At 58.3% G+C, this 52,905-nt stretch carries 76 protein-coding genes (2 of these 76 cut by a window edge); 59 read left to right on the plus strand and 17 right to left on the minus strand.

Annotated features, from left to right (window positions below; translation table 11 throughout):
* Positions 1-42: the 3' end of a methyl-accepting chemotaxis protein gene (locus V6582_RS05500; RefSeq protein ID WP_234889648.1), read on the plus strand. 2,109 nt of this gene lie to the left of the window's left edge; only the last 42 of its 2,151 coding nucleotides appear in the window; its start codon lies off the left edge, out of view; it ends in the stop codon at positions 40-42.
* Positions 43-102: 60 nt separating this feature from the next.
* Here the strand turns inward: V6582_RS05500 and V6582_RS05505 are convergent, their stop codons facing one another.
* From V6582_RS05505 to V6582_RS05515, 3 genes are all read right to left on the minus strand, one after another.
* The gene (locus V6582_RS05505) at positions 103-270 is read right to left on the minus strand and encodes a hypothetical protein (RefSeq protein WP_156631552.1); all 168 of its coding nucleotides are present in this window, start codon (positions 268-270) and stop codon (positions 103-105) included.
* 123 nt (positions 271-393) lie between these two features.
* Complete coding sequence (locus tag V6582_RS05510) at positions 394-675, minus strand: class I SAM-dependent methyltransferase (RefSeq protein ID WP_337739236.1); 282 nt, start codon at positions 673-675, stop codon at positions 394-396.
* Between the two features lie 3 nt (positions 676-678).
* Positions 679-846: a hypothetical protein gene (locus tag V6582_RS05515; protein ID WP_156631554.1), complete on the minus strand. Its 168-nt coding sequence runs from the start codon at positions 844-846 to the stop codon at positions 679-681.
* A gap of 328 nt (positions 847-1,174) precedes the next feature.
* Between V6582_RS05515 and V6582_RS05520 the strand changes: the two genes are divergently transcribed.
* Positions 1,175-1,699 (plus strand): AAA family ATPase, encoded by a 525-nt coding sequence (locus V6582_RS05520; protein WP_156631555.1) that lies wholly within the window; start codon positions 1,175-1,177, stop codon positions 1,697-1,699.
* Positions 1,700-1,759: 60 nt separating this feature from the next.
* Here the strand turns inward: V6582_RS05520 and V6582_RS05525 are convergent, their stop codons facing one another.
* The 5 genes from V6582_RS05525 to V6582_RS05545 form a co-directional block, all read right to left on the minus strand.
* On the minus strand, positions 1,760-2,152 hold the full coding sequence (locus V6582_RS05525) for a response regulator (protein ID WP_156631556.1): 393 nt from the start codon (positions 2,150-2,152) through the stop codon (positions 1,760-1,762).
* Between the two features lie 274 nt (positions 2,153-2,426).
* Positions 2,427-3,479 (minus strand): sensor histidine kinase, encoded by a 1,053-nt coding sequence (locus tag V6582_RS05530; RefSeq protein WP_156631557.1) that lies wholly within the window; start codon positions 3,477-3,479, stop codon positions 2,427-2,429.
* A 245-nt stretch (positions 3,480-3,724) separates the two neighbouring features.
* Positions 3,725-4,075, minus strand: coding sequence for an Imm40 family immunity protein (locus tag V6582_RS05535; RefSeq protein WP_156631558.1), 351 nt, complete (start codon positions 4,073-4,075; stop codon positions 3,725-3,727).
* A 161-nt stretch (positions 4,076-4,236) separates the two neighbouring features.
* Complete coding sequence (locus V6582_RS05540) at positions 4,237-4,734, minus strand: DUF2199 domain-containing protein (protein WP_156631559.1); 498 nt, start codon at positions 4,732-4,734, stop codon at positions 4,237-4,239.
* A gap of 256 nt (positions 4,735-4,990) precedes the next feature.
* Positions 4,991-5,413, minus strand: a complete 423-nt coding sequence (locus V6582_RS05545) for an organic hydroperoxide resistance protein (protein ID WP_156631560.1) — start codon at positions 5,411-5,413, stop codon at positions 4,991-4,993.
* Between the two features lie 200 nt (positions 5,414-5,613).
* Here V6582_RS05545 and V6582_RS05550 point away from each other — a divergent pair, with 200 nt between their 5' ends.
* A complete protein-coding gene (locus V6582_RS05550) occupies positions 5,614-6,102 on the plus strand; it encodes a MarR family winged helix-turn-helix transcriptional regulator (protein WP_156631561.1) in 489 nt (162 codons plus the stop codon).
* 451 nt (positions 6,103-6,553) lie between these two features.
* Here V6582_RS05550 and V6582_RS05555 read toward each other — a convergent pair whose 3' ends face one another.
* Together V6582_RS05555 and V6582_RS05560 are read right to left on the minus strand one after the other, a co-directional pair.
* Entirely contained in the window at positions 6,554-7,267 is a 714-nt protein-coding gene (locus V6582_RS05555) for a L,D-transpeptidase (RefSeq protein ID WP_041696321.1), read from the minus strand.
* A gap of 193 nt (positions 7,268-7,460) precedes the next feature.
* A complete protein-coding gene (locus V6582_RS05560) occupies positions 7,461-8,294 on the minus strand; it encodes a L,D-transpeptidase (protein ID WP_071202761.1) in 834 nt (277 codons plus the stop codon).
* A 208-nt stretch (positions 8,295-8,502) separates the two neighbouring features.
* Between V6582_RS05560 and V6582_RS05565 the strand changes: the two genes are divergently transcribed.
* From V6582_RS05565 to V6582_RS05580, 4 genes are all read left to right on the plus strand, one after another.
* Positions 8,503-9,084 (plus strand): hypothetical protein, encoded by a 582-nt coding sequence (locus tag V6582_RS05565; protein ID WP_156631562.1) that lies wholly within the window; start codon positions 8,503-8,505, stop codon positions 9,082-9,084.
* A 58-nt stretch (positions 9,085-9,142) separates the two neighbouring features.
* Complete coding sequence (locus V6582_RS05570; RefSeq protein ID WP_156631563.1) at positions 9,143-9,787, plus strand: hypothetical protein; 645 nt, start codon at positions 9,143-9,145, stop codon at positions 9,785-9,787.
* A gap of 79 nt (positions 9,788-9,866) precedes the next feature.
* Positions 9,867-10,757, plus strand: a complete 891-nt coding sequence (locus V6582_RS05575) for a thermonuclease family protein (protein ID WP_156631564.1) — start codon at positions 9,867-9,869, stop codon at positions 10,755-10,757.
* Positions 10,758-10,992: 235 nt separating this feature from the next.
* Positions 10,993-11,625 carry an NAD(P)H-dependent oxidoreductase gene (locus tag V6582_RS05580; RefSeq protein ID WP_337739229.1) on the plus strand — a complete coding sequence of 211 codons (633 nt, stop codon included), beginning with the start codon at positions 10,993-10,995 and terminating at the stop codon, positions 11,623-11,625.
* Positions 11,626-11,640: 15 nt separating this feature from the next.
* Here V6582_RS05580 and V6582_RS05585 read toward each other — a convergent pair whose 3' ends face one another.
* Together V6582_RS05585 and V6582_RS05590 are read right to left on the minus strand one after the other, a co-directional pair.
* Positions 11,641-12,663: a hypothetical protein gene (locus V6582_RS05585; protein WP_156631566.1), complete on the minus strand. Its 1,023-nt coding sequence runs from the start codon at positions 12,661-12,663 to the stop codon at positions 11,641-11,643.
* Between the two features lie 63 nt (positions 12,664-12,726).
* Positions 12,727-14,289: an MDR family MFS transporter gene (locus tag V6582_RS05590; protein ID WP_156631567.1), complete on the minus strand. Its 1,563-nt coding sequence runs from the start codon at positions 14,287-14,289 to the stop codon at positions 12,727-12,729.
* 203 nt (positions 14,290-14,492) lie between these two features.
* Between V6582_RS05590 and V6582_RS05595 the strand changes: the two genes are divergently transcribed.
* The gene (locus tag V6582_RS05595; protein WP_234889649.1) at positions 14,493-15,077 is read left to right on the plus strand and encodes a MarR family winged helix-turn-helix transcriptional regulator; all 585 of its coding nucleotides are present in this window, start codon (positions 14,493-14,495) and stop codon (positions 15,075-15,077) included.
* Between the two features lie 316 nt (positions 15,078-15,393).
* The gene (ggt, locus tag V6582_RS05600) at positions 15,394-17,097 is read left to right on the plus strand and encodes a gamma-glutamyltransferase (protein ID WP_420360181.1); all 1,704 of its coding nucleotides are present in this window, start codon (positions 15,394-15,396) and stop codon (positions 17,095-17,097) included.
* A gap of 37 nt (positions 17,098-17,134) precedes the next feature.
* Here the strand turns inward: ggt and V6582_RS05605 are convergent, their stop codons facing one another.
* Positions 17,135-17,659 carry a DUF2087 domain-containing protein gene (locus V6582_RS05605; protein ID WP_156631568.1) on the minus strand — a complete coding sequence of 175 codons (525 nt, stop codon included), beginning with the start codon at positions 17,657-17,659 and terminating at the stop codon, positions 17,135-17,137.
* Positions 17,660-17,951: 292 nt separating this feature from the next.
* Between V6582_RS05605 and V6582_RS05610 the strand changes: the two genes are divergently transcribed.
* The 4 genes from V6582_RS05610 (at position 17,952) to V6582_RS05625 (ending at position 21,733) form a co-directional block, all read left to right on the plus strand.
* Positions 17,952-18,605 (plus strand): glutathione S-transferase family protein, encoded by a 654-nt coding sequence (locus V6582_RS05610; protein WP_156631569.1) that lies wholly within the window; start codon positions 17,952-17,954, stop codon positions 18,603-18,605.
* Between the two features lie 3 nt (positions 18,606-18,608).
* Complete coding sequence (locus V6582_RS05615; protein WP_156631570.1) at positions 18,609-19,010, plus strand: GNAT family N-acetyltransferase; 402 nt, start codon at positions 18,609-18,611, stop codon at positions 19,008-19,010.
* A gap of 218 nt (positions 19,011-19,228) precedes the next feature.
* Positions 19,229-20,902 (plus strand): phosphoethanolamine transferase, encoded by a 1,674-nt coding sequence (locus V6582_RS05620; protein ID WP_156631571.1) that lies wholly within the window; start codon positions 19,229-19,231, stop codon positions 20,900-20,902.
* Between the two features lie 201 nt (positions 20,903-21,103).
* Positions 21,104-21,733: a hypothetical protein gene (locus V6582_RS05625; RefSeq protein WP_156631572.1), complete on the plus strand. Its 630-nt coding sequence runs from the start codon at positions 21,104-21,106 to the stop codon at positions 21,731-21,733.
* A 142-nt stretch (positions 21,734-21,875) separates the two neighbouring features.
* Here the strand turns inward: V6582_RS05625 and V6582_RS05630 are convergent, their stop codons facing one another.
* The 4 genes from V6582_RS05630 to V6582_RS05645 form a co-directional block, all read right to left on the minus strand.
* Positions 21,876-22,181 carry a hypothetical protein gene (locus V6582_RS05630; RefSeq protein WP_156631573.1) on the minus strand — a complete coding sequence of 102 codons (306 nt, stop codon included), beginning with the start codon at positions 22,179-22,181 and terminating at the stop codon, positions 21,876-21,878.
* A gap of 718 nt (positions 22,182-22,899) precedes the next feature.
* On the minus strand, positions 22,900-23,112 hold the full coding sequence (locus tag V6582_RS05635; protein WP_234889650.1) for a hypothetical protein: 213 nt from the start codon (positions 23,110-23,112) through the stop codon (positions 22,900-22,902).
* A 38-nt stretch (positions 23,113-23,150) separates the two neighbouring features.
* Positions 23,151-23,561, minus strand: coding sequence for a hypothetical protein (locus V6582_RS05640; RefSeq protein WP_041696866.1), 411 nt, complete (start codon positions 23,559-23,561; stop codon positions 23,151-23,153).
* Positions 23,562-23,712: 151 nt separating this feature from the next.
* Complete coding sequence (locus tag V6582_RS05645) at positions 23,713-24,327, minus strand: helix-turn-helix domain-containing protein (protein WP_156631575.1); 615 nt, start codon at positions 24,325-24,327, stop codon at positions 23,713-23,715.
* 141 nt (positions 24,328-24,468) lie between these two features.
* On the opposite strand from V6582_RS05645, the gene V6582_RS05650 reads away from it, so the two are divergent.
* The 46 genes from V6582_RS05650 to V6582_RS05875 form a co-directional block, all read left to right on the plus strand.
* On the plus strand, positions 24,469-24,789 hold the full coding sequence (locus V6582_RS05650) for a helix-turn-helix domain-containing protein (protein WP_156631576.1): 321 nt from the start codon (positions 24,469-24,471) through the stop codon (positions 24,787-24,789).
* Between the two features lie 157 nt (positions 24,790-24,946).
* Positions 24,947-25,378 (plus strand): helix-turn-helix domain-containing protein, encoded by a 432-nt coding sequence (locus tag V6582_RS05655; protein WP_197434359.1) that lies wholly within the window; start codon positions 24,947-24,949, stop codon positions 25,376-25,378.
* The gene (locus V6582_RS05660; RefSeq protein WP_156631578.1) at positions 25,372-25,722 is read left to right on the plus strand and encodes a hypothetical protein; all 351 of its coding nucleotides are present in this window, start codon (positions 25,372-25,374) and stop codon (positions 25,720-25,722) included. The genes V6582_RS05655 and V6582_RS05660 overlap by 7 nt, the downstream gene beginning before the upstream one ends.
* Positions 25,722-25,988, plus strand: coding sequence for a hypothetical protein (locus V6582_RS05665; protein WP_156631579.1), 267 nt, complete (start codon positions 25,722-25,724; stop codon positions 25,986-25,988). The genes V6582_RS05660 and V6582_RS05665 overlap by 1 nt, the downstream gene beginning before the upstream one ends.
* Positions 25,981-26,808, plus strand: coding sequence for a ParB N-terminal domain-containing protein (locus V6582_RS05670; protein ID WP_156631580.1), 828 nt, complete (start codon positions 25,981-25,983; stop codon positions 26,806-26,808). Before V6582_RS05665 ends, V6582_RS05670 begins: the two co-directional genes overlap by 8 nt.
* Positions 26,805-27,266, plus strand: coding sequence for a hypothetical protein (locus V6582_RS05675; protein ID WP_015916605.1), 462 nt, complete (start codon positions 26,805-26,807; stop codon positions 27,264-27,266). The genes V6582_RS05670 and V6582_RS05675 overlap by 4 nt, the downstream gene beginning before the upstream one ends.
* Positions 27,266-27,469: a hypothetical protein gene (locus V6582_RS05680; RefSeq protein ID WP_156631581.1), complete on the plus strand. Its 204-nt coding sequence runs from the start codon at positions 27,266-27,268 to the stop codon at positions 27,467-27,469. The genes V6582_RS05675 and V6582_RS05680 overlap by 1 nt, the downstream gene beginning before the upstream one ends.
* Complete coding sequence (locus V6582_RS05685; protein WP_349508929.1) at positions 27,466-29,571, plus strand: transposase domain-containing protein; 2,106 nt, start codon at positions 27,466-27,468, stop codon at positions 29,569-29,571. Before V6582_RS05680 ends, V6582_RS05685 begins: the two co-directional genes overlap by 4 nt.
* Positions 29,572-30,603 (plus strand): AAA family ATPase, encoded by a 1,032-nt coding sequence (locus V6582_RS05690; RefSeq protein ID WP_156631583.1) that lies wholly within the window; start codon positions 29,572-29,574, stop codon positions 30,601-30,603.
* A complete protein-coding gene (locus V6582_RS05695) occupies positions 30,600-30,881 on the plus strand; it encodes a hypothetical protein (RefSeq protein WP_156631584.1) in 282 nt (93 codons plus the stop codon). The genes V6582_RS05690 and V6582_RS05695 overlap by 4 nt, the downstream gene beginning before the upstream one ends.
* Positions 30,878-31,168 carry a hypothetical protein gene (locus V6582_RS05700; RefSeq protein WP_156631585.1) on the plus strand — a complete coding sequence of 97 codons (291 nt, stop codon included), beginning with the start codon at positions 30,878-30,880 and terminating at the stop codon, positions 31,166-31,168. The genes V6582_RS05695 and V6582_RS05700 overlap by 4 nt, the downstream gene beginning before the upstream one ends.
* A complete protein-coding gene (locus tag V6582_RS05705; RefSeq protein ID WP_156631586.1) occupies positions 31,165-31,452 on the plus strand; it encodes a hypothetical protein in 288 nt (95 codons plus the stop codon). The genes V6582_RS05700 and V6582_RS05705 overlap by 4 nt, the downstream gene beginning before the upstream one ends.
* Positions 31,453-31,456: 4 nt before the next feature.
* Positions 31,457-32,110, plus strand: a complete 654-nt coding sequence (locus V6582_RS05710; RefSeq protein WP_156631587.1) for a DUF3164 family protein — start codon at positions 31,457-31,459, stop codon at positions 32,108-32,110.
* 11 nt (positions 32,111-32,121) lie between these two features.
* The gene (locus V6582_RS05715) at positions 32,122-32,556 is read left to right on the plus strand and encodes a hypothetical protein (RefSeq protein WP_156631588.1); all 435 of its coding nucleotides are present in this window, start codon (positions 32,122-32,124) and stop codon (positions 32,554-32,556) included.
* Positions 32,553-32,789: a hypothetical protein gene (locus V6582_RS05720; protein WP_156631589.1), complete on the plus strand. Its 237-nt coding sequence runs from the start codon at positions 32,553-32,555 to the stop codon at positions 32,787-32,789. Before V6582_RS05715 ends, V6582_RS05720 begins: the two co-directional genes overlap by 4 nt.
* A complete protein-coding gene (locus V6582_RS05725; RefSeq protein ID WP_156631590.1) occupies positions 32,786-33,100 on the plus strand; it encodes a hypothetical protein in 315 nt (104 codons plus the stop codon). The genes V6582_RS05720 and V6582_RS05725 overlap by 4 nt, the downstream gene beginning before the upstream one ends.
* The gene (locus V6582_RS05730) at positions 33,097-33,372 is read left to right on the plus strand and encodes a hypothetical protein (protein WP_156631591.1); all 276 of its coding nucleotides are present in this window, start codon (positions 33,097-33,099) and stop codon (positions 33,370-33,372) included. The genes V6582_RS05725 and V6582_RS05730 overlap by 4 nt, the downstream gene beginning before the upstream one ends.
* Entirely contained in the window at positions 33,369-34,016 is a 648-nt protein-coding gene (locus V6582_RS05735) for a gp16 family protein (RefSeq protein WP_156631592.1), read from the plus strand. The genes V6582_RS05730 and V6582_RS05735 overlap by 4 nt, the downstream gene beginning before the upstream one ends.
* Positions 34,016-34,249: a hypothetical protein gene (locus V6582_RS05740; protein WP_156631593.1), complete on the plus strand. Its 234-nt coding sequence runs from the start codon at positions 34,016-34,018 to the stop codon at positions 34,247-34,249. The genes V6582_RS05735 and V6582_RS05740 overlap by 1 nt, the downstream gene beginning before the upstream one ends.
* Positions 34,249-34,686: an ASCH domain-containing protein gene (locus V6582_RS05745; RefSeq protein WP_156631594.1), complete on the plus strand. Its 438-nt coding sequence runs from the start codon at positions 34,249-34,251 to the stop codon at positions 34,684-34,686. The genes V6582_RS05740 and V6582_RS05745 overlap by 1 nt, the downstream gene beginning before the upstream one ends.
* Positions 34,683-34,940 carry a hypothetical protein gene (locus V6582_RS05750; protein ID WP_234889651.1) on the plus strand — a complete coding sequence of 86 codons (258 nt, stop codon included), beginning with the start codon at positions 34,683-34,685 and terminating at the stop codon, positions 34,938-34,940. The genes V6582_RS05745 and V6582_RS05750 overlap by 4 nt, the downstream gene beginning before the upstream one ends.
* Positions 34,941-34,942: 2 nt before the next feature.
* Positions 34,943-35,134: a hypothetical protein gene (locus tag V6582_RS05755; protein WP_156631595.1), complete on the plus strand. Its 192-nt coding sequence runs from the start codon at positions 34,943-34,945 to the stop codon at positions 35,132-35,134.
* Complete coding sequence (locus V6582_RS05760) at positions 35,127-35,486, plus strand: hypothetical protein (RefSeq protein ID WP_156631596.1); 360 nt, start codon at positions 35,127-35,129, stop codon at positions 35,484-35,486. Before V6582_RS05755 ends, V6582_RS05760 begins: the two co-directional genes overlap by 8 nt.
* A gap of 101 nt (positions 35,487-35,587) precedes the next feature.
* A complete protein-coding gene (locus tag V6582_RS05765; RefSeq protein WP_156631597.1) occupies positions 35,588-36,094 on the plus strand; it encodes a M15 family metallopeptidase in 507 nt (168 codons plus the stop codon).
* Entirely contained in the window at positions 36,091-36,267 is a 177-nt protein-coding gene (locus V6582_RS05770) for a hypothetical protein (RefSeq protein ID WP_156631598.1), read from the plus strand. Before V6582_RS05765 ends, V6582_RS05770 begins: the two co-directional genes overlap by 4 nt.
* On the plus strand, positions 36,267-36,539 hold the full coding sequence (locus V6582_RS05775) for an NAD(P)+ transhydrogenase beta chain (RefSeq protein ID WP_156631599.1): 273 nt from the start codon (positions 36,267-36,269) through the stop codon (positions 36,537-36,539). The genes V6582_RS05770 and V6582_RS05775 overlap by 1 nt, the downstream gene beginning before the upstream one ends.
* Entirely contained in the window at positions 36,536-36,889 is a 354-nt protein-coding gene (locus V6582_RS05780) for a hypothetical protein (RefSeq protein WP_156631600.1), read from the plus strand. Before V6582_RS05775 ends, V6582_RS05780 begins: the two co-directional genes overlap by 4 nt.
* A gap of 194 nt (positions 36,890-37,083) precedes the next feature.
* Entirely contained in the window at positions 37,084-37,302 is a 219-nt protein-coding gene (locus tag V6582_RS05785) for a TraR/DksA C4-type zinc finger protein (RefSeq protein ID WP_156631601.1), read from the plus strand.
* The gene (locus V6582_RS05790; RefSeq protein WP_015916593.1) at positions 37,299-37,682 is read left to right on the plus strand and encodes a DUF2730 family protein; all 384 of its coding nucleotides are present in this window, start codon (positions 37,299-37,301) and stop codon (positions 37,680-37,682) included. The genes V6582_RS05785 and V6582_RS05790 overlap by 4 nt, the downstream gene beginning before the upstream one ends.
* Positions 37,663-37,980 (plus strand): hypothetical protein, encoded by a 318-nt coding sequence (locus V6582_RS05795; RefSeq protein ID WP_015916592.1) that lies wholly within the window; start codon positions 37,663-37,665, stop codon positions 37,978-37,980. Before V6582_RS05790 ends, V6582_RS05795 begins: the two co-directional genes overlap by 20 nt.
* A gap of 2 nt (positions 37,981-37,982) precedes the next feature.
* Positions 37,983-38,585, plus strand: coding sequence for a DUF3486 family protein (locus tag V6582_RS05800; protein ID WP_156631602.1), 603 nt, complete (start codon positions 37,983-37,985; stop codon positions 38,583-38,585).
* Positions 38,582-39,943: a terminase large subunit domain-containing protein gene (locus V6582_RS05805; RefSeq protein ID WP_156631603.1), complete on the plus strand. Its 1,362-nt coding sequence runs from the start codon at positions 38,582-38,584 to the stop codon at positions 39,941-39,943. The genes V6582_RS05800 and V6582_RS05805 overlap by 4 nt, the downstream gene beginning before the upstream one ends.
* A complete protein-coding gene (locus V6582_RS05810) occupies positions 39,943-41,496 on the plus strand; it encodes a DUF935 domain-containing protein (protein WP_156631604.1) in 1,554 nt (517 codons plus the stop codon). Before V6582_RS05805 ends, V6582_RS05810 begins: the two co-directional genes overlap by 1 nt.
* Positions 41,493-42,788 carry a phage head morphogenesis protein gene (locus V6582_RS05815; protein ID WP_156631605.1) on the plus strand — a complete coding sequence of 432 codons (1,296 nt, stop codon included), beginning with the start codon at positions 41,493-41,495 and terminating at the stop codon, positions 42,786-42,788. Before V6582_RS05810 ends, V6582_RS05815 begins: the two co-directional genes overlap by 4 nt.
* A gap of 366 nt (positions 42,789-43,154) precedes the next feature.
* Positions 43,155-44,237 (plus strand): phage protease, encoded by a 1,083-nt coding sequence (locus V6582_RS05820; protein WP_156631606.1) that lies wholly within the window; start codon positions 43,155-43,157, stop codon positions 44,235-44,237.
* Positions 44,234-44,641, plus strand: coding sequence for a hypothetical protein (locus tag V6582_RS05825; RefSeq protein WP_015916586.1), 408 nt, complete (start codon positions 44,234-44,236; stop codon positions 44,639-44,641). The genes V6582_RS05820 and V6582_RS05825 overlap by 4 nt, the downstream gene beginning before the upstream one ends.
* 12 nt (positions 44,642-44,653) lie before the next feature.
* Positions 44,654-45,550, plus strand: coding sequence for a Mu-like prophage major head subunit gpT family protein (locus V6582_RS05830; protein ID WP_156631607.1), 897 nt, complete (start codon positions 44,654-44,656; stop codon positions 45,548-45,550).
* Positions 45,551-45,656: 106 nt separating this feature from the next.
* The gene (locus V6582_RS05835) at positions 45,657-46,001 is read left to right on the plus strand and encodes a hypothetical protein (RefSeq protein ID WP_156631608.1); all 345 of its coding nucleotides are present in this window, start codon (positions 45,657-45,659) and stop codon (positions 45,999-46,001) included.
* A gap of 11 nt (positions 46,002-46,012) precedes the next feature.
* A complete protein-coding gene (locus V6582_RS05840; RefSeq protein ID WP_156631609.1) occupies positions 46,013-46,450 on the plus strand; it encodes a gp436 family protein in 438 nt (145 codons plus the stop codon).
* Position 46,451: 1 nt separating this feature from the next.
* Positions 46,452-47,027, plus strand: coding sequence for a phage virion morphogenesis protein (locus tag V6582_RS05845; protein WP_156631610.1), 576 nt, complete (start codon positions 46,452-46,454; stop codon positions 47,025-47,027).
* Positions 47,024-47,434, plus strand: a complete 411-nt coding sequence (locus tag V6582_RS05850; RefSeq protein WP_156631611.1) for a phage tail terminator protein — start codon at positions 47,024-47,026, stop codon at positions 47,432-47,434. The genes V6582_RS05845 and V6582_RS05850 overlap by 4 nt, the downstream gene beginning before the upstream one ends.
* Positions 47,431-47,601, plus strand: a complete 171-nt coding sequence (locus V6582_RS05855) for a hypothetical protein (RefSeq protein ID WP_156631612.1) — start codon at positions 47,431-47,433, stop codon at positions 47,599-47,601. The genes V6582_RS05850 and V6582_RS05855 overlap by 4 nt, the downstream gene beginning before the upstream one ends.
* A gap of 3 nt (positions 47,602-47,604) precedes the next feature.
* Positions 47,605-48,531 (plus strand): phage tail tube protein, encoded by a 927-nt coding sequence (locus tag V6582_RS05860; RefSeq protein ID WP_156631613.1) that lies wholly within the window; start codon positions 47,605-47,607, stop codon positions 48,529-48,531.
* A gap of 32 nt (positions 48,532-48,563) precedes the next feature.
* Positions 48,564-49,016, plus strand: coding sequence for a hypothetical protein (locus V6582_RS05865; RefSeq protein WP_156631614.1), 453 nt, complete (start codon positions 48,564-48,566; stop codon positions 49,014-49,016).
* Between the two features lie 50 nt (positions 49,017-49,066).
* A complete protein-coding gene (locus V6582_RS05870) occupies positions 49,067-49,372 on the plus strand; it encodes a DUF1799 domain-containing protein (RefSeq protein ID WP_156631615.1) in 306 nt (101 codons plus the stop codon).
* Positions 49,372-52,905, plus strand: the 5' portion of a protein-coding gene (locus V6582_RS05875) for a phage tail length tape measure family protein (protein WP_349508930.1). 810 nt of this gene lie beyond the right edge of the window; the window shows 3,534 of its 4,344 coding nt (coding positions 1-3,534); its start codon is at positions 49,372-49,374; its stop codon lies off the right edge, out of view. The genes V6582_RS05870 and V6582_RS05875 overlap by 1 nt, the downstream gene beginning before the upstream one ends.

The following is a 52,905-nucleotide window of genomic DNA, read 5'->3' on the forward strand; positions in this document are numbered from 1 at the left end:
GGAGGCTATGGCCAACAGCAGCGGTATGCCATGGCGTCCTAAGTTGAGGAATGACATAAGGGGGCGGCTGCGCTGCCCCCTGCCCTGCCTCGCACACAATATTCAAGTGACAAAGGGCTCAAGGGCCGACGAAGATCGAGGCGTGAAATCGCTCAAGACCACCTCGCCAGAGGCCACCGGGTTGCTGTCGTAAAACCGCTCGATTGCCGCATCGTCCATCATCACTAGAATATATTCCTGGATGATCTGGTAGTAGTGGTCCCGCAGCACGGTCGAATCCGGATCGAGATTGGTGACGCAGACGGTGCCGGTCGGCTGGGTATCGACGAGGGTGATGTGCAGGTCTGGCCGATAGGTCTTGAGGATCGGGACGATTTTCCAGACATCGCCGGTCTAGGACGGGGCATTGTCGCGGTCACGCCTGCCAGCCATATTAAAGACCCGTTCGGTCATTTCCGCGTTGATCGGCAGGCAATCGTCCAGCAGGATCACCGTGTCACGGTGGGCGATCCGCTCGCTGTTGATGAAATCGCGCAGCAGATATTCAAACTGGTGCAGGCCATCGAGGAAAACCACGTCCGGCGACCGGCCCAGGATCACGCGCGGATCGTGATCGCGGAAAAATGCGTCGCTGGTCATGCTGTAGAGATGCAGCGCATTCTTGTTGGCAAGTATGTCTTAGCGGATCTTGAACTCCGGATCGACACCGATGGCCTCGCATCCGACCCCTGACAGCGTGCCACCATCGCGGACCCCGACTTCGAGATAGCCGCGCGCCTGTTTCTTGCCAGCAATCGCGGCAATGAAGTCGCGGTAAGCAGGGCCTTGATGATTGCGTCTGAACATGTTTTCAATTTCCTCGCCTGGAGATGGCCCGATCCAGGCCAAAACTGCCCCCTCTCTGCAATGCAGTCATGGAGGAGCCACTCATTCGAAGAATCATTGAAAATGACACTTCGTATTCCCTTTGAAAACATCTCAAGCCTATGACGCATTTGAGATGTTTTCGATTTTTCAAGTCTAGGATGCGTGAGCATGTCAGAGACTTGGTATAAATTGCACAACCTGATGTGCCAGCCCTGGCTTGTATGAAACTGAACCCAGGCGGCGGCCGGGCGATGTTTCAAAACAATCACCACCATCGCGCCGCACGGATGAACGAAGGGATGCAAACATGGGCCTGCGCAATATTCTGATCGAAGGCGTGTCCGGAACCGGCAAGACCTCCGTTGCTACCGAATTGCAGCGGCGCGGCTACCATGTCATCCATGGTGATCGTGAGCTTGCCTACCAGGGCGACCCGGAAACGGGCGAACCGCTGGATGCGTCCACACTGGCGCAGGGTCTTGCGGATGTAGCCTTCGGGCACAGGCACCATATTTGGGATGTTAACAAGGTCAAAGCGCTGATCGCCGACCACAGCCAACCGATCTCTTTCTTCTGCGGCGGCTCCCGCAATTTTCCCCGGTTTATTGCGCTTTTTGACGGGGTGTTCGTTCTCGAGGTCGATCAACACACCCTGAAAAACCGGCTGGCCAGCAGACCCGAGGACGAGTTCGGCGGAAAACCAGCCGAACGGGATCTGATTATCCGGCTGCATGCGACGAGGGAAGATATTCCCGCGAATGCAACGATTATTGATGCGACGGTGCCGGTCGAGGCGGTCGTTGAGGCGATTTTGCTGGGGCTAAACAGCTAGAATCTGTCAGGGAAAAGGGGAATCCGGTTTTCCAGAAAAGACAGACTCTGGAGAAAAGCTTCAGGTGGTACGGGCGTGTGGTTCCTCGCTCAAAAGCAGCTGTGCCATTGCCTCGGTAATGGTGAATTCGTCATAGGGCTTTGAGAAGAAGCGGCTTCCGGCAGGCAGTATGCTCTTCTCGAGAATGGCGGCACCGGATGCAACGATCAGCTTCACCAATGGCCACCGAGCTCGGATGTAGTGGGACAATTTGATACCGTCCATCGTCCCCGGCATCTGAACATCGGTGAACACGAGACTGATGCCGTCCCGTGATTCGAGGACGCGGATTGCCTCGTCGGCGTCGCCAGCCTCCAGCGCTTCGTAGCCTGCCGACAGGACAAGATCGATGGCACCCATTCGGATCATCGGACTGTCTTCCACGACCAGGACAACCGGTCTGCTGTTCTTCATTGTTCACTCGATCTATGAGGCTGAAGTCCGTCAGGTTCAGATTGAACCACACAGACGCTCGCTTTTCTTTGTTTTCGTTTGTCATTCGGGAAAACCGGTTTCCCCTTTTCCCTGGCAAACTCAATAGCGCCGCGCGTTTTATAAAACGCACAAAGGACGCTGTAACACCTTAAATCTGCTGCATAATTTTCTCCTTAAATCCACGCCGATTTCAGGAATTATGCAGTAGCCACGACGCTGCGGCCTTTTAGCATTCGGGGAGAGCAGTTTGTTGCTATGCGGCTGACGAAACGCCGGCCCGGGGGGCCGAGGTTTCCTGATGATTGATTGCGACAACCGTCCCTGGCTCCGCACTGCTCACCGTAATCTCAGCGTTCAGGTTCTTCACCAGCGCCTCTACGATACCAGTCCCTAATCCCGCTTTGGGTGCATCGTTCCCTACGGACATCCCGATTCCGTCGTCGGTAATGGTAAGCGCCCAGTCCTTGCCCGACGACCGATAGTCGATGGAAATCGTCCCGGCTCGCCCATCGTTAAAGGCATGCTTGAGGGCATTGATCACAAGTTCGGTTACGACGAGCCCCAGACTTATCGATACGTCCGCATCCACGGTGCTACTATCGACCGTCACCTGGATCGATAGCCTCTCGGGATCGGCGATCATCGATGCGCCGAGGCTTTGGCAAAGATGCGTGAAGTAGGCATGCAGTTCAACGTTGCCGCCAGGGGATGCGGAAAGCTGTCGTTGCAGGGCCGCGATAGACATGATGCGGTGACGGGCATCGTGAAGATGTCCGCGTGCCTCCTCCGACTGAACGCGACGTGCGCTCTGCATCAGGACGCTGGCGATGATTTGCAAACTGTTGGCCACCCTATGCTGGACCTCCTGCAACAGGATGGCCTTGTCGCGAACCAGATCGTCTTTCAGGCGCGCTTCGGCGCGCATGTCGGTCACATCGGTTATGGCCAGAAGCAGGCGAATATGGTCGAGATCGCCGTCGTCGAGCGTTTGTGCATTGACAACCAACCGCCGCGTTTTCTGGTTTGGGCGCTTCAGATCGATTTCGTAGGCATCAACGTTTGCACTGCCGGTGGCGGTCGCCGTCAACAATGACTGAAGCCCGGGCATCGCCCATTCCCCGTTTCCAAGCTCGCGAAGGCGCTTGCCAGGGACGGATGCGGGATCGATCTCAAAGGCTCGGCAGAACGATGTGCTTGCTGCAATTAGACTGAGGTCATTAGACAAGAACAGTAGCGGTTCGTGGGAAGACATCACCACGGCAAGCGTGCTTGCCGCTTCGAAACGGACTGTCGGTATTTGTGGCATAAAACAGGCCCTCTATGGCCGAAGACTTGCGGAGCAAGCCATGACTCGGCAGGGAGCGTCGGAATCGATGAGATCAATTCCAACAGTGTCACTATAACACGCCAGACGCGTGGTTGTTGCATCAAATCGCCCAACTTGAGCGCAACACTGTCAAAGCGCCCGGGCCAAGCGCGCCTTTCAGCTATGCAACATCGGCTGGTCCTTTGATAGGAGCCACGCTGCTCGAGGCATGGTGTGGCCGTGTGTCAGGCATTGGCCTGTTGCGGACATGCATCACTGGTTACAATCACGAAGTAGGCATCATTGTCAGGATAAGCCCTCACATAGCTGCTTGCTTTCAAAGCGCTGGCTGATACCGCGTCACTGTCGATACACGGGGTTGAAGGTTCGAAGAACCAGTTTGCATAAGTGTCACAAAAGCTCTTGTCGGGTCCGCTCAGAACGTCTCCGCCCAGAATGACAATGTCGGCGTCCCGCAGCTCGCCAATCGCATTGAGAACCTGCTCTTTGGTGAGAGCCCAGTTACGACGTTCCGGTCCCAGCCAGACCCCAACCGCCAGTATTCGATCTGCTTTATCGGACCAGATGATCTGCACGCTGTTTCTCCTGGCGAACCTAACCCAAGTCTACAATGGCTGTAGCCAATTTATCAGTACCCGGACTTGGCAGAGCTTGTGAAGCAGCCGGCCTGCCTGTGGCCCAAAGCAATTACCGCCCTACTTCCCTGCTGACTATTCCTTACTTTGACTACCATTTTTCATTTGTGCATGTAGGCAGCATAGATCTCAGCGACACGCTCGATGCTCATTCCGTTCCGCTGCTCAACAGCAAGGGGATGATTGCTTGGTTCCAGCACAATACTGGGCCTGACGCTATTATTCCTGAGATGAACTTCTACCGCCAAGTTTATCGTGTCCGGGTAAATCGAGAGCTGCGACGATAGCCAACCGAAGTAGGGACCATATATATCGCGCGCTGACGTTTCGTAGAGATCCGAAAACTCGGCGAAACTCTTGTTGCTCAGCGACACCCAAACGCCCCAGGCAAAGGGTTCCGAACTCCCCTGTACAGGTATCTCGATAAGTCCACGTGCGAAGAAATATTCGCCATCTATGACGCACAGATCGGTGGTCAACTCACACCGCGCACTGCGTTGCTCTTCAGGCATTCCAAGGTAATAACATGGCGCGTCGACGGAAAAGCTCGGCATGCCTTCATGCCATTCGTCACAAGCTGGACACTTAAAACGAAACATGCCGTCTCCACCCCTTAATTCGCCTGCACACGCCGACCTTTTAAGCAAGGGATAATGTCCCTGCCGTAGTTGTCCAGTGTTTTCAACCCTCCCGTCAACTTCGAAAGACACTTGCTTTTGCTGAACCGTGAGGACTAAGCACGCACCTTCGAGGCCCGCTTCTGGCGTAAAGTTGACATCAAGGAACACACCCCTCAAAAAACGACAAAAGGCCGGTCCCGCCAGACCGGCCTTTCGCCTATCCTTAACCCCGGCCTCAGGCCAGCGTAGCGGATACTTCCGTTGCTGTGCGCATGGCGTGGCTGTAGGGGCAGACGATGTGGGCGGCGGCGACGAGTTTTTCGCCGGTTTCGCGGTCGATGCCTGGCAGGTCGACGCTGATGGAAACTTCGATGCCGAAGCCGGTGCCGTCTTCGCGAGGGCCGATGCCAACCATGGCGGTGACCTTGGCGTCTTCAGGCACCTTCACCTTCTGCTGGCCAGCGGCAAACTTCAGCGCGCCGAGGAAGCAGGCGGAATATCCGGCAGCAAACAGCTGTTCGGGATTGGTGCCAGTGGCGCCATTGCCGCCCAGTTCCTTCGGCGTCGTCAGCGTTACATCCAGAACGCCGTTTTCGCTGACGGCGCGGCCTTCGCGACCACCGGTTGCAGATGCCTTGGTTGTGTAGAGAATAGCCATGAGAGTCTCTCCTTTTTGAAAGCTGGGCGTTTTGGTTGGTTGAAGGCCGGAATATCTGTGCCAGCCGCTGCGTCTGCATTGTCAGTATCACGCAATTCAATTGTACACAATTGTTTTTTGCGCATTGCATTTTTATGACAAGGCTGGGAGAATGAGCACGTCCGGCCCTAGAAGGTCAGGAACTCCAAAGGACACGTGACATGGACAAGACGGATCTGGTGCTGGATAAGCAGCTTTGCTTTGCGCTTTACGGCGCATCGCTGGCGCTGACGCGCACTTACAAGCCGCTGCTGGAGCCACTGGGCCTGACCTATCCCCAATATCTTGTGATGATGGTGCTGTGGGAAACCGACCATCTGGGGGTCAAGGCGCTGGGTGAGCGGCTGGGGCTGGACAGCGGCACGCTATCGCCGCTTTTGAAGCGGCTGGAACAGACTGGCTACGTCACCCGCCAACGGGAAAGCCAGGATGAGCGGCAGGTGACCGTCTCACTCACCCCCACAGGCGCGGCCCTCCAGGAAAAGGCCCTGGACGTGATGGCGGCCATCGGCTCTGCCACCGGCTGTAGCCTGGAAGAAATCGCTACGCTGCGTGATCAATTGCAGGATTTGCGCGGCAAGCTGAATGCGGGAGGTGGACAGGGAAAAGCGGAACCCGGCTCTCCCGAAGAAACAAACGAAAACAAGTAAAAATAGAGTCGGGCTGGTTCAATATCAGAGTATACGACGCAACTTGATGAATTGGCTTCGCCCCCCCTCATCCCCCTGCCGGGGACTTCTCCCCGCTGGGGAGAAGAGGTCAACTCGACAGCACTGAGCCTGAGGCTGCGGGCAAAGGAGTTTAGCGGCTTTTGCTGCGCATATCATACCAAAGCTCTGACATGATCACGCATCCTCACCTGACAAGACTTTCGAATATCTCAAATGCATCAAAGGCTTGAGATATTCGAAAAAGGCATACCAACGGTCATTTTCAATGACTCTTGGTATGAGGCGCAAGAGGTTGCCGCAGGCCTCTTCTCCCCATCGGGGAGAAGGTGGTGGCAGAGGCAAGAGGGGGCGGCAAAGCCGAGAGATGTTTACGTCGTGTCCTGTCTGGTTCAATCGCAACCAGACAGACTCTGACAGACTCTGTTGATCCCTATTGCAGAACGATGATCCGCGCCTTGTTCGGCACGCGATCATAAAGGTCGATAATATCCTGGTTCATCAACCGCACACAGCCCGACGACATCGCCTTGCCGATGGAGTTCCATTCCGGCGAACCATGCAGGCGGTAGAGCGTGTCCTGACCGTTCTGGAAGATATATAGAGCGCGCGCGCCCAGCGGGTTCATCAGGCCCGGCGCCATGCCGCCATTGGCGGAGGAATATTTGGCTAGCTGCGGCTGACGGGCAACCATTTCATCCGGCGGCGTCCATTTTGGCCATTTCTGACGCCATTGGATCACGCCTTCGCCCTGCCAGGCAAAGCCCTCGCGGCCGATGCCGACGCCGTAGCGCATGGCGGTGCCGCCCTGTTCCACCAGATAGAGGAAGCGGTTGGGCGTATCGACCACGATGGAGCCCGCCGGATAGCCGGTCGGATCGCTGACCCGCTGGCGATAATAGCGCGGCGGAATCTGCTGATAGGGAATGGCCGGAATGACGAAGCCGCCATCGACCACTTCGCCATACATGGCGTCCAGTTCCGGCGTGGATGGGGCCATGGGTCCAGTAGGCTGCACCATTCCGCCCAGCGATCCCTGTTCATAGACCGGAGGGCGATAGGAAGAGGCGCAACTGGACAGAAGCGCTGCCGCTCCAAGGCCGGAAAAAGAGAGAAAGGCACGGCGGGAAAAATCGGGGCTTGTCATATACGGTGGTACATCCTGCTGGTCAGCAGCGCACAAACGCACGCTGTACGGTTTTGTTCCGCAAGATCCTATCTACAGCGATTTACCCGAATTTCACCGCCAATAGCGCACACGCATGTTCACATTTGCGCCATTGCGTGTCGTTCAGGCAACAGGCCGATAGGCTGACCCACGACCGTGGCGGCCCAAAGCCTTACATAACGACGATCTCTGCCTTGTCCCGCACGCGGGAATAAAGGTCAATCACATCCTGATTGAACATGCGCACGCAACCGGACGACACGGCCTTGCCGACGGATTGCCAATCGGGCGTGCCATGGATGCGGTAGAGCGTGTCGCGGCCATTCTGGAAGATATACAGCGCGCGCGCGCCGAGCGGATTGCGCAGGCCCGGCTCCAGCCCGCCTTGCGCGGCGGCAAACTGGCGCATGTCGGGCTGGCGCTCGACCATGTCGTCGCTCGGGGTCCAGCGCGGCCATGTCTTCTTGAACTGGATAACGCCCCTACCCTGCCAGGCAAAACCCTGCTTGCCAAGGCCAACGCCATAGCGCATCGCCCGGCCATTGGCCTCAACCAGATAGAGATAATGCGCCTTGGTATCGACCACGATGGTGCCGGGCCGTTCCGTGGTCGGATAATCAACCTCCTGCCGCAGGAAGCGCTTGTCCACCCGGTCGAGCGGAATGGCAGTCAGCGTATGGCCGTCATCGCTCATCTGCCCATAAATTGCCTTCTGCATCGGCGTCGCAAACGGCGAAACATAGGGCTCGGCTGCTGGCATCCCGTAGGTCTGGTGGAAAGGCGTCTTGAACAGGCCGAGGAATTTATTGGGCTTTTCCGTCGGCGGCGCGGCCATCGGCTGGTTCCAGGTCGGCGCGGTCTGGGCCGCAAACACTTCCGTATTCATCCGCTGCGTATCCGTCACGAAATAGCAGCCGCCAAGCACAGACAGCGACAGGCAGCCAAGCCCTGCCAACAGGGCGCGAGCGACACGGGAAAACGGGCGGACAAAAACAGTAGACGACATTGCGCAACCTGGCCTGGTTCGAGATTGCCACAAGAGTGACAGACGCGGCTGGCGCGAAGCTGGTGAAGGGGTGAGCTTTGAGCAAATCGAAAATGATGAGGCCGCCGCCCCAATCACCATGGAGAAACATCAATATGCAATCAAAGATAGAACGTTACACGCAAGTTTTGATTGATAATTCGATTAAAAATTAAAGCCGGAGGTCGAGTTGAGCACAACGATTCCATCCACCACCACGACATCGTCCAGCACCGTTTATCAAACGAAGCAGACGCCGAAGCTGCCAGACGATTTTTACGAAACCGAATACACAACGCTGGAAGATCTTCCCGCAGAAGCAAGCACGGAGACTGAAACATCGGAGGACTTCGATGCTAACCTCTGGGGGGTATTACATATTGGCGGCCAAACGGTGAGAATCGGCGCATCCGGTGGGGTTGCATACTCGGTCAATCCGGAAGCCGAAGACTTTCTCGGAGAAGGCAAAGGCTTCGATCTCGACTGGGACAATCTTGACACTCCTGAAGAAATTGCCGACGCCATCATGTCCAAATACGGCGGCAAACTCACAGCAAGCTCTGTCGAAAGCGGCGACAAGAGCCTGACCAGCGAACTGATGAGCAAGATGTTCAGCAACGATGCGCTGGTGGATCGGATGTTGATGACCAGTTCCGGCGAAAGCCTGGAAGAGGGCTTGCTGCCCTCAGACGAAGAGGCGAATGGGGCGCAAGCGAGTGCCTCGGCCTCCTCAGCCACCAGCACACCGCAAGCGCAATCCACAGCCGCCTGATCGAGCGCCGCATTGCGGCACCGGGGTTTTTCATTTCCATGCTCATAGGAGGGGTCACTTGAGCACTACAATTACACCCGGCATAGCGTATGCCTACGGCTATTCCTCCACCAAGGCTGCGGAGGCCGATACCGAGTTTATGGCGAGTTTGCCTGACGATAGCCAGCCCAAGACCGCCTTGCAGGTGGAAATGGAACAGGTGTGGGCGGAGGCTGCGGCGGAGCAGTCCAAGATTGAAGCCGAGAGCAAGCCTGCAACAATCTATTCAAAGATGGAAATCAGCATCGGAACGGTTACCATCTACAATGAGGGCGCCTGGATGTTTACTCCTTATAAACAAGGAGAAGGAAGTGCCGATGTCATGGAACAGTTTAGAAACAGTATCGACTGGGACAATCTCGACACGCCGGAAGAACGCACCGCTGCCATTATAGCGGAATATAGCGGCAAGCTCACCGCAGACGATTTCGAAAGCGGTGAAAAGAGCCTTAAGACCGAGCTGATGAGCAGGATGTTCAGCAGTGATGCCTTGGTCAACAGGATGTTCCTGACCGATACCGGCGAGAATATTCAGGACGATTTGGCCGAGACGGATGAAGATACGGCCACGGATCAAGGCTCGGATACCGCATCGTCTCCGGCCACCACCGCGGCGGCGGCCAGCGAATTATTGGCGGTGCAGGGGCTAGCCGCAGCCGTCTGATCGGCCTCCTCTGTCTCACCCATGACACAGATCTGCGGTTTGCTGCTCCCCAACCATTGATGGCAACGGAGGACCGCCCATGGCCTTGCAGAATTATCGCTACGTTCCCGGCACGATCATCATCATCGGCAAGCAGCCGGATGGCGATTCCGTGCGGTTTCGCCCGGATGATGAAAGCCTGCTTGCCGATATCTACCGCGCCCATCTGCTGCGACCCGCCAAGGATGGCAGCCATCAACTGCGGCTGGAAGGGATCGATACGCCCGAAACCCATTACGAGAGCAAGGCACAGCCGCGCGGCGGGGTGGCGCGGGATTATCTGTTGCGCGATCTGATCGCCTTTTCCTCCTTTTCGCTGTCGAAAGAAACCGTCACCGCCGCCGAGCCGCAAACCATCCAGGCCGGCATTCTGACGGCCTCCGCCGATGTTCATGGGCGGCCGATCTGCTATCTGACGTTTGACGGCAATCCGTTTTCCTCCGGCGATACCGGCGCGATTTCAACCAAGACCCTGGAGGCCAGCGCCAATTTCCGGTTGATTTCCAGCGGCATGGCCTATCCCATGCTCTATAGTTCCGCGCCGGTGGACCAACGCGAGACCATTGCACAGGCCGCAAGGCAGGCGCGGGATGCGGGCCTCGGCGTCTGGGCGGTGGACAAGACGGAACGGTTTGCCCTCACCGACCTCACCGATCTTGGCTGGGCGAGCGGCAGCAAACCGGGCGAGGAAGAGGAAGACGGCACCGGCAAGGCCCAACTGATCTTTCCGAAACTCTTCCGCCGTGGTTGCGATTTTCTCAAATCCGGTGAGACCGATCTGGTCGAGTGGCTGGCGAAGACGACAAGCGAAAACGACAAGGTGATTATCGATAACCGAACGGAAGTGCCGCTCTCGCAATTGCTGCGCCGGGAAAACGATCGCTACCGTTTCGATGCCGACCTGACACAGGCGGTGTTCGTCGAAAAGTAGCTTCGCTACACCATGGAAAATGCCCGGTAATCCCTACTGCATAATTCTTTAAACCGGAATCGGTTTAAAGAGAAAATTATGCAGCAGATATAAGAGCTACAGCGAACCTTTGTGCGCCATATATGGCGCATGGCGCTGTAGAGGGTGAACGCTGTATTCATCATCCCGCCGGTTGCGGATGGCCGCTTGCCCGCCTACATCGGGCAGGCAATTCTCCTCCCATAAGGATAGTATCGTGCTGCTTGATAAATTGAACTGGCGTTATGCCGCCAAGAAAATGGACCCGTCGAAAACTGTTGCCGAAGACAAGGTCGAGCGTATTGTCGAGGCGGCCCGGCTGGCGCCGACCTCCAGCGGCTTGCAGCCGTTTTCCGTGCTTATCGTAACCAACAAGGAAATCCGCGAGCGGATCAAGCCGATCGCCTGGAACCAGGGCCAGATCACCGATTGCTCGCATCTGCTGGTGTTTGCCGCCTGGGACAATTACACGGCAGAGCGGATTAACACCATGTTCGATCTCACCAATGCCGAGCGCAATTTCACCAATGAAGGCTGGGAAAACTATCGCAAGATGTTGCTGGGCACCTATCCGCCGCGCGATCCCCATGTGAATTTCGAACATGCCGCCCGCCAGGCCTATATCGCGCTGGGGCTGGCCCTGACGGCTGCCGCCTTCGAAGAGGTTGATTCAACGCCGATGGAAGGTTTCGACCCGGCAGCGCTGGACGAAATCCTCGATCTGCGCGCCAAGGGCCTGCGCTCCGTCGCCATCCTGCCGCTGGGCTATCGTCAGCCGGACGGCGACTGGCTGGTCAACCTGAAGAAAGTCCGCCGCGCCCGCGAGGATTTTGTCATCGAGGTGAAGTGAGAACTTTGCTCTTCATCAGTCCCGGCAATCGGCCAGCGCCGTCACCGGCGCATTGACGATCAGCACCCCGAACGAGGGATAGAGCCGGCTGAGAACCGCCGTCATTTCGGGACTGACCACCCAGACCTCCCGGCCCTCGCCACTGCATTGCGCATGGCGGGGGCCAAGGGCGGCTTCCAGCGATTGTTCCGTCTTGCGAAAACCGAACAGATCGTTTTCACCGGCGTAAAGAAACAGGCTGGACGGCTTGCCAAACCTGGAAACGATGCAAAGGCGCAGGCTGGCAGAAAACGTGCCGATGCCGCCAAGCTGCTGCTGCGGTTTGGCGATATCCAGTTGCGCCGAGCAATTGTCTGGCCTTTCAACGGCGACTTCGCCATAAGGCTTCAGCCAGACCTCCATGGCATCCGCATCACTCCATGGCGGCGGTTCGATCTTCAGCCGGGCGAGCAATGCCGTCAATGCCACCTTGTCCAACAGCGCATTGGGCGGCGCGGAATTGATCTTGCAATTGGCATCCGGAGGGGCGGACGCAAACAATGTCAGTTGCGCGGTGGCTTCCGTATCGTAGACATCGACCCGCAAGGCCAGCGAACGGTCCTTATGAACCGCCCAATAGGCTTGAATGTCATCGCTACAGGCGGGATCGGATGGGCCGAAGGTTTGATCGAGCTTCTGGCGAAAACCATCCACTGCCGCCTTGCCGGTAAAGCGCATGTCGATCAGCGTGCCGCGCACCTCGTCATGAACGACTGGCAGGACATAACCCAGGCCCGGCACATTGCCGGTCAACTGGTGCAGGATGGCGGTTTCTTCCGGCGGGGAGACCAGACCGGCGAAATGCCCGGCCAAAACCGCTTCATCTCCCAACGCCTTTTCCAGATCGCCGACCTTCTCGACGATCCGTGCAGCATCCCGGTCGTCCAGAAAGCCGGGATCGCGGGCGGTGAAAGGCTCTTCCGCCATGGTGGAGGCAGCAAACAGGCCAGACAAGGCAGCAGCCGCAAGGGCGAAAATTATGCGGTGTACCGGGACCATGCTCGCTATGCTACCAAAGAGTGCTTTGCTCTCTAGTAGCATAGCACCCTTATACCGGGCAAATCACTCCGCCACGGCCTCCACCGGTTTCGGGGCTCCGCCGGTCGGCAGCCGCACATTCTTCAGGCAGCAGGACGCGATGAAGCCGCAGCCGATAATCAGCGCCATGCTGATGAATACCGGTCCGAACGCATGGGCATAGGTGGCGGAGACGGCAGCGCGGGCTGCCGGGTCCAGCGCCGCCATGGCCGCCGGTGTCAGGCTTTCGATATTGCCGACGCCGGGGATTTCTGCGCCGCCGGTCATGAAGGCGGACAGCACCGCGCCATAGATGGAAATGGCGATGGAGGCGCCGCCCATGCGGGTCAGCGTCACCGTGCCGGTAGCAGCCCCGACATCCTTTTGGGCCACGGCATTCTGCACGCCAATCACCGGGATCTGCTGGCCGATACCGACGCTGATACCATGCATCAACATCAGGGCACCGATCACCGCAATCGGCGTGCCAACCGGCAATTGGCTGAACAGGGTAAAGGCAATGCAGCTGCCCGCGCCGCCAATCACCCCGAAGATCTTGTAGCGGCCTGTCGAGGAAATCAGCCGTCCGCTGCTGAGCGAACCGATGGCGATGCCGCCGGTGACCGCGATGAACAGCAGACCGGCCAGCGTCGGCGACAGCCCGGTGGTGGTTTGCAGGTAGAGCGCGACATAGTTGACCGAGCCGATACCGACGGCACCGCTGGCCAGCGATATGATCCATAGCAGCCGGGCGGTGGGATTGCGCATCAGGCTCGGCGGCACCATCGGTTCCGCGGCCCGCTTTTCCACCTGCACGAACAGCACGGCGCAGACCAGGCCGAAGGCAACGACGCCGAGGCTTCCCGGTGCCACCAGTGAACCGAAAATCTGGCCGCTATCGGCCCAGAACACCACGCTGGTCACAGCACAGGCCAGCAGCAGCGCACCGGCATAATCGATTTTCGGACGGCGATGTGGCTTGCGATAGGGCAGATAGAGGCCAAGACCGATCAGCACCAGAATGCCGATGGGCAGGTTGACGAGAAAGATCGACCGCCAGCCGAACAGGTCGCTCATCGTGCCGCCCAGGGTGGGGCCAATAGCGCCAGAGGCCATCAGCACCAGGCTGGAATAGCTCTGGTAACGGGCCCGCACCCGCGGCTCGAACAGGTCGGCATTGATGGAAAAGATCGACACCATGATGCCGCCGCCGCCAAGCCCTTGCAGCACCCGCGCCGCAATCAGCGTGTTCATCGATACCGCCGAGCCGCAGATCAGCGAGCCGACGGTGAAAATCGCGATGGCCGTCATCATTACATATTTGCGGCCGAACAGATCCCCCAGCTTGCCATAGAGCGGCATGACCGCGCTGGTGGCCAGAAGATAGGCGGACCCCACCCAGCCAAACCGCTCCAGCTGGCCGAACTCGCCGACGATCGTTGGCAATGCCGTGGACACGATCTGATTGTCCAGCGTCGCCATGAACAGCGCCGTCATCAGGAACAGAAACAGCATCATCCGCAGGCGCGGGTCCGGCACCAGCGACTGAAACGGCGGCGGCGCCACCGTCTTGGGAGCGGCGGCCGGATCGGACAGGGCAGTATCCATGCAGAAATCTCTTTGTTTACAAGGCTGGAGGAGCTGGGAGAGCTCTGTGGGCTAGCGCTTGATAGTCTGGATGAGCGAAGGACACGACGTTCACTGCCCTTGTCATATATATGATAAAAGCATATATTGCATTTTATTGTCAATCTGCACATATATGACAAAAGCACATATTTTCGTGAACTCCCAGCTGCACTGGCTTGCGCATGACCACACCTCAAAACCGCGCCGAACATCTATCCGCCCCGGGCGCAGATCTCGCCGATCTACACACAACTGCGGGCGTCGAAACGGCGCTGGACGGCATTTCGCAGACCATGGCCCGGTTGCGCATGATGATGGGGCGCCGCTTCATGTCGCGCATTGCGCTCAGCCGGATGAGCGAGGGCCACGGCATGGAGCTTTCCCATTTCGATGTGGTGAAAGTCGTTTCCCATGCCGCGCGTGGTCAGGAAGTAACCGTCGGGGTGATTGCCGAGCAGATGCGCATCGATCCATCGCGGGCAAGCCGTGTCGTGGCCGATCTCGTCCGGCGCGGCGCCCTACGGCGCGAGGCCTCACAGGCCGATGCGCGGCGCACCATCGTAACCCTGACGCCGACCGGAGAAGAATTGCTGCATCATTTTGAGGCCGTGCGCCGCGAGGTGATCGGCCAGACGGTGGAAGACTGGAGCGCCGACGACATCGTCACATTCGAAACCCTGTTCGACCGCTTCATCTGTGGGCTGGAATGCCGGGGAACGATGCTGGCCAAAGAGGCCGCAGACCGAGAAGGTGGAGATAAGGTTTAATACGAAGGGGCGCTTTCCAGTCACACCTCAGATTGCCGCCGGTTTTGCACGACATCGGGTGCGCATGAAACGATGGAGCGGAAAATCGGTTTGATCTTGCCGCTGCCGTGGTTGCAAGATCCGTTATGGGTGATACCTTTCGACCTCGCCGGATGACCGTATTCTCTTTCGGCCAATGATTGTCCCGGAAAAGGGAAATCCGATTTTTCCGAAAAGACAAACGAAAACCTGTTGTGCTCCAGAGGTCGTTTTCATGATTATGTTCCGCTCCAGATCCTTGTTGTTCCCATCATCGAGCCTGTTGACAGCGCTGGCAATGGTGCTTGCGCCGATGACATCGCTTCATGCCGCCTCGCCTGCTCCGGTCGAAGGCCGCAATGGCATGGTGGTCACGGCCCAGCATCTGGCCACCGATATCGGCGTTACGGTGCTGAAATCCGGCGGCAATGCCGTCGATGCCGCCGTGGCCGTAGGATACGCGCTGGCAGTGACCTATCCGACCGCCGGCAATATCGGCGGTGGTGGTTTCATGACCATTCGCCTCAAAGATGGCCGCACCGATTTCATCGATTTCCGTGAAAAAGCACCGCTGGCCGCCAAAAAAGACATGTATCTCGACGACAAGGGCGAGATCGTGCCGCGCGCCAGCCTGGATGGCTATCTGGCTGTCGGCGTGCCCGGCACCGTCAAGGGACTGGAACTGGCGCGGGAAAAATACGGCGCCAAGGACCGCGCCGACCTGCTTGCCCCGGCGATTGCGCTGGCCCGAGACGGGTTCACGCTCAACCAGGGCGATGCCGCCATTCTGGCCGGTGGCGCCAAGCGGCTGGCAAAAGACCCGGCAGCGGCAAAAATCTTCCTGAAAGCCGATGGCGCGCCCTATGCTGCGGGCGAGGTACTGAAACAGCCGGATCTGGCCAATGTGCTGGCCAGCATTGCCGAAAAAGGCCCTGACGCCTTCTATAAGGGCATGCCCGCCCAAGCGATTGCCAAGGCCAGCGCCGCTGGCAAGGGCATCTTGACCGCTGCGGATTTCGAGACCTACGCGGTGCGCGAGCTAAAGCCGGTCGAATGCGATTATCGCGGCTACCATATCATCTCCTCTCCGCCGCCATCATCGGGCGGGGTGATCATCTGCGAAATCCTCAACATTCTGGAGGCCTATCCACTGGCCGAGCAGGGCTATGGCGCAGCCACCACCGTGCATCAGATGGTTGAGGCGATGCGTTATGCCTATGTCGACCGCAATGCGGCGCTGGGCGATCCTGATTTCGTCAACAATCCGCTACCGAAAATGCTGGACAAGGCCTATGCCGCCGAGATCCGCGCCAAGATCACTCCTGATAAAGCCGGTCAATCCGCCAATCTGAAACCGTTCGGGGGCAAGGAAAGCACCGAGACCACGCAATATTCAATCATCGACGGTGACGGCAACGCGGTCTCCGTCACCTATACGCTGAACGGCTCGTTCGGCGCGGGCGTGGTCGCGCCCGGCACCGGTATTCTCCTCAACAACGAGATGGACGATTTCACCTCCAAGCCGGGGGTCGCCAATCTCTACGGACTGGTGCAGGGCGAGGCCAATGCGATTGCCCCGAAGAAAACGCCGCTCTCCTCCATGAGCCCAACCATCGTTACCAAGGATGGCAAGCCGTTCATGGTGATCGGCAGCCCCGGCGGCTCGCGCATCATCACCATCACGCTGGAAGCGATCCTCAATGTGGTGGATTTCGGCATGGACATTTCCGCCGCCGTCAACGCACCGCGCATTCACCATCAATGGCAGCCGGACAAGATCTATTACGAGCCCTACGCACTATCGCCCGATACGCTGCAAAAGCTCAAGGACATGGGCTATACGCTCGATGGCGGCAATGACGGCCCGGTCTGGGGCCAGGCCGCCGGCATTCTGGTTGGAGGCAAGAGCGTCTCTGACATTGCCAAGGCCGCAGACAAGGCATCCGGCTATTTCGGCGCCATCGACAGCCGAGCTGTCGCCGGTTCCGCCAAGGGTTATTGACGGGGCTTGCCGACGAAGACGGTGGCCTGGGCCGCCGTCACAGTTCGATCAAGGCCAGAGCATTCGGCGGCGGGCGGCTTTCCACCCGCCGGTAGAGGCGGCAATCCACCGTACGCGACAACAACCTGTTGTTGACCATTTCCCGGCGCAGCAGGACATGATCGCCAAAGCCGTTCAGGCTTTTGAGCAACGCATTGACCTGCGTTTCCGGCATGTCCCTATCGGCGGGAAAGGCCGCCCAGAGCTTCCACAGGCTCAGCCGCTGATGGCTGGTTTTGGATGGCCAGCGGATCAGCACGCCTTTGCTATCGAAGCAGCGCGCGACGGCCTCGACAAGCCGGTAATCAACCGGCGGATCGGCGGCCTTTGGCAAAGCCAGTCTTGCCTGGGCCGCACGCGAAGCTTTCCAGTGCTGGAAATTGGCGTGGCCTGAAGCACGGGCGAGCATATTGAGAAGCTCGACATGGCCGGGTGCGCCCTCATGCTTTTGAAGTTCGCGGCCAAGACGGCGGGCGAGATCGGAAATATCTGCGATTTCATAAGAGTAAGTCAGACGCGACATCGCTTTATCCTTCGATAGATGCGCCCATACCATGCCGGTAGCCACCGTCCTGCCAGCGGGCGCAATAAAGCGTGCCGTGGATCTACAGCGCCGTGCGCCATATATGGCGCACAAAGGTTCGCAGTAGGTATGATGCAGGTTTAGCTCTCCTTTCCAGGAGCGGTAGCGTCTGGGTGAACTGCGGACCCTGTTAAGAGTGATAGAAGCAAATTGTTTTCAGTGTCAATCCCGTGCTTCCCAAGGCTGCATTTCAAGGATAGCCTCACCTCCAAATCACCCTTGGGAGACACCGATGTTGAAAGTCTATGGCTGCTATAAATCCCGTGCCACGCGCGTCATATGGCTTGCGGAAGAGTTGGAACTGGCCTTCGATCATATCCCGGTCTTACAGGCGGTGAAGCTGGATAATCCGTTGGCGCCGGATGCGCCGATCAATACGCAGTCGCCAGCCTTCCTGGCCATCAATCCGTTCGGTGCGATCCCGGCAATCGAGGATGACGGGTTGGTTCTGTTCGAATCGCTCGCCATCACCCTTTATCTTGCCAAGCAATATGGCGGCGAGATCGGTCCGAGGGATCTGGAGGAAGATGCGCTGATGATGCAGTGGTCGCTATTTGCTGCCACCGAGATCGAAGGCAATGCGCTGAAAATCTCCCGGATCTCCATGGATGGCCGGTTGGAGAGCGAGGCCGGTCAATCGGAAGCCGCAGCCGCCGCCCGGTTGTTGAAACGGCCGATGGCCGTGCTGGAAAAGCATTTCTCGGCCAAGGAATTCGCCGTTTCCGACCGTTTCACGGTGGCTGACATCAATCTTGCCGAAATCGTTCGCTACGCCCAGCCTTACACGCCGGTGATGGACGCCTATCCAAGTGTCAGTGCCTGGCTTGGCCGCTGCCAGAGCCGTCCCGCCTTCAAGGCTATGTGGGAAAGACGGGCAGCAGAATAACCGATGCACCCAGCTCTGACGCTGAGCCTGGCACCGCTGGCGCGCGAAGACCGCGCCCGCGTCCTGCATCTATCCTTGCCGCCGGATCAGCAGATCTTTGCCGGCTCCATCGAAAAAGTTGTCGACGATAACGATCAAACGGTGGATTTTCACATCGGCAGTGTCAGTGATGAACCTGTCTGCTTCTTCAAGATCGACCGGGACTATAATGCCCGCCTCTCCGGTGTTGATTTGGCGGAACACGGTTTTCAGCCCGGCGATCTCGGCCTGCGGGCGCTGATCGTCGGCAGCCAATTTCAGGGGACAGGCTATGGCACGGCAGCCATGGCCGCCCTGCCCGCCTATCTCGCCCGCCATTATCCGGCCAAACCTATCTCGGCGGCAAGGCCGGGCCGCAGATCCTGATGCGGCTGGAGCTCTGATCGGTCCGATAACGCTCTCCAGCAGGTAGAGTATCCTACAGCCCTAAAAACAATCTGAAATTGCTTTTATCGCCAATACATTCTGTGGAAAGGTCTGTTTTTCGCGCCTGAATTTGTCTTTTAGCATATTCCGATATTCAGCTTGCTGTCAGGACTACGTGCCATGCGACCGACATAAAACGGTCATGTGGAGGACGTTGCTTGAATTATCGTGCCGGAAAAACCAGCATCTTCAGGTTCAGACCGCAGATTGGCAGCGTGACGCTGTGCATCCTGACCACGGCCTATCTGCTGGCGGTGACCAACACCACATTCTGGATCAAGGCGCATGGCTATCTGGCCGATACCTCGCCACTGGCCTTCGGCCTGTTTGCGCTCGGCATTTCCGCCATGTGCCTGGCGATCCTCACGCTGTTCTCGGCAAAATACCTGGTAAAGCCGGTGCTGATTTTCCTGGTGATCACCGCCTCGCTATCGTCCTGGTTTACCGACCAGTTCGGCACGATCATCGATCGTGAAATGATCCGCAATGCGGCGGTTTCGACCGGGGCGGAGACCGCCCATCTGCTCACGCCCCGTTTTCTGATGCATGTGGTTCTGACCGGTGTTTTGCCCTCGTTACTGATCGTCTGGCTGCGGGTCCGCCACCGGCCTTTTCTCAGCAAAGTTGCCCACAATGCTGGCGTCATTATCGCCTGTGTCGCGCTGTTTGCCGCCGCCGCCTTCAGCGATTACCGAACCTTTGCAGGCGTCGGGCGCGCCCATAACGATATTCTCGACCGGCTGAACCCGTTCCTGCCGATTGCCAATGCGGTGCGCTATACCATCGACGCCAACCGGGACCGGAATATCGTGGCAGCGCCAATCGGCACCGACGCCCACCGGATCAATACCGCCGCCATCACCAAGCCGCGCGTCACGGTTATCGTTGCCGGGGAAACCGCCCGGGCGGCGAATTTCTCGCTGGGCGGCTATCCGCGCGATACCAATCCGCAACTGAAAGCCCGGGGCGTTACCTATTTCAGCAACACCACCAGTTGCGGCACGGCAACCGCCGTCTCCATCCCCTGCATGTTCTCCGACCTGACTCGGGCGAGCTATAGCCACCGCAAGGCCGCCGAGCGGCAAAACCTGCTGGATGTATTGGGCTATGCCAAGGTCGCCGTGACCTGGCTGGACAATGACACCGGCCATTACAATGTCGCCGACCGGGTGCCCTATACGTTTCTGCCGCCGTCCGCCGATCCGCGCTTTTGCAAGGATGGCGAATGTCTGGATGGTATCCTGACTGACAAGCTGAACGGCTGGCTGGACGGGATCAAGGGCGACAGCGTGCTGGTGCTGCATCAGCTGGGCAGCCACGGGCCTGCCTATTACGCCCGCTATCCCGAGGAATTTCGCAGGTTCCAGCCGGATTGCCGCGCCAATGATTTTGGCAAATGCAGCCCGCAGGAAATCCGCAATGCCTATGACAACAGCATTCTCTACACCGACCATATCGTTGCCGAGGTAATCGACGCGCTGAAACAGCGGTCCGCCACGCTGGCAGGCGCCGTCGTCTATCTGTCCGACCATGGTGAGTCGCTCGGCGAAAATGGCATCTACCTGCACGGCATGCCCTATATGGTGGCGCCAACCGAACAGACCCATGTGCCGCTGCTGTTCTGGCTGGCCGACGATCTCGCCCAGGATGGTGGCTATGACCGGGCCTGTCTGGCAAAGACCACAGCCGAACCGCGCTCCCACGACAATCTGTTCCACAGCGTGCTTGGCCTGATGGATGTGGCGACCAAAGTCTATAATCCCGCGCTCGACGTGTTTTCCGGCTGCCGGCGCGCACCGGGAACGGTGGCCGCGGCTGAGCCGGTCAGGTAACCGACACCAAAGTCTGTGCTCTCAACTATTCGTGTCCGCTCCTTGAAAGAGCAGCGGCAGCGGTCAGATCTGTTAGGATATGGCGACAGGTTCCGTACGTGAGTACCGGAAGCGCAGAAATTGCCATTTGCAGACGGCCAGCGGCGATTATTGGACGGACTGTTAGGATATGGCGACAGGTTTAACAGAAAGAGCAGCACCATGCTATGCATGACAATGGCACGATCGAAAACCACCCTTTCTCTTCTCGCAGGCGGGCTGCTGGCGCTGGGTATTGGCATGAGTGCAGAGGCGGCGGAAGCGCTGCGCATTCGCGGCACGGTCGAAAGCTTTGAGGGCAAGGTGCTGACGGTCAAAACACGCGAGGGCGAGACCGCGAAGATTGCCCTGAAGGAGGGCTGGAAAATCTCCAGCGTCGCCAAGGCTTCCGCCGATGCGATCAAGCCCGGCGATTTTGTCGGTATTGCCTCGGCTCCCAAATCGGATGGCGGCAACAATGCGCTGGAAGTGGTGATCTTTCCCGCAGCCATGAAGGGCACCGGCGAAGGCAGCCGCCCTTGGGATCTTCAGCCCGGCAGCACGATGACCAATGCCACCGTGGCAAACGCCGTCAAAGCCGTCGATGGTCCAACCCTGACCCTGACCTATAAGGGCGGCGAAAAGACCGTTTCCATTCCCGAGGGCACGCCCATCGTCACCTTCGCCCCCGCCGTCGAAGCCGACCTGAAGAGCGGCGCCACGGTGTTCGTGAATGCCGAAAAAGCCGAGGACGGCACAATCGCCTCAAGCCGCGTCGTGGTCGGCACCAAGGGTGTCGTGCCGCCGATGTAATATGATGAGCCCTTGAGGATCATCAGTGGTATTCTGTCTTCGAATATCTCAAATCCACCAAAGGTTTGAGATATTCGAAACTGTCAGAACGCAGGGATGCGGTCTGCATCTCAAGCCTTCGTATACGGTCAGGCTCCTATGCTTAATAGCAGCCCCAAGGCCCGCAGCGATGGTAGTAACGGTGCCGGTCGAGGCTCGCACCAATAACCGCGCCTCCGAGTACGCCAATTGCCGCACCGGCGGCCACATTGCTTTCAGCCTGCTTGGCCTGCATGCGATTGCTTTGATAGGTCGCGCCAACGCATTTCCGATAGCGCGCAGTCCCCGGCTTCAAGCCTTGCGCGCTACAGGTCATTTCCGCGCTATTGGCAGATTCCTGAGGCGTCTGGCATGAAACCAGACCTGACAAAATCACCAGACTAAAAAGCCCGTGCACAACTCTTCTCATCAACATCTGTCCCCTACTCTCTCCACAATTCTGGCCACAATCCTGGCAGAAACTGCGATTTGATCGCTGCTGCCGGTCACCGCTGCACCCCTGCAAGGTGATGCCGGATCATCCAGTGGCATGGGAGATAGAGGGAATCCATTAGCTCATGTGTTCTATTGGATTTACAACCGCGCCTCCTTTATGATCTCCGGCCAAAACCGGGCAAATGCCCGGCTTCGGCTCGTCTGCTCTACGAAGGTTCGCCGTAGCGCATCCTCATATTACACGCCCACATCAGGCACATCCTCCAGCCGGGTCCACACGGGAATGCCGCGTTCGTTGGCTGTTGTCTGACACCTGTATCTGGAAAATGCGGGAATATCCGGGATTATGTGGGAATGCACGGGAACGCCTTATTTTTCAGGCGGTTGGTGCGGATCGTGCGGCGAGACGGTTGGCACTATTTTGACAGCGTGGCACGATCATGATGCCCGTTCGGCAGCCATTTAGACCAAAAACAGGTATGGCCTCAAGTCGGCCCTCAAAGTGTCCTCAAAAGCGGTTTGAGCGCCTTCAAATCATTGAAATCTCAAGGCTGGAGGGATTGTCACGGTTTGCCGGTGCGCTGCCTGTATTCGACAGATTGTAGGCAAAAATCCAATTTAGATAATTTCACGCTGAAATTATCTCTGGTATTTATGATAAGATATTGAAAAATATACTTTTCTGCCGATTTTTATGAGGTCTTAGATAATTTCAATGGTGGCCGCTCAATGAGGCTTTTCCTCCAGTCGCCGGTAAAGCCAAATAGTGGGGCTTTGACCGGCTCTGAAAACCAGAAGTCAGTGAAGGCGGCTACATTTGGCGCACAGAACCAGTGTGCATCTCCGTTTGCGTCTACAGCCCACCATCGAGCAGCCTTTGGCGCCTGTTTCCAATCGATTTCCATACTTCTCATCCTCGTATCGTAGAGAGAGTAAGGCGACGTCAGTTTATACCATTCCTTTTGCACATAATCGCTATGCTTTGGCTAGGAATATCTCCTGGCGAACCACCCATGCCGATCACAGCGAAAACTCTCTTGTTGTACACATTAGTGGCTAATATGCCCTGATAAAGTACAAATCCAGTGTATCCACCAAAGCTATTTCGTGCATTTACCATCCCGCAAACATGGACCACATTTTTCCCGTCAATGGTTGCGCGTGCCTCTCCCAGTATGGCACTTAACGGGTCTTTTAGTTCGTTCCTTACAGCAATTTCGATGGCAGCGGCATCTTCTTTGTCGATAGCGTAAGGCCGGATCGGATAATTGGCTACGTACGCTGTAGATGAAGAGTCAACATTCTGACATCCAGCCAGAACGCCTAGTAGCACGAAAATTATCAAATTTTGCATTACAATGCCCCCTAATATAAAACTGCCCTATACCTATATTTGAAAAACCGTAATCAATTAATAAATGCATCATACTTAAAGCGGCAACCATTGATCTGTGGAGTAAATACACTCAAGACGATAGTTGCGATGTTGGCGCACCTTACAACCATTAAGCCAAACGTTTGCCGGTTCCTGGTTCCCGCTTTGCCTCCTGTAAACGCTCGCGCAATCGGTATTCGATAACAGGAAGAGCCAGAGTTATAGCATCCGGGTCGTTTATCCTCACCGTACGGGCTAAGTCATTCATTAAAATAGCAACTTCAACGACAACTTTTTCTGGCGCTATTGATATACCCAAGTCTCGATGAGTTGATGTAACTACCCTAGCGAGTCTCTCCATCAGGTCAGTATCTAGAAATGGTGCAGGATCTGAAGTGTGCGGCTTCGGTTGGCGTTCGAGGTTAGCCATTCCAGCAGAAAACCACTCGTTTGCCTGCTGATTCCACTCATCATTTGACATTCCATGAGGGTTTCCGGTTGCGTCCACGAGCCGGTTCAACGCCGTCGATAGGCCATCTTGCTCAGGGGAGCCAGTCCCACTGATTAGCCACTCAAGACTGATGTTTGCCACATCCGCAATCTGTTTGAGGTTGCTTGGCTTTGGATTGGTACCCTTCAACCAGTTCCCGAGCGTACGTCGTGGCACACCAATTTCCTGAGCAAGCTTGTTTAACCCTCCAAGCTTTTCAGCGGCCAAGCGAATTCTATCTGATAATTCAGTCATTTACGTGGACATGGCCAAAAGTGGCCATTTTGCATTTGATATAATGGCCATTTCTGGCTATACCTTTCTGTGTTCACAGATTACGCCACCCCAAAAAAGGAGGCCTGCCAGGGCCTCCTCATCTGGATCAAGGAATTACTTATGCATCGTGATCCTATCACCGGCAAGACCAGCCGTGCCGAGCGCAAACGCCTGGAAGAGATCGGCCGTATTAAAAGCAAGTTGATCGTCGCCAAGCTGACGCTCGCCAAGATCGATGAGAATTACAATCTCCCCAGCGGTACGGCTGGAAACGCCGTTCACGAACCACATCTGGCGGGTGAGCGCGCCATTGCCGCCGCCCTCAAGACACGTCCTCATATGCTCTGGCCCTCGCGCTATTTCGCAGATGGGCGGCGCTTGAGCCCTCAACCTGCTGAGAATTACCGCCATTCGCGTCGTAGCGACTCGATGGCTGCCTGAGATGTGGCGCGGACGGCACGCTGTTCTAGCCTTTAGCATCCGGGTTCTCACCGGCAGAACAGAAAGCTCCCCGTTTTCAGAAGCGCTCTCGTTCCGGCTGTCCAGTCCAGCTGTCCGCGCCACACACCAACAATCCCCGAAATTTCCGAGCCCCACAATGACAAAACGTCAGACCGAAATTGTCACCAAATCTCCTTTCGTGCCGTCATCGGATCGCATTTGCTGCGTTTTTGATGAGGGCGGTGCTGTCATGCTTGATGTCCCCGGAATTCTCAATCGGATGACCACGTGGAGTGGTTTGATGGATGATGAGCAACTCAGCCGAATTCTGGGACTTCCAGAGACCGTTGTTGCGATATGGCGTGGGACAAAAACCATTCCGCTCGACCTTGTGGTTGATTTTGCAATCAACAACGACGCGGCATCTCTCGAATGGATTATTTTAGGCGTTGCCGGTGAGCGTGAAAGCCGCAGCCCGACAACGGTTGAAGTGATTGAGCAAATGCGTAGGCGGCAAAATCCGCTCAGCAAGCATTTCCGTGACGTTTATGCTGAACGTTGCCTCGAAAGAGAGATGCGGCCATGCTGAACCTGCATTCGCAAGCATCGCTGCATGATGGCGCCTATCACGCCTGCATTCTGGCGGTGCGGGATGGTTTTCCGCATCTGTCCGTCCAATCGATTATCGACCCGCCGCACGAATGGTTCGACGCGGCGCTTGCCCGTCAAGTGGTCATTCACCTGATGGTTCGTGTGTTCCTGATCCCGAAGCGTCGGGTGGTTGAACACCAGGAGCGGTCCCGCGAAGCCGTCAATCGGGCGCTGAGAACCATCGACACGCGCCTGCAATCCCCACGTTTTGAACAGCACTACTGCAAGATGGCGGCGGCTGCCCGCGCCTCATTGCATGCCCGCATGGAGGACGCTGCCTGATGATGTGTAATGGCACTTATCTTGGCCCGGACGGTCTGCCCACAGATCGGGAAGCTGCGGCGGCGGATCTGCGGAAGGCGCTTGGCGATTTGATGCCAAACGCGGTGCATCCCTTCGAACACTGGACAGAAGATCAAGAGGCGCTTTCTGAGGCGGTGTCGCGATTGACTGAAGGTTATGGCCGCCGTGTGACGGCAGCGATGATTGCTGACGTGCGGACCATCGTCACCCTGGCGAGGCTTTTGCAGGACAAAAAGAATGGCTGAATTTGCCCGTATTCCTCTATCCAGCATTCACATTGGCACTCGTGCCCGCCCGGTGGATGAAGACCATGCCCTCGCTATCGCAGCATCCATGGCCGAGCGCGGGCTGATCAACCCGATTACCGTGCGCAAGACGCCTGCGGCCAACAAGGGCGCAACACCCTACACATTGGTTGCCGGTGGGCACCGTTTGCGGGCAGCAGAGCTTAACCAATGGAGCGAGATTGACGCGATTGCCGTTGCCGCCGATGCGGTGGAAGGGCAGTTGATTGAGCTGTCTGAAAACCTTTACCGCAACGAGCTTTCCAAGCTGGATCGCGCTGTGTTCGTGCTGACATTCCGCGAATTGTGGGAAGAGAAAAACGGCAAAATCCAGCGTGGTGGTGACAAAAAATCAAAGGGCAATGATTGCCCTTTGATTTTTGCTCCCGGCAAAGAGCTTTCAGAGCAGGTGCAGGAACGCCTCGGCTTTCGTGAGCGGACATATAAATATGTGACTGCCATTGGCCAGAACCTCTATCCGCCATTGCGGGCGGCACTCCGTGGGACGCCTTTTGCAGATGACCAATCTTTGCTTTTGAAGCTTGCCAAGAAGGGTCCGACTGAACAGGCTGCGATAGCCAAGGCACTTGAGACGGAACCGGACGTCAAAAAGGTTTTGTCATACATGGCAGAACCCAAGGTGCAGGCCGATCCGGCGACCAAGCAGGCTGCCATTCTCACCACACTGCAAAAAGCGTGGAAGGATGCGGATGATGCCACCCGGTCACGCTTCCTGATCTCCATCGGCATGATGGATGATCTTCGGGAGGCTGCCGAATGACCAAGCCAGACCCTTCCCAGCTCGACTTTTTTGCCCAGCCGGTTTTCCCTGTCCGCGATGGCGCTCAGCATGTCGATATCGATCGTTACCGCGTGAAGATCAAGCGGGCGATGGCCCGCGCCATACGCGAGTGTGCTTATGACCGCCCAACGATTGCAGCCCGCATGGCGCAATATTTGGGTCTGCCGAATATCAGCAAGGCGACGCTGGATGCCTACACGGCGGAAAGCCGCAACAGTCACGACGTGACGCTGATCCGGTTCACAGCCTTTGTGCATGCCACCGATGCACTTTGGCTTTGGGACGAGGTTGCTTCTGTCCAGGGTGTTACCGTGCTGATCGGCGACGAAGCCCGGCTTGCCGAGCTTTCCCGCCTTCGCCAGGAGCGCAAGCGCATTGAGGCGGAGATCCGCCGCCAGAGCGCGCGCCCTGTCACGCTCGCTTCAAGGGGGCGGTAATGGCCAAAGTATCACTCAAGAGCCAGATTGCAGCGGTGGACGCGGTTGTTTCCGGACAGTTCCCGATTGTCGCAAGTAGCGCGTCGCAACGCCAGTTGATCAAAGAACAACTCGGCGCGGTCATCGAGACCCTCAGGTGGTTACAGACCAACGAGCCTGCCGTTCGCGCCTTTGTGGAAAGCCGCAAAGGAGCACAGCGATGAAGGAATGGTTCTCTCTCGCTGAGCTGGCGCAAATGCAGTTGCCCGATTTGCCACATAACATGGCTGGTCTGCATAGGGTCGCCACGGAGGCAAACTGGCGCGAACATCCTACTCATGCGCGAAAAGTCAAAGGCCCGACCAAGCCGGTTTGGCTGTATCATATCGCGCTGTTGCCAGCTCCGGCACGGACGCGGATCGAAATGGCGGCGTCGGCTGTTGCTCCGGAAGAATGGGACGCGATCCGTACCCGCAAAAATCAACTTTGGGCGCGGTTTGAACGGCTTTCAAATGAGCATCGAGATATTTGCAAAGCCCGTTTGAGCGTGATTTGCCGGGTTGAGACATTGGCGGCGCAGAAGGGTGTCAGCAGGGCAGCAGCCATTGCTATCGCCACGTCCGAGGCGGAGGTCCAGAAGTCTACTTACTATGAATGGAAGGGACTGACGGAAGGGCTTGATCGCGACGACTGGCTTGCTGCCTTGGCTCCCTCGTTTTCGCCTGCGGTCGATGGTGTTGTTGCTGATGTGGCCGATTGCCATCCTGATGCATGGTCGTTCCTCAAGTCCGATTATTTGAGACCGGAGAAGCCCGCATTTTCCGCCTGCTATCGCCGTATGATGACGGTGGCGAAGCGTGAGAAATGGGCACCGATCCCGTCTGAGCGTTCGCTACGTCGCCGATTTGACCGCGAGGTCGGCAAGGCTGTGACCTTGTTGAAACGGAGCGGCAAGGACAAGGCCAGGGCGCTCTATCCAGCCCAGCGCCGGTCCCGGTCGCATTTGCATGCAATGCAGATGGTCAACATGGACGGCCATAAAGTCGATGTGTTCGTGTCCGTGCCTTGGTCAAAGCTTCCGGTCCGGTTCTTTATCATCGGTATTCAAGATCTGTATTCTGGCAAGGTTTTGTCCTGGCGACTGGCCGAGGCGGAAACGTGGGAGGCCGTGCGCCTGGTCATCGGTGACATGGTGGAAGCCTTCGGGATTCCCGAAGACATCTACCTCGACAACGGCAAGGCGTTTGCCAGCAAGTGGATCACGGGCGGCACGGTCAATCGTTTCCGGTTTAAGGTAAAACCCGAAGATCCCAGAGGTTTGCTGACAACTTTGGGGGTCACCGTGCATTGGACCCGGCCTTATGCCGGTCAATCCAAACCGATCGAACGTGCATGGGGTGATCTGGCCGAAAACATCTCCAAGCATCCGTTTTGCTCCGGCGCTTATACAGGCAACAAACCAGACGCAAAGCCGGAAAACTATATGGAGCGGGCCATTCCGCTCGAAGATTTTCGGGCGCACGTGGCCGCCCAGATCATCGAGCATAATGCCCAGGCCGGGCGGCGCGCTGAGAATTGCAAGGGTCGCAGCTTCGATGAAACCTTCGCGGCTTCCATGGCTGCGCCGTCCACCATTGTCCGCGTCCCATCGCAGGCGCAGGCAGCCCTCTGGCTGTTGGCATCCGAGGCGATCAAGACGCGCAAGGGCAGCGGCGAAGTGCATTTCCAGGGTAACCGCTATTGGAACCGCGCATTGAACGAATGGGCCGGAAAGCAGGTCATCATCCGCTTCGATCCGGACGCGCTTCACAAGCCGGTGAAGGTATATGACCTGAAAAACCGGATGATTTGTGAGGCAGATTGCGTTGCCGATGTCGGCTTCGACAACATCGACGATGCCCGCCTGCATGCCCGCGCTTTGAAGACACACCAGAAGGCTGTTGTCGCCAAGGCCGAGGCCGAAGCCGCTCTGTCGGCCCGCCAGCTTGGTGAGATCTACTACAAGGGCAGCAAACCGCAGCCTGCGGAGGCACCGGAGAAGATCCGGCCGACCGTCACCCGTTTGATCACGCGCAGTCAGCAGGTGGAAGCGCCTGTGGATGCGATTTCCGATCAGCATTTTGAAGACAGTTTTTCCCGCGCGCTGGGCCTGGTTCAGGGCGGTGGGGTCATTGAATTCCCGAAAGGGAATAGCCCGGTGTCGCGTGTTTCGGACGCCGGGAAGAACGAGCCGAAGAGTACTGCGTACGGTTCCGGAAAAAGAAGGGCAGTCCGAAGACTGCCCGATAACTGGCCCGAATGGGCTATTCAACGGAGCTATCTGTAAATGAACAAGCACATCAACACAAGTCAGTTTAACGGCGCTTCCTGGGAGCGCCCCGTCCAGGCACCTGAGGTTTCGGCAAACAAGAGTGATGCCGATATCGAAAAGTGGTGGGAGCTGATTGACCGCGTGATTGCCGTTGCCCGGCAGTTCCGGTGGACGAAGGCGGAGGTCACGCGGCGTTCGGGCATGAAGGAAGGCACGTTCAGCCAGTGGTTTTCCGGCCGCTACGAAGGGCGGCTGGATGGTCACAACACCATGATTGAACAATGGCTGGATGCCTTGGAAGCCAGTGCCAGCATTGCGGCGATGATTCCGCAATCGCCGCCCTTCATGAAGCTTCGCGGTTCGGCGGAGGTGCTGGAAACCCTGACGTGGGCGCAGATTTGCCCCGATCTGGTGATGATCACGCTGGGCGCTGGCATGGGCAAGACCGCGACATGCGAGTATTTCACCAACACCCGCCCGCATGTCTACCACGCCACCGTTTCTGAAAGCACCAAGACGGTTCATGGAATGTTGACGGAGCTGGCCGAACAGCTCGCGGTCCAGGAGAACAACCCGGCGCGTCTGGCGCGGGCTATCGGGACCAAGTTGAAGCGGACCGGGGACGGGACGTTGCTGATCGTTGACGAGGGCCAGCACCTGAATGACGAGGCGCTCAACCAGCTTCGTCATTTCGTCGATGTGTACAAATGCGGTGTGGCCGTCGTTGGCAACTCGGAGGTCTATAGCCGGTTTGCCAGCAACAAAAAGGGGCCGAGTTATGCCCAGCTGAAAAGCAGGATCGGCAAGCGCCTGCAACGGGTGCAGCCCTATTCGGATGATTTGCAAACCTACATTGCCGCCTGGAATGTAACCGATCCGGCCTGCATCAAGTTTCTGATGGGTATCGGCCTGAAGGGCGGTGCCTTCCGGCAGATCGAAAGGACCATGCGCATGGCGTTGATGGTGGCGCTTGGGGCAGGGACCGAGGTTGGCTTGAAGGACATTCAGGCCGCCTGGAAGAACCGCGACGTGGAGGACATGGCATGATCCTCTCTACGGAACTCCGAAATGTAAGCGCATCGATCCATGCCATGTGTGGTCGAACACTCGTCTCGCTGCGGGACCTCGAACAGTTTTCGATGTTGCTGGGTCATCTGGCCGATCTCGCCAAGAACCTTGAAGACGAGGTTGCCGTGCATCGGCTTGCCGAAGCCGGGAAGGCAGGCCGTGCCATCGTTGATCGGCTGGCAACCGAGCAATTCGCCGGGCTGGTGAAGGATGCCGATAGCAAGGTCATCCGCCCTGATTTCGGGGGGCGGTCATGACGGTATCAAGCAAACCCTCGGAACTGTTGCTGAGCCTCAATACTAGGCTTGAACCCTTTGTGAAAACCGGCATCCCCATGCGTGGAGAGGCCGTTGCCTCGATCATCGAGTTCTTGAGGCAGGTCAGCGAAATGTCTCGTGAGATCGAGATGCTCGCTGAGAAGGCCAGCCGGAAACCGTCGCTGGAAAATGTGTTGCTTGCAGCACTCGACGACAAGGTCCTGTTGTTCCGGCCGCGTCGCAAATCACGACTGCCATCTTCGCCGGACGGAGGTGACGCCGCATGAAAGCGCTCATCGTCCCACTCGAAATTCCGATTGACCAACTGCTTGAAGTGGTTGGCCCCAAGCTGCTGCGGACGATCAGGGCAGCCGAGAAGGAAGAACGGGCGGCGCTGAACCGTCGCCCGTGCGACGAAACCCTCGTCAATGCCGCCATGCTGCACTGGAAAGCCCTTGACCGGTACGAGGCCAGCAAAGGGACACGCGATGAACCGAGGGCGCTAAACGCCCTTCTTGCCGCCTCACAGGGCGTTCGAAGCGCCGCCAAAAACCTGCACAAAAAGGATTGAGACAATGGAAGCGATTATTCTCGAAGAGAAGCCTGCCAACGGGGTGACGTTCGTCAACGGCAAAGAGTACATGGCCAATGCCAAGGGCGCATTGGTGCCGCTGGAGCTTGTGAAACCGCAGGAGAAGCTGCGCGACGAATCGGTCCGCAAGGTCATGGCCTATGCTGTCGATATCTCGGCTCGGATCGCCCGGTTTCGTGCCCACTGCATGGATGATCTCGACGCTTTGGACGCTATGCTGGAGCAGGAATACGGTGCGAAGTCAGGCGGGATAAAGGGCAACCGTACCTATCAGACCATTGACGGACTGATGCGAGTGTCGGTTGCGATCAACGATTTCGAGACGGCTGGCCCAGAGCTTCAGGTGGCAAAGAGCCTCATTGACGAATGCCTCAACGAATGGACATCCGACGCCCGCGTCGAGATCCGCGCCCTGATCACCCGTGCCTTCGACACGGACAAAGAGGGCAAGGTCAACCTCAAGGAAATCAAGAAGCTCACGAAGCTTGCCATTGAGGACGAGCGGTGGGTGCAGGCAGTGCGCGCCATCAACGATGCGATCAACGTCGCCTATTCCAAACAGTACATCCGGTTTCACGTCCGCAAGTCCGTCCAGGACGAATGGACCGCTGTCACTGTCGATATCGCCAAGGCGTGAGGAGGAAAGTCATGCACAACAACCTTTATGACGCTGAAGCCCGCGTGAATGGGATTTACCCGATCCACATGCTTGGAGACCCGGAAAGCCCGCCTGAATGGTTGGAAGAGCTTTGCGAATTCATAGACATTCCAGCCCACATGAAGGAGCTGGAAAAGCTCCCGGAGTTGGCTCGCTTGTTGTCCGACCTCGATCAGTTCGACAGCTCGAAAGAGCTGGCTGAAGCAATCGCCGAAAGGCTCGTTTTGAGTGGTCGCCGTGGTTTCATGGTCCACGCATCGGTGTGTGTCCGCCGATATACCAGCTCAGATGCCTTTTTCAGCGGATGGGGCCACACTCAACTGCTTTGGTTCTTCTGCGAAAACGTTGATCAGATCGAACAAGAGCTTTTGAGGAAGGCTTGCGCGTTTCACGCCTCTAGGGCTGAAAAGGTAGGTGCAGCATGAACCACCTTTACGCAAAGCTGAAAGCTGAAAAGACCTGCCCTGTTTGCGGCGCGGACGCCACGCCCGTCAAAGAACAGCAGGAGCGAATGCTGTTGGTGCGCTTCGAGTGCAGCGCGGTTTTTGGGGTGAGCGGCATCCTGAATGTCATCAACGTCAATGAGCCGTGCCCGAGGCCTTCCCATGTTGCGGCGGAGCATCTGATGGCAGAAGTGAAACTGGCAGGTGCGGCATGACACACTCAACGTCCTTCGCTGCCTTCCGCGACACCGTCATCGACAACCAGGTCTTCCAGGCAGCCTGCCGCCGCTATGCCCATAGCAACGGCTCGTCTGAGGCTATTGCCATGGCCGTGCTATCCGCCGCGGGCTTTCCAGATCTCTACCTCGACGCAATGCGGTATCGCTGGCTGCGGGCGCGCACTCTCGAAAGTATCGAGCCGCGTGGCCCGGTTGCCATCATGTCGCCGGAGATCGAGATCCTGTCCGGCGACCTCCTGGACCAAGTCGTTGACGCGGCCATGGATGCGGAGGCTGAACTGCCATGAGCATGATCTATCTTTCAGAAGCGCCGCGCCTCTGGATGGTGCTTTACGCTGGATCTCAAATCGGCGGCACATGGGGGCCGCTACCTTACGATATGGCGGAATTCCAGCGTCGTGCAGAAGATGGAAACCGGATAATCGCACAAGCTCAAGCGCAGCCGGAAATCATCGCTAAAATGGAAGAAGGCGGAATAGGGGTGCCGTTGCGCGACTGGATGTTTGTTTGCGAGGAGCATGATGAGCGACCGCAGATTAATAATGGAGCGGGCAAATGACTTCCTCCATCGCAGCAATCCACGTTGCTAAGAAGCAGCTCGGCCTGGATGATGATACCTACCGGGCCAAGCTGACGAACATTACCGGCAAGGCTTCGGTCAAGGCCATGGACGAGGATGAGCGCCAGAAGGTGCTCACCGTCTTTCGCAATGAAGGGTTCGCGCCAGCATCCGCCGCCAAGGGCAAGCGCAAGCCCTTGGAGGGCAAGTTTGCCAAAAAAATGCAGGCGCTTTGGATTGCCGGTTATAATCTCGGCATTGTCGAAAACCGCGACGATGCTGCGCTGCTGGCCTTTGTCACGCGCCAGACCGGGTTGGATCATGTTCGGTTTCTTCATCATGCCGACGACGCGAGAGCCGCCATCGAGGGACTGAAAAAGTGGCTGGCCCGTGAGGCAGGTGTCGGCTTCGGAAGCACCAACGGCCAGGAGTGGCTTGCAAGTGACGGGGCAAAGATCGCCTGGGCGCAATGGAAGATATTGAAACCCGGCGCTGACCTAATCGTGCGCAAGGGCTTCGACAACGAGGTGGCTTCTCTGCTGCATTTTGGTGCGATCTGGCTGGGTGACTTGAACCCAAGCCAGTGGCGCACCGTCATGAACGCCCTGGGCGAACGGGTGCGCGCTCAAAAGGGAGGTGCGTGATGGCGGACCTGTTCGGATTTGAAGGTAAACCGCGTCAGCCCAAACGCATTATGATGCATGCCGTTGATGTTGGTTGCGCTCCTGGAATGATGCCGGGATGGAGGACTCCTCAAGGTGCTCATTTCAAATGCACTCATTGTGGTCATGATGATGGTTGGTGTTTCGACCTCAGCATGACAGAGATCAGGCGCGGCCTTCCTTGCTCAATATGCAATGAAAAGGCAGGTGCTTGATGGTCGCCTACGGCTTCAAGAAATTCTTCGCGCCACAGATCGAAGATGGCACCAAAACGCACACCATTCGGGGACATCGCCGCCGTCATGCCCATGTCGGCGAACCTGTCCAGCTCTTCCAGGGGCTGCGGACCCAGCATTGCCGGAAGATCATCGACGATCCGATCTGCGTTGCGGTGTTGCCGATCGTCATCATGTCCAGCGACCTGATCGACGCTGGCATTGTTTACATCGCCATCAACGGCCAACCGCTGCACCGCGATGAGATCGAGCCATTCGCGGCCTCGGACGGTTTCGATCCGATCCGGCTGAAAGGTATCGCACCGGCAAAGTTGATCGGCGCGACGGCACGGGAAACCATGGGCCGGTTTTGGCGCGACAGCTATGACAAGAACGTCTTCCAGGGCGTCCTGATCAAGTGGGAGCCGCGCGCATGAGCCAAAAGCCTCCAGCCAAACCCATGCCGGAGACCGGCTTCACCATTGCCGTCGTCACCGACCACGCTGTCCTTCGCTTTCTGGAGCGTCGGCACGGCATCGATGTCGAGGCGGTCCGCACCGAGATCCGCGCCATTTGCAGCACCGGCGTGCGCTTCGGTGCAGCCAAGGTGATTGCTGACGGGATGAAATTCGTCATCCAGGACGAAGGCGTCGTGACCTGCTTTCGCGTCCAGCCGGGCAAAAGGATCTGACGATGACGCCGGTCCTGCCTCTCTTTCTCAAGGGTGATTTGAAGAGGCTTCAGGACCGCCGTGAAGCGCTTGTGAAGCGCATTGAAACCATGAGGCCGCACGAACGCGGCAAATTCGAAAAGCTTGGAGAGTTGAAAGCCGTGACCCGCGAAATCCTGATCCTCGAACAGCAGCTGGAGGTGTGCCGTGGCTGAGATCCGCGTTCCCGCCCATGTCCAGCCGTATGTGACGGCGGTCGGCATCGAGAAGGCTATCCAGTTCCTCCTGGCCTTCGGAGGGTCGTATGTCTACCTCTCGGAAAGTCCTCAGACAGAGTCCGCAGTGGCCGAAGAACTCGGCAAGGACGCTGCTATCAGTCTGGCAGCCAAGGTCGGCTCTGGTCCATTATATGTGCCCACAGCAAAGCCCTTTATCGCCAGCCATTTAAAGTATAATAAGGGGCTGAACACGAACGACATTGCCCGCCAACTGCACACGACACATAAGACAGTGAGCAAATGGCTGCGTTCCGGTGAAACCAATCAACTCGATCTTTTCGAATTTTGACCCGGTTACCCTACCGGCTGTTTTGATGCGCCCATAACGAGCAAAACTCGTCCTCAGCAAAGCCGGTCTTGCCCGGCTTTTTTCTTTAGCTGGGAACGATCATGACCAATTGGCCTCAACAGTCTGCCGCTGCCGATTTCTACGGCGCAAACCTCAAGATCACCAAGGGCGTCGCCGGGCCAGATCCTGTTTGGGAGAAGGCCAACCTTGTCACGGTGGCCCTGCCATGGAAGGCGGTTGCCTCGTGGGATAGAACTATCAGCATCAAATCCTTGCGAGTCCATCGGCTGGTTGCGGAAAGCCTGACCCGTGTGCTGAATAGAATCTGGGAAGCGTTCGGCCGCAGCCAGAAAGCTATTGAAGCCGCAGGCATGCACCTGATCGGGGGCGGCTATAACTGGCGGCAAATGCGCGGCAAGGCGCGGCTGTCCATGCACGCTTTAGGCTGCGCTGTAGACTTCGATCCTGCTCGCAATGGCCTTGGCGATCCGACGCCTGAAATGGACCAGCGTGTTGTTGAAGCCTTCGAGGTTGAAGGATGGGTGTGGGGTGGCCGTTGGTCGCCACAGAGCCGGGATGGCATGCATTTTCAGGCGGCGATCGTATGAAGATCAGCCTCAAACGCAAGATCGGCATGACGGCGGCTTTTGCCGTTATCTACGTCACCGTCTGCGTCGCCTCCAGTTGGATTATCGGTGTTAGCATTTTGCATCTGCTTGCATGCGCGCTGCTCGCCATTCCCTTCGCCTGGATGATCACCCAGACATGGAGTGATGACTGATGGAAAAGCCGTCCTACACCACGTCCAAGCAATGGCTCTGGTGTTCCGGTGCCTTGGCCTGGACTGTCATCCTGGCTTTGACCATCGCGGCTTGCCTTGGCTCTGACCAGGCCGTGGCGTTCGGCACCATTGCTGTTCCGAGCATGGTCGGCCTGATCGTTGCGCTGCTGGGTGTGCATCGCGCCTTCGGCTCTCTCGATATGCGGGCAATGACGCGGGGACCAAAGCCTGATCCGCCTTGTCTTGAACCTCCCGCCGGAGGTCAGTCATGAGCCGCACCCTTATCGCCGGTCTGGCGGCTCTTGCGGTTCTTGCCGCCATCATCTGGGGCGGAGTGGCTGCGATCGACAAGATCAAGACCATGGTGGACACAGCCGCCAAAACCGCCCGCAGCGAACGAGATAACTATTGGCGCGCGGAAATCGAGAAATCGAATGCCGCCGCCCAGGCAAAGATTGCCGAGACCCTCAAGCAAACCATGGCCGCGCAGGACGCGGCCCGCGATCAGATCGAAGCCGCCAATCAGCGTGCAGGCACCTTGGAGAAACAGAATGCGTCTTTGCCCGTTGGCGACACTGATGGCATTGGCCGCGATCGCGTCCGCTTGCTCAATCAGCGCTGAGACCCCGCCGGTGGTCAAGACAGTCTATGTCGAGCGGGAGGTCCCGGCCGCATCGAAGGTAGCTTGCGATGCTCCTGCTCTACTACCCGATCGGCGGCTGAACGAGCAGGAAGCCACTTCCTTTTGGGGCAAGGATCGGACCGCGCTTCGGACCTGTGAAACGCGCCGGGCCGCTGCTGTGTCGGGGGGCAACCATGCTCAGTAATATCCATTTCGAGCTTGCCGAAGAGCGGGTGGAGCAAGAGCGGGCGGCCAAGGTCGCGGCAGCACGTGCCGACATCAACAAGGCCGGCGCAGACGAGTGCGTCGATTGCGGGCAAACCATCCCACAGGCGCGCCGACTGGCTTATCCGGCTGCCGCCCGTTGCATCGACTGTCAGACGTCGATCGAGCGTGAGGTTTATTGCCGATGATCCTCGATATGACAGCCATCGGCGTTCTGATCTCGCTGGCGCTCAACAGTATCAACCTGCTCACGCAGTTCCGCACGATGATGTCGACGGGTGAAAAGAAGCTCGAAGAGCGGATGGTCAAAGCGGAATCGAAGCTGGTCGAATACGACCGGCGCATCCAGGCGATCGAGAGCGAGCTAAAGCATCTGCCTGATCGCGGAACGACCCACCGCCTTGAACTGTCAATGGCGGAAATCGCCGGGCGTCTCAACACGATCGAAGTTGCACAAGCAGGCCGATTTTCGGCCATGGAGCAAAAACTAGCCCCCATCCAAGCCATGGGCGAACGGCTGAACGAAGTCCTTTTGGAGCAAGCAAAGCATGAACAGCATCGCGGTTGATTATGAAAAACTGACCAGGGAGAAAGCCCGTCTGGTCATTCTTCAGGAGCTGGCAAAGCAGACCAACGAAAGTCTGTCGTCCCCGTTTTTCGACGGGGCGCTTCGTCTGAGTGCCATCTATCAGGATCTGCCATGGGTCAATCAGCAGATCGAATATCTGCGCAATTTGAGTGCGGTGAAGGTTCTCGATGTTGATGAGGACGTGAAAATCGCCACCCTGACGGATCATGGAAAACGTCACCTTGACCGGGAAATCACCATTCAGGGCGTCCAGCGTCCGCGCCGGCCGGGGATCTGATCATGACAAAAGGGCGCGGCCGGCTGAGTTCGCTCCAACTGCTGCCGAGGGAATGCAACCATGTGGTCCAGTGGGCGGCAGAGCAGCTTCAGGATACGAGCACCTCGCAGATCGATATCTACAAGGAGTTCGTCACCAAGCTGGAACAGGTGCAAAAGGAGTCTCGTGGCGAACTGGACTTCAAGATCCCGAGCTTCAGCTCGTTCAACAGATATTCGATCAATCTGGACGAACTGACACGTCAGATCAACGAAGCGAGAGAGATGGCGTCGGCGGTCGCATCAACCTTCGATGCCGAGGAAAGCGACGATCTTACGCTTGTGGCAACCGAGGCCATCAAGGCTCTCGTGTTGGCCAGCACCCGAACCAAGAGAGACACGATTGACCCGAAGGGCATCGCCTCCCTGGCTGCCGCTCTTCACAAAGCATCCCAAGCTCAATCGGTATCCTCGGACCGCCGGCGCAAGGTTGAGACCGACTTCAAACAGAAGGCCGAGAAGGTGTTCGCGACGGTCTCGGGCCAGATGGATGCCGATGGCAAGCCCGACGGCAAAGAAGTGCTGCGCAAGATCCGCGAAGACATCTACGGGATCTTTGAGAAATGAAGTCACCAGCCGTCCCTCTCTATGGCTACCAGCAGCGCTGGCTGCTTGATCGCTCGCGCTTCAAGCTGGGTATGTTTGCCCGCCAGACGGGCAAGACCTTCACGACCACGCTGGAGACCGTCGACACCTGCTTTGAAGCGGCCGTGAAGGGTAAGCGTGAGCGCTGGGTGATCCTGTCACGCGGGGAGCGCCAGGCGCGCGAAGCCATGAACGAAGGGATCAAGGTCCATTGCAAGGCCTATGATCTTGCCTTTCAGGAAGCGGAGTTCGATTGGGAAGGCGAGAGCGGCACGCATAAAGCCTTGGAAGTGACCCTGCCGCATGGATCGAAGATCACGGCGCTGCCAGCCAATCCGGACACGGCACGCGGCTTTTCCGCCAATGTCTTTCTGGACGAATTTGCCTTCCACAAGGATAGCCAGCAGATCTGGCGGGCGCTCTTTCCGGTCATTTCCAAGGGCTGGAATATCAGGGTCACGTCCACCCCAAACGGCAAGAGCAATAAATTCTACGAACTGGCCACCGGGCCGGCCGATGACGTCTGGAGCCGCCACGTCGTCGATATTTATCAGGCGGTGCGGGATGGCTTGCCCCGCGACATCGAGGAACTGCGCGCCGGTCTGGCAGATGAAGATAGCTGGGCGCAGGAGTTTGAACTGAAGTGGCTGGACGAGGCGAGTGCCTGGTTGTCCTACGATCTGATTTCGTCCTGCGAGGATGAGCGTGCCGGAGACCCTGAAGGCTACCAGGGCAATGTCTGCTTCGTGGGGCGCGATATCGGCCGGCGAGAGGACCTGCACGTCATCTGGGTCTGGGAACTGATCGGTGATGTGCTTTGGGAGCGTGAGCGGATTGAGCAAAAGCGCGCCACCTTTGCGCAGATGGACGAAGCCTTCGACGACGTTATGACCCGCTACCGCGTCGGCCGGGTATGTATCGACCAGACGGGCATGGGCGAGAAAGTCACGGAAGACGCCCAGATCCGTTATGGCAGCCGGGTTGAAGGCGTGTTGTTTACCGGGCCGAATAAGCTTGTCATGGCGACGCGCGGCAAGGAGCGGTTCGAGGATCGCTCCGTGCGCATCAGTCAGGGCGATCAGAAGCTGCGCGCCGATCTTCACAAATTGCGCAAGGTGGCTTCTGCCACCGGTGCGCCTCGCTTTGTGGCTGAACGCGATGAAGACCATGCCGACCGCACCTGGGCGGCCTTCCTGGGCATCCTTGCCGCTGATGGCGTTGTTGGTGAATACGGCTACGAGCCTGCCCTCCCGCCCAAATCCAAACTTGCAGAGAGCCAGGGCGATGATGAACAGGCCTATCGCATGGCATCGATGCGCAACAGACGCGGAGGCTATTGATGGCCCAGATCCTCGACCAATACGGCAACCCGATCGTCAAGGCCGCGATGAAGCAGGAGCAAGGTGGGCCGACAACGACTGGCGTTCGCCAAGCGGCTGGCAATCACCAGGCACCCGGCCTGACACCCCAGAAGCTTGCCCGCATTTTGCGCGAGGCCATTGATGGCGATCCGGAGCGCTACCTTGAGCTTGCCGAAGACATGGAGGAGCGCAACGAGCATTATGCTGGTGTTCTGGGTGTGCGCAAACGTCAGGTCGCCGGACTGGACATCACGGTTGAGGCTGCCAGCGATAGTGCAGACGATGTCCGCGATGCCGACCTCGTGCGCGACTTTATATCTCGCGATACCTTTGAGGACGAACTGTTCGATATTCTCGATGCCGTGGGGAAGAGCTTCAGCGCCACCGAAATCATCTGGGACACATCAGAAGGCCAATGGTCAATCAAGGCGCTCAAATGGAATGATCCACGATGGTTCCGATTCGATCGCAATGATGGGGAGACATTGAGACTGCGTGGTCCGGCCGGTGACGAAGATCTCTGGCCAGCGAAATGGATCGTGCATCGCGCCAAGGTCAAATCGGGCCTGACCATTCGTGGTGGCTTGGCCCGATCAGCGGCTTGGACCTATTTGTTCAAGACCTTCACGACTTCGGATTGGGCCATCTTCTGCGAGGCTTATGGCCAGCCGTTGCGGCTGGGCAAATATGGCGCTGGCGCAAGCGAGCCCGACAAAGAAAAGCTGCTGCGGGCTGTCTCCAGCATTGCGGCCGATTATGCCGCCATCGTGCCAGAAAGCATGGCGATTGAGTTTATCCAGGCGCAACTGTCCGGTAGCCTTGATCTCTATGAACGGCGTGCCGATTGGCTGGACCGGCAGATATCCAAGCTCGTGCTGGGACAGACGGCAACGACAGATGCACAGGCTGGCGGCTATGCGGTCGGCAAGGTGCATGACGGTGTGCGTGAGGATATCGAGCGGGCGGATGCACGCCAGCTTGCCGCGACCCTGAACCGCGATGTTGTCGTGCCACTGGTATCGTTCAATCGTGGCCCCCGAAAAAAATACCCGAAAATCTGTATCGGACGCCCCGACGATATCGATGTCAACACTCTGGTTGCTAATGTCGTCAAGCTGGTCCCGCTCGGCCTGAAGGTCGGCATGTCCACCATGCGCGACAAGATCGGCCTGCCTGATCCTGGCAAGGACGAAGAAATCCTGATGCCGGCCGCAGCGGCAGCGCAGCCGCCTGCCGATCAGACGGACAGCGGACCGCCTGCGATTGCCACCCAAAGCCAGATGGCCCGCGCCGATCGCGATGCTATCGATGCGGCAGCCGCCCAGATCTCGGCTGATGACTGGCAGGAGATGACGCCGCCTGTGGTCGATGGTTTGGCCGAGGCACTGAGCAAGGCAACCTCGATCGCGGAGGCACAGGCGATCCTTGCGGCTCAAGTCAGCGCCATGGGCGTCAATGCCTTTGTCGAGCAGCTCGCCCGTGCGGCGTTCTCAGCCCGGATATCCGGTGAAGCCGATGAGCCGCTTTCATGACGGCGACGATTGCGGCGCTGAAGCCGGAAGACGCCATCAAGGCCCTGAAGGCGCGCGGCGAACAGCTCGCACCGTCCTTCTCCTGGCAGGACGTCTATGCCGAGGAGCATGCCAAACAGTTCACGGTCGCCAAGTCGGCCGGGTTCGATATCCTCACGGACCTTTTCGACGGCCTTCAAACCAGCCTTGAAGAGGGCAAGACGTTTCGGGATTTCGCCAGCCAGGTGACGCCGGTCCTCCAGGCTAAGGGCTGGTGGGGCGTCCAGGATGTGACCGATCCCCTGACGGGAGAGCTTCGCAAAGCGCAGCTCGGTTCGACACGTCGCCTGCAATTGATCTTCGACGTGAACCTGCGGGTGTCTTACGCAGCAGGCCATTGGGCGGCGTTTGAGCGCAACAAGGCGCGCCGGCCTTGGCTGCGCTATGTCTGCATTCTGGACGACCACACCCGGCCGGAACATCGCAAGCGCCACAATCTTTGCCTGCCTGTCGATCACCCTTATTGGGACACCTGGGCACCGCCGTGCGGTTGGAATTGCCGCTGCACCTTGCAAAGCCTGTCGGATCGCGATGTCGAGCGCATGCGGGGTGAGTTGAAGTTCACGCCGCCCGAAGATGACTTCGTTGCCTTCACCAACAAGCGCACGGGCGAAGTCCGGATGATTCCGCGGGGCATCGATCCTGGCTGGGATCATAATCCCGGCAAGGCCGGATACCGGGCATTCGATGCGGCGGAAAAGCTGATCAATGCACCGCCGATCATGGCCGCCCAGGTCAACAAAGATCCGGACTGGCTGGTCAGGCCGCTCGGCGATGACTTTGCGAGGTGGTTTGACGCAGCGACGGCTGGCGGGCGTGTTGATCGCTCGATCGTCGTGGTTGGCGCTTTGTCCGAGGACGTCCTGGTATCTCTTGCCCAGGGCGGGATTGCGCCGCAGTCAGGTGCCATCACCCTGACCCAGCAAGCGGCTCTGCATATGATCCGCGATGCCAAGGCCGGGGTAGGAAAGACCGTCGATATGGCGGCGCTCCGACAACTGCCTGCCAATCTCAGTCGGCCGAGGGCGGTACTGCGGGATAAGCGCGACGGTGCGCTTCTCTATGTGTTCGACAGCGGCCAAGACCCGCGTCTGGCCAAGATCGTCGTGAAGGTCGATTTTGCAGACAAGGCGCGACCGCCAGGAGGCAAAGCCCAGACGATCGTCACCAACTCGATCCGAACGGCGGGGCTTGTGGATCAGGCCACGCTATCTGATCCAGCCACATATGAAACTCTGTTTGGGAAGGTTTGATGATCGCCGAGGGGGTACGCCACTTTCCCCGTAGCAGTGTCACCGTTGCCAGGACGGGATCACCAAACCGGACGTGCGATTTCCCGGTTGTCACGGCGATCATCAACATCATGATACGCCCCTCGGCAATAGATTTCAACATGATCGATTTTAAGCGCCATAGACGCGCGCAAGGCTGTTGAACGGCCAGTGACGCAGGGCAAAGCCCTCAAACGCGCCCAAGGGCTTCAAACCGGCTTCAAATTCGAAGCCTTGCCTCTCTCCCCCGTCGTGATATGAGTTGGTTGGCCGCATCGTCACGGCAAGCAACTCACCCGGTAACCCTACCGGCTGTTTTACTTTATCGGGCCGGGGCAATCTCGCCCCATGACGAAACGTACCCAACACCTCTTTTCCGGCCTTGTTGCCGCCCATGCCGTAATGCTGGGTGGGGCGGATGCCGCTTTGCCTTCCGAAGGCTCGTCCGGGCACTGGATCATGCTGCTGCCGATCGGATCGTTTTCCGGTCGCGACGGTCGCGGTCCCTATTCGACCAATGGTCTTGAAGGCATGCGGGCCGTGATTGCTTCCACCGAACAGCGCGCCGGCAGTACCGACCTCGTGGTCGATTACGATCACCAGACGCAGTTCTCGGCTGTGCCCGGTGTGGGTGGCCAAGCGCCGGCTGCCGGCTGGATCAAGCAGCTCGATGCCCGTCCCGATGGCCTCTATGGCTTGGTCGAATGGACGGACAAGGCAGCCCAGGCCATCCGGGCTGGCGAGTATCGCTACATTTCCCCCGTCTACCAGCACGATAAGGCCGGCCAGGTGCTGCGGCTGATTTCGGCCGGATTGACCAATGTGCCCAATCTCGAACTTGCGGCCGTGGCCGCCAGTGCCCAGCAAAATTGCGCTCAACCCAACCAGGAAAACGATATGAAAAGAATTGCCGCCGCCTTGGGGCTTTCCGAGGACGCGGATGAGAATGCTATTCTCATCGCGATCAACAGCGTGCTGACCGGCAATGCGGCGATCGCCGCTGCGGCTGGTCTGTCGGCTACCGCCAAGCCGGCCGAGATCGTCACCGCGATCAATTCCGCACGCGCCGATGTCGATCCCACCAAGTTCGTACCGATCGAGCAGGTCGCGGCGCTCCAGACTGGTTTGAAGGCCCTTCAAACCAAAATGGAAGGCGAGGAGGCCGAGACCGCCGTTAACCGGGCGATCACCGAAGGCAGGCTTACGCCGGCACTGAAGGCCTGGGGCCTTGATCTGCACAAGAAAGACGCCGCAGCCTTCAAGGCGTTTGCCGACGCTTCTCCGGTTCTGACGGCAACCCAGCGCGCCGGCGTCACACCGCCCGGCAATGGCACCGACACGGATCTGACGACGGAGGATCTGGCGGTCATGAGCCAGATGGGTCTCAGCAAGGCCGACTTCCTCAAGGCCAAGAAAGGCGGTGACGCATGACGGCTCTGACCGCAGACCGCAACACCGCCCAGCGGAGCGGCGATAACCGCAATTTCCCGGTCAAGGCATCGGCTACCCTCTTTGCCGGTGCCATGGTGGCGATCGATGCGACAGGCATGCTGGTCCCGGCCGGCGCAACGGCAACCCTGAAGGTCGTCGGCCGCAACGAGCGCCAGATCGTCAATGCTGGCGCTGACGGCAGTGTCCGCGCCGATGTCAAAACCGGCATCTTCCGATTTGCCAATTCGGCATCGACGGACGCCATCACCTTGGCTGACATCGGATCGAGCTGCTATGCGGCCGACGATCAGACGGTCGCCAAAACCTCCAATTCCTCCGCGCGTCCTGTTGCCGGCACGATCTTCGATGTCGATGACCAGGGCGTGTGGGTCAAGTTCTCTTAAAGAGGCCCGTCCATGCTGATCACTCGTCAATCTCTCCAGTCGGCTTTCGTCGGCTTTAATACCGCCTTCCAGGCCGGTCTCGCGATGTCAACGGCGCAATGGTCTCAGGTTGCGACCTTGGTACCATCGACCACCAAGACCCAGGAATACGGCTGGCTCGGTCAGTTTCCTGGCATGCGCGAGTGGATCGGCGACCGCGTCGTTAATGGTCTGGCACGTCACGGCTATGCGCTGACCAATAAGTCCTACGAGACGACGATCGGCGTAGATCGTGATGACTTCGAAGACGACAATCTTGGCATTTACGGTCCGATGTTCCAGCAGCTCGGCCAGAATGCCACGATGTTCCCCGACGAACTGGTGTGGGGTCTTATCAAGAACGGCTTTGCCACCAAGTGCTACGATGGCCAGTATTTCTTCGACACCGACCACCCCGTCCTCGACAAAGATGGGAATACGACTTCTGTCGCCAACACGGACGGCGGAACGGGTACTGCCTGGTTCCTGGTCGACAATAGCCGTGCCTTGAAGCCGTTGATTTACCAGCAACGCAAGCCCTTCAGCAATCTGATCCGCAAGGACCAGGAAAATGACGACAACGTCTTTTTCAAGAAGGAATACGTCTACGGCCTGGATGGCCGCTGCCAGGTTGGTTTCGGCTTCTGGCAACAGGCCTGGGGTTCGAAGCAGACGCTCAACGCTGCGAACTACGAAGTGGGGCGCGTCGGCCTCGGCAGCCTGAAGGCTGACTATGGCAAGCCGCTGGCCATCAATCCGCGCCTGCTCATCGTGCCGCCGTCTCTGGAAGGGGCGGCCCGCAAGATCGTCGGCAACCAGCTGACCGACAATGGCGGCACCAACCAATGGTACGGCACGGCCGAGGTACTGGTCTGCCCGTATCTCGCCTGATCGCAATCATCGCCTCCCAGGGCAAGGGCCGTCAGCTTCGGCTGGCGGTTCCTGATGCAAGGGCCGGATTTCGGCTTTTTCACCAGGAACCGAAAAGGATCACATCATGGCTTCGAAGAAAGACGATACCGCTGGCAGCACCGAAGAGGGCTGGCTTGAGCAGTTCCAGGAGATGACCGAGGAGGAGTTCAAAAAGCTCTATCCGCTGACCCATGCCCTGTGGCGTTCCTGGGACAAGGCCGTTGAACCCGTTTTGCGGGTTATCTCCACCGTCGCAGGTTTCCGCCGTGGAGGGCTTATCCACACGACTGAACCCACTCTTTATGACCTGAAAGGTCTCCATCTGGAAAAGATCGAGCAGATCCTGGCCGAGCCTGCCTTGACGGTCGAGCTGGTGGAAAAGCCTGCCGAGCCGGAAGCTGATGTCGACACCCAGACCTCGCAAGCCTGAGGGGCATTGCCATGACCTATTGCACAAAGCAGGATCTGATTGACCGGTTTGGCGAACGGGAGCTGCTTCAGCTGACCGACCGCACCACGCCGCCTGCTTTGGCAATCGACGACACCGTGGTTGCCCGCGCCATTGCGGATGCCACGGCATTTGCGGACGGTTATATCGGCAAAGCCTACAAGTTGCCGCTGGTGACCGTCCCCGAGGTGTTGACCAAGGTGACCTGCGATGTCGCCCGCTACTATCTGCATTTCAAGGGCGTCGAGAAGGACAGCCCGATCCAGCGGGCCTATGACCAGGCGCTGTCCTATTTCCGCGATGTCGCCAAGGGTGTCGTCCAGCTGATCGAAACCGACACGGGCGAAGTGCCGCCAGCGCCGGGCGGTGGTCAGGTCCAGGTGGTCGCCCCGGCCAAGGTGTTTTCGCGCCAGTCGCTGAGAGGCTACTGACATGTCCGGAACCTCGATCGAGATCCGTGACGGCCTGTCGCCCACGCTCAACCGGCTTGTGAGCATCTCGGAAGATCCGGCCGAGGTCATGGGTGATGTGGCGGCTTACCTGCTGACCTCGACCCAACAGCGGTTTGAGCGCGAGATCGGGCCGGACGGCCAGAAATGGCAGCCGCTCAAGGGACGCACGGCCAGCGCCAGAGCGGGTCGCGGACGCAAGTTGCGTGGAAGCGACCATATACTGCGCGATACCGGACGCTTGTATAATTCGTTGACTACCAGTGCCGCTGCCACCAGCGCCACCGTTGGCACCAATGTCGAGTATGCCGCCATCCATCAGTTCGGCGGTGTGATCAAGCAGGGCGAGCGCACCCAGAAACTCAGCCTGAAGCGGATACGCGGATCGAAGAAGGTCCGGTTCGTCAAGGCTGGGACCAAGGGCGCGACCGAGCGCGAGGCAACGATCGGCGCACGGGAAATCAGCATGCCCGCTCGACCATATCTCGGCATCAACGATGCCGACCGCGAGGAAATCGGCACCATCATCATGACTGACTTTGGAAGGGCAATTGAATGATCGTTTTTGAAGTCATGGACCGGCTGAAACAGACCGGAACGCCCTTCATCCTGGTCGAGGGTGCCAACGAGCTGGCACAGGTCACCGACCGACCAACGAATACGCCCGTGGCTTATGTTTTCGTCAGCGGTGAAACCTCCGGCGAAAACCAGCGCATCACGGGGCCGGTGCTCCAGCGGATGTCGATGGATATTTCCGTTGTCATCATCACCGAGAATGCGGCTGGAGCCGAAAGTGCAGCCCGCGACATCGAAACATTGAAGGCGTGGGTTCGCGGCAAGCTACTCGGCTTTACGCCAGCCGATCCGCTCGAACACATCACCGGCAAATTGCAGCAGGCCAAGGACGGCATGGTCTGGTTTGAGGACGTGTTCGGCACGGCGTTTTACCAGGAGGAGCAGTCATGACGAACCCACAGACGGGCGGTAGCTACCGCCGCAACGCGGATGGCAGCCTGACCCGGATCGACATCGATGCGCCTGCCGCTGTCGAAGTGGAAACGCCAGCCACCGAACCAACAACCGAAACGTCGGACGCGGGTGATGAGACCAGCGCCAAGAAGGGGAAGGCCTGAGCCATGACCAAATACGCACGCAACAAGGCCCTGCTGGTCAAGCCTGAAACGGTCTATGGGACTGATGTCGTTCCCACAGGCGCCGCCAATGCTATCCAGGCCAGCAATTTCAATTTCGAGCCACTGTTGGGCACCGATGTCAGCCGCGATCTGATCTTGCCCTATATGGGTCACCAGGGCGTGATCCTTTCCGGCAACTATGCGCGGGTCGGCTTCGATGTCGAAGTCGCCGGTTCCGGTGCGGCCGGGACTGCACCAGCCTGGGGGGCGCCGTTGCGCGCCTGTGGCATGGCGGAAGTGATCACGGCGGCGACCGACGTCAAATACACGCCGATCTCCGGTGGGTTTGAGGCGGTCTCGATCTACTTTGTCAATGATGGCATCAAGCACGTATTGCTCGGCGCGCGTGGCACCTGGAAGCTGTCCATGCAGCCGAACCAGATTGCTCGCTTCAGTTTCACGCTGACCGGCCTGCTTGGCACGATCACCGATGCCGCCAATCCGACCATTGACCTGACCAAGTTCATCAAGCCGGTTCCGGTTTCCAAGGCGAATACGACCTTCTCGCTGCTCGGCTATGCCGGGGCTTGCGAAGCGTTTTCGTTTGATCTGGCCGGTGACATCCAGCCGCGTCTGCTGATCAACCATGAGAGCATCGAATTTACCGATCGGCAGATGACGGGCGAAGCCACCATGTCAGCCACAACGCTGGCAGAGGTGGATTGGTTTGCAAAAGCCCAGGCGCATGAAACGGGCGTTATGGCCGCCCAGCACGGCACGGTCGCCGGCAATATCGTCCAGTTCGATGCTGCCCGTGTGCAGATCGGCCGCACGACCTACGAGGAAAACCAGAAGATCCTCAACAATAAGATGCCGCTGATGTTGCTGCCGACTGTCGGCAACGACGAATTCACCATCACCGTCAAGTAAGCCCTAAGGGCGTCTCAAAGAGGCTTTGAAGCATGTTCAAGATCGTTCCAACCCTGACCGCTTGGTGGCCTGTTTCCGTGTTGGAGCCGGACAACGACAATCCGGGCAAGTTGAAGGAATTCACCTTCGAGGCTGAATTCGTCATTCGGGGCAAGGAACAGATGAAGCCCCATGACGACAAGCGGGCCGAGCTGTTGAAGCAACTGCCGACCGCAGAGGAGTTCGCGACCAATTATCAGGCCGCCTCCGAAAAGGCTGAAGCAACCAAGCTTCTGATCGAAGAGCATGACCGCAACATGTTTCATCTGATGATTGCCAACTGGCGCGGTGTCTTCGATGCCGACGACCAGGCGCTGTCCTTCAGTGCCGACAATCTGAATATGGCACTCGGCTTTGACCGCATCCGCGTCGGCCTCAACCGCGCCTATGAGGAAGCCGTCTCCAACGACAAGGCCCGCCTGGGAAACTCCAAAGCCTTGCACTGAGTTGGGCATGTCATCGGACCGGCAAGATCGACCGAACCAAGCCACAGTCGATGACAACGGATGTCAGGGCTGAGTTTGCCGCCTTCGGTGCAGCTGTCACGGTTACGGATGATGATGTCGATGAAGACTTCGATCCGGTCGCGGCCTGCAATTGGGAAAGCCTGATGGCTTTTTTGGCCTGCGATACGCAGTGGCGTGTCGTCGGTGTCGGGCTTGGCGGCATGATCTGGATCGGCCTCGACTATTCCGCCTGCGATGTCGTGTTTCGCAGGGGCAAATATACCGATCCGGTCTGGGATGATTTGCGGGTGATGGAGGAAGCGGCGCTGCCCGTCCTCAACAGTGGAGACGAATGATGGCCACCCCTTTGAAACTTGCCGCGACCGTCACGCTCGATGCCAGCCAGGTGCCTGCCGGCGCACAGGCCGCGAAACAGGCGATTGCTGGCATCGGCACGGAAGCCACGGCCAGCGCCACCAAACTGCAAAAGCTGGTCGAAGCACAGCTCAATTTTGCAAGACCCGCCGCCAACACCAATAAACGCGGCGCAGAAATCGCTGAATTTGGCAAGGAATTAGACCGGCTCCAGGCCAAATTCGATCCACTGTTTGCCGCACAGAAGCGCTATGAACGCGCACTTCAGCAAATCAACCAGGCGCAGCAGGTCGGAGCAATTTCAGCCTCCCAGGCGATTGACCTGAAGCTGAAGGAAACCAACGCCTATAATGCGCTGGCTTCTGCCGCCGCCAATGCCGCTGCCGCCAACAAGCGGTATGCCGAGGCGGCGGTTGCCAAAGTGACGATCACGCCCGATCGGGGAGCCGACATTGCGGCCTATGGTGCCGAGCTAGACCGGCTCCAGGCCAAGTTCGATCCACTGTTTGCCGCACAGAAGCGCTATGAAAGCGCACTTCAGCAAATCAACCAGGCGCAGCAGGTCGGAGCAATTTCAGCCTCCCAGGCGATTGACCTGAAGCTGAAGGAAACCAACGCCTATAATGCGCTGGCTTCTGCCGCCGCCAATGCCGCTGCCGCCAACAAGCGGTATGCCGAGGCGGCGGTTGCCAAGGTCACGGTTACTCCCGATCGGGGCGCGGATATTGCCGCCTATGGGCAAGAGCTGGACCGGCTGCGCGCGAGGTACAATCCACTCTATGCCGTCACGGCGAACTACAAGACCGCCGTCTCGGAGATCCGTGAAGCCCATAAGGCCGGCGCGATCTCGACCGACGAAATGACGGCGGCGATCTCGCGCAATCGGCAGGCAACGCTTGCCTCGATCGAGGCGATCAAGGGCCGAAACTCTGCAATGAATGGCGACAGGGAGGGCCAATTCCGCCGCCAGAACCTCATGTATCAAGTATTCGACACTGGACAATCGGCGGCACTCGGCATGCCGCTTGCCATGGTGGCAATGCAACAGGGGCCGCAGGTTATCCAGATGTATGCCGGCCAGGGCGGAGTGAATGCTGCGCTGAAGGATCTCGGCACTATTGCTGCCAATGCAGGCCGGTTGATCACGCCGCTCTCTGTCAGTATTGGCGGACTGGCCACGGTTGCTGCGGTTGGGGCTGCTGCCTGGAGCGGCTATCTGTCCTCGATCAAGGAGGTCGGGACGGCGGCAAATGGTCTCGGCCGTGCTGTTGCCGGATCTGCTGCCAGCATGGAAGCGGCGGCGCAAGCGGGCGCATCCAGCGCCGGCATCTCGATCAAGGCTGCCCGCTCTATGGAAGCGGCCTTCTTGCGCACCGGTCGGATCGGCAATGAGAATTACGAAGGCCTGATTTCGATCAGCAAGGATTTTGCCGCGACGATCGGCACGGATGCCGCCTCGGCCGGGCAGGCGCTGGCCGATCTGTTTGCCGATCCGGCAAAAGCGGCCCAGACGCTCTATCAGCAATATGGGTTGATCGATGCGGCCACTGCCAAGCAGGCAACCAATCTGGCAGCGCAGAACCGGCAATCCGAAGCGCAAGCCGTGTTGCTCAAGGCGTTGCCCCCGCAACTGGCGTCGGCTGCGGAAGCGACGACCGCGCTAGGTCGGGCTTGGAACGGGGTTAGCACGGCTTCCAGCAATGCCTTCGATTGGATGGGAAAAACAATTGATAAGGCAGCTGGCATCAAGACCCTGGCAGAACGGATTGCCAGTCTTCGAAACCAGCTTTCTGTCGGTGGACCCACAGGGCGCGGCGCGAGAGGGGCTGATAAAATTCAGGCTGAACTCGACGCCTTGTTGGCGCAGCAGGCCAGCGAACAGGCTGCCGAGGCTGAGCGCCAGCGCAAGGCCGCCGAAATCCGGAAGAGCCAAGCCGCCTTGGGTGCAGCCGATGCGGTGCCCGCCAATGCCGACACCGCTCAGCGCCAGAGCCTGACCAATAGCATTGCGGCCATGCAATCCGGCCTGACCATCCAGTCCCTTAGCCCAGAGGATCGCACCAAGCTTACGGTTGGCATCGAGGCGCAGACGCGGGCGCTCGATGCGCTCAACAATCGCCAGAGCCGCGCGATCGAACTGGACCGCCTCGACATCCAGATCCAGAACGAACGCAATCCACTTGTGCGGGCTGATCTGACGGCTCAGCGAACCCGGTTGCAGCTTGCCGACCAGCAGATGAGCGCCGACCAGGTGTCGGCCGCCGCAGCTCAAGCCCGCAACCGTGTCATTCAGGAAACGATTGCATCGTCTCAGACACAAGCCGCCGATATGGCTTCTGAGGTCGCCGTTCGGGCGCGCCTGGCTGCCCAGGTGGCAGCCGGGACATTGACCGCGTCTCAAGCCCAAACGCAGATGGAATCGGAAATCCAGTTGCGCCCGCTGATCGCAGCTGCGGCCAAGGCGGAGGGCAAGGAGAAGGAACAGTTGCTGGCCGTGATCGAGCAGCTTCGATCCGGCTATTCCGGTCTTGCCGCTGCCCAGCGAGAGGCAAATGTCGCCTCCTATCTGCGTGACCAGAAGACGGGTAATGACCGGCTTGGTTTTCAGATCGGCATTGCTGGCAAGAGTCAGACTGAACAGACGGGCTTGCTGGCGCAATACAATGCCGAGCTGAAGATCCGCGAGCTTGGCTTGGAAGCTTCCAGTGCCCAGGCTAGCCAGATCCGGCGCGGTGCGAGCGCCCAGGCGCAGATGAATGCCGAGCTTTCCAGAACCAGTGAAGCCTGGAGCAGCATTCGTAAATCATCCGAAAGCGCCATCGATGGGATCGTCGACGGCCTGTCGTCGGGAGACATTTCTGGGGCGCTTGAAGGGATTTCGAAGGACATTCAAAAGACCGTCCTTGATCTCGCCGTGAAGAACCCGCTCAAGAACGCGCTGACCGGTTCGAACTACGGCACGCTGGCCGATGTAGGTGGCGTCAAAGGTGTTGCCAGCAACCTGCTGGGCGATAGCAAATCCGTCGGCTCCATGGCTGTGACGGCCGGCACTGTCATGATCAATGGTGGCGTGGCAGGGACCGGTGTTGGGGCGGCTGGGCTGCAAGCCGCCAACAGCAACACAGCGGGTAGTTCTTCAGCCAATGCACTGACTGGCCTCGGCCAGTCCATGTCCAGCGCCGGCAACTATAAGGGCGGTGGCGTCGATCCGCGTTTGACCGATATTCTGAATACCGCTGCCCAGCGCACGCCGGGATATAAGGTCGATGCGATTTCCGGCTTTCGGGCTGGCGATCCGCGTTTCCATGGCAAGGGGCTGGCAACCGACGTTCAGTTGACCGACCTCGCCAGCGGCAAGCAGCTCGGCAATTATCAGGACGCTGGCAGCTTTGGCTCTTACGAGAAATTTGCCCAGACGGCACGTTCCGTCCAGATGGAGAAATATCCTGAGTTGGCCAACCAGTTCCGCTGGGGCGGTTATTTTGGTGGCGGCAAGGGAAAATACGGCGCGCTC

It is taken from the genome of Agrobacterium vitis (assembly GCF_037039395.1).
Lineage (GTDB): Bacteria > Pseudomonadota > Alphaproteobacteria > Rhizobiales > Rhizobiaceae > Allorhizobium > Allorhizobium vitis_E.

Bases quoted from the DNA above. Each gene is read 5' to 3' on its own strand.
- V6582_RS05515 (WP_156631554.1), bottom strand. From the start codon at position 846: ATGTTCAGACGCAATCATCAAGGCCCTGCTTACCGCGACTTCATTGCC.
- V6582_RS05520 (WP_156631555.1), top strand. From the start codon at position 1,175: ATGGGCCTGCGCAATATTCTGATCGAAGGCGTGTCCGGAACCGGCAAG.
- V6582_RS05525 (WP_156631556.1), bottom strand. From the start codon at position 2,152: ATGAAGAACAGCAGACCGGTTGTCCTGGTCGTGGAAGACAGTCCGATG.
- V6582_RS05530 (WP_156631557.1), bottom strand. From the start codon at position 3,479: ATGCCACAAATACCGACAGTCCGTTTCGAAGCGGCAAGCACGCTTGCC.
- V6582_RS05540 (WP_156631559.1), bottom strand. From the start codon at position 4,734: ATGTTTCGTTTTAAGTGTCCAGCTTGTGACGAATGGCATGAAGGCATG.
- V6582_RS05545 (WP_156631560.1), bottom strand. From the start codon at position 5,413: ATGGCTATTCTCTACACAACCAAGGCATCTGCAACCGGTGGTCGCGAA.
- V6582_RS05550 (WP_156631561.1), top strand. From the start codon at position 5,614: ATGGACAAGACGGATCTGGTGCTGGATAAGCAGCTTTGCTTTGCGCTT.
- V6582_RS05555 (WP_041696321.1), bottom strand. From the start codon at position 7,267: ATGACAAGCCCCGATTTTTCCCGCCGTGCCTTTCTCTCTTTTTCCGGC.
- V6582_RS05560 (WP_071202761.1), bottom strand. From the start codon at position 8,294: ATGTCGTCTACTGTTTTTGTCCGCCCGTTTTCCCGTGTCGCTCGCGCC.
- V6582_RS05575 (WP_156631564.1), top strand. From the start codon at position 9,867: ATGGCCTTGCAGAATTATCGCTACGTTCCCGGCACGATCATCATCATC.
- V6582_RS05585 (WP_156631566.1), bottom strand. From the start codon at position 12,663: ATGGTCCCGGTACACCGCATAATTTTCGCCCTTGCGGCTGCTGCCTTG.
- V6582_RS05590 (WP_156631567.1), bottom strand. From the start codon at position 14,289: ATGGATACTGCCCTGTCCGATCCGGCCGCCGCTCCCAAGACGGTGGCG.
- V6582_RS05595 (WP_234889649.1), top strand. From the start codon at position 14,493: ATGACCACACCTCAAAACCGCGCCGAACATCTATCCGCCCCGGGCGCA.
- ggt (WP_420360181.1), top strand. From the start codon at position 15,394: ATGGTGCTTGCGCCGATGACATCGCTTCATGCCGCCTCGCCTGCTCCG.
- V6582_RS05605 (WP_156631568.1), bottom strand. From the start codon at position 17,659: ATGTCGCGTCTGACTTACTCTTATGAAATCGCAGATATTTCCGATCTC.
- V6582_RS05610 (WP_156631569.1), top strand. From the start codon at position 17,952: ATGTTGAAAGTCTATGGCTGCTATAAATCCCGTGCCACGCGCGTCATA.
- V6582_RS05615 (WP_156631570.1), top strand. From the start codon at position 18,609: ATGCACCCAGCTCTGACGCTGAGCCTGGCACCGCTGGCGCGCGAAGAC.
- V6582_RS05625 (WP_156631572.1), top strand. From the start codon at position 21,104: ATGCTATGCATGACAATGGCACGATCGAAAACCACCCTTTCTCTTCTC.
- V6582_RS05630 (WP_156631573.1), bottom strand. From the start codon at position 22,181: ATGAGAAGAGTTGTGCACGGGCTTTTTAGTCTGGTGATTTTGTCAGGT.
- V6582_RS05635 (WP_234889650.1), bottom strand. From the start codon at position 23,112: ATGGAAATCGATTGGAAACAGGCGCCAAAGGCTGCTCGATGGTGGGCT.
- V6582_RS05640 (WP_041696866.1), bottom strand. From the start codon at position 23,561: ATGCAAAATTTGATAATTTTCGTGCTACTAGGCGTTCTGGCTGGATGT.
- V6582_RS05645 (WP_156631575.1), bottom strand. From the start codon at position 24,327: ATGACTGAATTATCAGATAGAATTCGCTTGGCCGCTGAAAAGCTTGGA.
- V6582_RS05650 (WP_156631576.1), top strand. From the start codon at position 24,469: ATGCATCGTGATCCTATCACCGGCAAGACCAGCCGTGCCGAGCGCAAA.
- V6582_RS05655 (WP_197434359.1), top strand. From the start codon at position 24,947: ATGACAAAACGTCAGACCGAAATTGTCACCAAATCTCCTTTCGTGCCG.
- V6582_RS05660 (WP_156631578.1), top strand. From the start codon at position 25,372: ATGCTGAACCTGCATTCGCAAGCATCGCTGCATGATGGCGCCTATCAC.
- V6582_RS05665 (WP_156631579.1), top strand. From the start codon at position 25,722: ATGATGTGTAATGGCACTTATCTTGGCCCGGACGGTCTGCCCACAGAT.
- V6582_RS05670 (WP_156631580.1), top strand. From the start codon at position 25,981: ATGGCTGAATTTGCCCGTATTCCTCTATCCAGCATTCACATTGGCACT.
- V6582_RS05675 (WP_015916605.1), top strand. From the start codon at position 26,805: ATGACCAAGCCAGACCCTTCCCAGCTCGACTTTTTTGCCCAGCCGGTT.
- V6582_RS05680 (WP_156631581.1), top strand. From the start codon at position 27,266: ATGGCCAAAGTATCACTCAAGAGCCAGATTGCAGCGGTGGACGCGGTT.
- V6582_RS05685 (WP_349508929.1), top strand. From the start codon at position 27,466: ATGAAGGAATGGTTCTCTCTCGCTGAGCTGGCGCAAATGCAGTTGCCC.
- V6582_RS05690 (WP_156631583.1), top strand. From the start codon at position 29,572: ATGAACAAGCACATCAACACAAGTCAGTTTAACGGCGCTTCCTGGGAG.
- V6582_RS05695 (WP_156631584.1), top strand. From the start codon at position 30,600: ATGATCCTCTCTACGGAACTCCGAAATGTAAGCGCATCGATCCATGCC.
- V6582_RS05700 (WP_156631585.1), top strand. From the start codon at position 30,878: ATGACGGTATCAAGCAAACCCTCGGAACTGTTGCTGAGCCTCAATACT.
- V6582_RS05705 (WP_156631586.1), top strand. From the start codon at position 31,165: ATGAAAGCGCTCATCGTCCCACTCGAAATTCCGATTGACCAACTGCTT.
- V6582_RS05710 (WP_156631587.1), top strand. From the start codon at position 31,457: ATGGAAGCGATTATTCTCGAAGAGAAGCCTGCCAACGGGGTGACGTTC.
- V6582_RS05715 (WP_156631588.1), top strand. From the start codon at position 32,122: ATGCACAACAACCTTTATGACGCTGAAGCCCGCGTGAATGGGATTTAC.
- V6582_RS05720 (WP_156631589.1), top strand. From the start codon at position 32,553: ATGAACCACCTTTACGCAAAGCTGAAAGCTGAAAAGACCTGCCCTGTT.
- V6582_RS05725 (WP_156631590.1), top strand. From the start codon at position 32,786: ATGACACACTCAACGTCCTTCGCTGCCTTCCGCGACACCGTCATCGAC.
- V6582_RS05730 (WP_156631591.1), top strand. From the start codon at position 33,097: ATGAGCATGATCTATCTTTCAGAAGCGCCGCGCCTCTGGATGGTGCTT.
- V6582_RS05735 (WP_156631592.1), top strand. From the start codon at position 33,369: ATGACTTCCTCCATCGCAGCAATCCACGTTGCTAAGAAGCAGCTCGGC.
- V6582_RS05740 (WP_156631593.1), top strand. From the start codon at position 34,016: ATGGCGGACCTGTTCGGATTTGAAGGTAAACCGCGTCAGCCCAAACGC.
- V6582_RS05745 (WP_156631594.1), top strand. From the start codon at position 34,249: ATGGTCGCCTACGGCTTCAAGAAATTCTTCGCGCCACAGATCGAAGAT.
- V6582_RS05750 (WP_234889651.1), top strand. From the start codon at position 34,683: ATGAGCCAAAAGCCTCCAGCCAAACCCATGCCGGAGACCGGCTTCACC.
- V6582_RS05755 (WP_156631595.1), top strand. From the start codon at position 34,943: ATGACGCCGGTCCTGCCTCTCTTTCTCAAGGGTGATTTGAAGAGGCTT.
- V6582_RS05765 (WP_156631597.1), top strand. From the start codon at position 35,588: ATGACCAATTGGCCTCAACAGTCTGCCGCTGCCGATTTCTACGGCGCA.
- V6582_RS05770 (WP_156631598.1), top strand. From the start codon at position 36,091: ATGAAGATCAGCCTCAAACGCAAGATCGGCATGACGGCGGCTTTTGCC.
- V6582_RS05775 (WP_156631599.1), top strand. From the start codon at position 36,267: ATGGAAAAGCCGTCCTACACCACGTCCAAGCAATGGCTCTGGTGTTCC.
- V6582_RS05780 (WP_156631600.1), top strand. From the start codon at position 36,536: ATGAGCCGCACCCTTATCGCCGGTCTGGCGGCTCTTGCGGTTCTTGCC.
- V6582_RS05785 (WP_156631601.1), top strand. From the start codon at position 37,084: ATGCTCAGTAATATCCATTTCGAGCTTGCCGAAGAGCGGGTGGAGCAA.
- V6582_RS05790 (WP_015916593.1), top strand. From the start codon at position 37,299: ATGATCCTCGATATGACAGCCATCGGCGTTCTGATCTCGCTGGCGCTC.
- V6582_RS05795 (WP_015916592.1), top strand. From the start codon at position 37,663: ATGAACAGCATCGCGGTTGATTATGAAAAACTGACCAGGGAGAAAGCC.
- V6582_RS05800 (WP_156631602.1), top strand. From the start codon at position 37,983: ATGACAAAAGGGCGCGGCCGGCTGAGTTCGCTCCAACTGCTGCCGAGG.
- V6582_RS05805 (WP_156631603.1), top strand. From the start codon at position 38,582: ATGAAGTCACCAGCCGTCCCTCTCTATGGCTACCAGCAGCGCTGGCTG.
- V6582_RS05810 (WP_156631604.1), top strand. From the start codon at position 39,943: ATGGCCCAGATCCTCGACCAATACGGCAACCCGATCGTCAAGGCCGCG.
- V6582_RS05815 (WP_156631605.1), top strand. From the start codon at position 41,493: ATGACGGCGACGATTGCGGCGCTGAAGCCGGAAGACGCCATCAAGGCC.
- V6582_RS05820 (WP_156631606.1), top strand. From the start codon at position 43,155: ATGACGAAACGTACCCAACACCTCTTTTCCGGCCTTGTTGCCGCCCAT.
- V6582_RS05825 (WP_015916586.1), top strand. From the start codon at position 44,234: ATGACGGCTCTGACCGCAGACCGCAACACCGCCCAGCGGAGCGGCGAT.
- V6582_RS05830 (WP_156631607.1), top strand. From the start codon at position 44,654: ATGCTGATCACTCGTCAATCTCTCCAGTCGGCTTTCGTCGGCTTTAAT.
- V6582_RS05835 (WP_156631608.1), top strand. From the start codon at position 45,657: ATGGCTTCGAAGAAAGACGATACCGCTGGCAGCACCGAAGAGGGCTGG.
- V6582_RS05840 (WP_156631609.1), top strand. From the start codon at position 46,013: ATGACCTATTGCACAAAGCAGGATCTGATTGACCGGTTTGGCGAACGG.
- V6582_RS05845 (WP_156631610.1), top strand. From the start codon at position 46,452: ATGTCCGGAACCTCGATCGAGATCCGTGACGGCCTGTCGCCCACGCTC.
- V6582_RS05850 (WP_156631611.1), top strand. From the start codon at position 47,024: ATGATCGTTTTTGAAGTCATGGACCGGCTGAAACAGACCGGAACGCCC.
- V6582_RS05855 (WP_156631612.1), top strand. From the start codon at position 47,431: ATGACGAACCCACAGACGGGCGGTAGCTACCGCCGCAACGCGGATGGC.
- V6582_RS05860 (WP_156631613.1), top strand. From the start codon at position 47,605: ATGACCAAATACGCACGCAACAAGGCCCTGCTGGTCAAGCCTGAAACG.
- V6582_RS05865 (WP_156631614.1), top strand. From the start codon at position 48,564: ATGTTCAAGATCGTTCCAACCCTGACCGCTTGGTGGCCTGTTTCCGTG.
- V6582_RS05870 (WP_156631615.1), top strand. From the start codon at position 49,067: ATGACAACGGATGTCAGGGCTGAGTTTGCCGCCTTCGGTGCAGCTGTC.